We start from the raw sequence: 57,671 nt of genomic DNA on the forward strand, positions 1-57,671 counted from the left end.
GCCCTGCAACCCCAACCAGCAATGCCGCCCGCGCTGGCGCCACGACCATCATTGCACTAACAATCAAATTGGACCCGTCCGTGGGGGCCGATCAGAGCCACTGTCAGAATTTCTTGCAAGCGGGATCAAGTGAATTGTCCGGCGGATCGGCGGCCGGAAGAGCCACCCGGAATTGCACCGGGTCCTGATGACTTATGGGGTTTTACCTAACCTGTTTGATACTGCGGCGCAATATCGCAGGCGCACAAAAACGCGGTGCGATACAGGTCTGTCTGCGCGATCCGGCACACGCTCGCTGCACATGCCGGATCACGGGATGTCAATGGTTCAAAGGCTCATGGTCGCGGCAACGGCGGATTTCCAGGCGCCGTATTTGCGCTGGCGCTCGTCTTCGCCGATGGCAGGCTCGAAGCGCTTTTCGATGGCCCAGCTTTCGGCAAAGCCCTCCATGTCCGGATAGACGCCAGCCGCCATCCCCGCGAGCCAGGCAGCGCCCAGCGCCGTTGTTTCCAGCACCTGCGGCCGGTCAACCGGGGCGCCGAGGATGTCGGAAAGGAACTGCATGGCCCAGTCGCTGGCGCTCATGCCGCCATCGACGCGCAGCACGGGCTTCCCGGCTGCATCCGTCCAGTCCACCTGCATGGCTTCCAGCAGGTCCCGGGTCTGGTAGCCGACGCTTTCCAGCGCCGCCTTGGCGAACTCGGCGGGACCGGAGTTGCGGGTGAGGCCAAAGATCGCGCCGCGGCAATCCGGGCGCCAGTAAGGCGCGCCGAGGCCGGTGAAGGCGGGCACCATGATCACGTGCTGGCCGGGATCGGCCTGTTCGGCCAGAGGCTGGGTTTCCTTGGCTTCGCGGATGATCTTCAGCCCGTCGCGCAGCCACTGCACCACGGCACCGGCGATGAAGATGGAGCCTTCCAGCGCATAGGTGCGCTTGCCGCCGATCTGATAGGCGACAGTGGTGAGCAGCCGGCTCTGCGAAACAACTGGTTTGTCACCGGTGTTGAGCAGGGCAAAGCAGCCGGTGCCATAGGTGGACTTCAGCATACCCGGCTTGAAGCACGCCTGCCCCACGGTCGCGGCCTGCTGATCACCGGCCACACCCATGATCGGGATTTCGTGGCCGAATAGATCGGCGCGGGCATTGCCGTAATTGGCAGCACAGTCCTTCACTTCCGGCAGCATTCCCATGGGAATATCGAGAAGCTTGCAGATTTCTGCGCTCCACTCCCCCTTGTGAATGTCGAACAGCAAGGTGCGGGCGGCGTTGGTGGCGTCCGTTGCATGAACGGCGCCTGCCGTCAGCTTCCAGATGAGGAAGCTGTCGACCGTGCCGAACAGCAGATCGCCCTTTTCAGCGCGGGCGCGTGCCCCCTCCACGTTGTCGAGGATCCACTTCAGTTTGGTGCCGGAGAAATAGGGGTCGAGCAGCAGGCCGGTGCGGGCGCTGACCATGGCTTCATGGCCTTCGTCCTTCAGCTGGCGGCACAGGTCTGCCGTGCGGCGGTCCTGCCAGACGATGGCGTTATAAACCGGCTGGCCGGTGCTCCGGTCCCAGACCAGCGTCGTTTCACGCTGGTTGGTGATGCCGATGGCGGCAATATCGCGGCCCGTGCGCCCGGCGCGCTCAATCGCAGCGCGGCAGGAACCGGCCGTCGTCGACCACAGATCCGCCGGATCATGCTCCACCCAGCCGGACTGGGGATAGATCTGCGGAAATTCCTCCTGCGCGCTCGCAACCACCTTCATGTGCTTGTCGAAGAGGATCGCGCGGCTCGAAGTCGTGCCCTGGTCAATGGCAAGAATATGGGTCAAGTCAGCCTCCTCGATTGCACCAGCCGCAGAAGCCCCCTCCGCCATGGCGTGTGAGACGGGAGCATCTTGTTGTTCGATGAAACCGGGCTCCGCGGCGGTTTCCGCCAGGATCCGGTCAGCCCAGAGGCGGGACCTTACGGCCCCGCCCCTGATTGTCGATAGCTAATTACTTATTTCCACGAGGCAATCAGCTCATCATAGGAAACGGTAATCGGCTGCTCCTTCTCGTCCGGGATCTTGCGCTTGGGCGCACCCGGCTGGTCGAACCAGAACTCGGCGCTTTGCTCCTCGTTCAGCTTCGGGCCGATATCGCCCTGCACGCCTGCACGCTCCAGGCGCTCAAGCACCTTTTCCTGCTCGGCGCAAAGCGCATCCATGGCTTCCTGCGGGGACTTTGCACCGGAGGATGCATCACCGATGTTCTGCCACCACAGCTGAGCCAGCTTCGGGTAGTCCGGAACGTTGGTGCCGGTCGGCGACCACTGCAGGCGGGCGGGCGAGCGGTAGAACTCGATCAGACCACCAAGCTTCGGAGCGCGTTCGGTGAAGCTGTCATGCGCAAGAGTGGATTCGCGGATGAAAGTCAGGCCGACATGGCTCTTCTTCACATCCACGGTCTTGGAGGTGACGAACTGGGCATAGAGCCAGGCCGCCTTGGCACGGTCAACCGGAGTGGACTTCATCAGCGTCCAGGAGCCAGCGTCCTGATAGCCCACCTTCATGCCCTCTTCCCAGTACACGCCATGCGGCGAGGGAGCCATGCGCCACTTCGGCGTGCCGTCCTCGTTCATGACCGGCAAGCCCGGCTTGACCATGTCGGCGGTAAAGGCGGTGTACCAGAAGATCTGCTGAGCAATCTCGCCTTGGGCAGGCACCGGGCCGGCTTCGCCGAACACCATGCCGGCAGCGGCCGGAGGCGCATACTTGTTCAGCCACTCGATGTATTTGGCGATCGAGTAGACCGCAGCCGGGCCGTTGGTGTCGCCACCACGGGCCACGCACGAGCCGACCGGCTGGAAGTTCTCGTTGACGCGGATGCCCCATTCATCGACCGGAAGGCCATTCGGCTCGCCCTTGTCGCCGGCACCGGCCATCGACAGCCAGGCATCGGTGAAGCGCCAGCCGAGAGACGGGTCCTTCTTGCCGTAGTCCATGTGGCCATAGACTTTCTTGCCGTCGATTTCCCGGCCGGTGAAGAACTCGGCGATATCCTCATAAGCCGACCAGTTCACCGGCACGCCGAGCTCGTAGCCGTACTTTTCCTTGAAGTCCGCCTTGTTCTTCTCGTCGTTGAACCAGTCATACCGGAACCAATAGAGGTTCGCGAACTGCTGGTCGGGCAGCTGGTAGAGCTTGCCATCCGGGCCGGTCGTGAACTTGAGGCCGATGAAGTCATTGAGATCGAGGCCCGGATTGGTGACATCCTTGCCTTCGTTCGCCATCCAGTCGGTCAGGTTGCGGGCCTGCTGGTAGCGCCAGTGGGTGCCGATCAGATCCGAGTCATTGATGTAGGCGTCGTAGATGTTCTCGCCCGACTGCATCTGGGTCTGCAGCTTCTCCACCACATCGCCTTCACCGATCAGATCATGGGTGACCTTGATGCCGGTGATCGCAGTGAAGGCCGGGGCCAGCACCTTGGCTTCGTATTCATGGGTGGTAATCGTTTCGGAAACGACCTTGATGTCCATACCCTTGAACGGAGCGGCAGCGTCAATGAACCACTGCATCTCGGCTTCCTGTTCGGCGCGTGACAGCGCCGACATGCCGCCGATTTCCGCGTCGAGGAATTTCTTTGCTGCCTCCATGTCAGCAAAGGCGCTTCCGCTTCCAACCAGCATGGCGAGCGCCATAGCGGTGGAGGTGTAAAACACTCTCATTCCATTTCCTCCCGAAGTTTCATGATCGTGAGATCAGGTTACCTGCCCGTCAAACCCAGCGGAAAACCGCAAGGGCATAGACGAGACAGGCGATCAGAGCCCCCCACAGGGGAGCGCCGAAGGCGGCGAGCCAGCCAAGCGTGATGAAGGCTGAGCCCAGAAGGGTTATGAAGAGACGGTCTCCCCGGGTCGTCTCGATCCGCAGCACACCGGTGCGCGGCGTCTCCGGAAAGCGGATCGCCAGCACGGTGAAGATCACCAGCAGCGCCGCTATCGTCGCGAAGAAAATCGCGGTCGGAGCAGTCCAGGCCATCCAGTCCATATCTGTTCTCCCTCAGATCAGACGCGGCCCAGGGCAAAGCCCTTGGCGATGTAGTTGCGGACGAAGTAGATCACCAGCGCACCAGGGATGATGGTCAGCACACCGGCAGCTGCCAGCACGCCCCAGTCCATTCCCGACGCCGATACCGTGCGGGTCATGGTGGCCGCGATCGGCTTGGCATTCACCGAGGTGAGCGTGCGCGACAGAAGCAGCTCGACCCAGGAGAACATGAAGCAGAAGAAGGCGGCCACGCCGATGCCGCTCGCGATCAGCGGCATGAAGATCTTCACAAAGAAGCGGCCGAAGGAATAGCCGTCAATATAGGCTGTCTCGTCGATTTCCTTCGGCACACCGCGCATGAAGCCTTCCAGGATCCAGACCGCCAGCGGCACGTTGAACAGACAATGCGCCAGGGCGACGGCGATATGCGTGTCGAACAGTCCGACCGAGGAATAGAGCTGGAAGAAGGGCAGCGCGAACACCGCGGGCGGGGCCATGCGGTTGGTCAGCAGCCAGAAGAACAGGTGCTTGTCGCCGAGAAACGTGTAGCGCGAGAAGGCATAGGCCGCCGGCAGCGCCACGGTGATCGAGATCACCGTATTCATCACCACGTAGATCAGCGAGTTGACATAGCCCATGTACCAGCTCGGATCCGTCAGGATCGTGATGTAATTGGCCAGCGTCGGCTTCTGCGGCCACATCGAGAAGGTGGACAGGATCTCCGTGTTGGTCTTCAGGCTCATGTTGACGAGCCAGTAGATCGGCAGCAGCAGGAAGATCAGATAGAGAGCCATCACCACGGCACGCGAGCTGATGCCAATTCGGGCAGAGCTGCGGCGCCGGGCGGGGATGGCAGCGGTCATGGTTGCGGCCCCCATCAGAAGCCCTCCCTTTTGTCGAGGTTGGTCATCACGGTGTAGAACACCCAGGAAATCAGCAGGATCACGAGGAAGTACATGATCGAGAAGGCAGCGGCCGGGCCCAAGTCAAACTGGCCGAGCGCCATCTTGACGAGGTCGATGGACAGGAACGTCGTCGAGTTGCCCGGTCCGCCTCCCGTCACCACGAAGGGCTCGGTGTAGATCATGAAGCTGTCCATGAACCGCAGCAGGATGGCGATCATCAGGACGCCCTGCATCTTGGGCAGCTCGATGTAGCGGAACACGCTCCAGCGGCTGGCCTGATCGATCTTTGCTGCCTGATAATAGGCATCGGGGATCGACTGCAGACCGGCATAGGCCAGCAGCGCCACCAGCGACGTCCAGTGCCAGACGTCCATGACGATGACTGTGGCCCAGGCGGCGGCGGCATCCTGCGTATAATTGTAGGAGATGCCCAGGCCATGAAGCGTCGCGCCCAGCAGGCCGATATCGACACGGGCAAAAATCTGCCAGATCGTGCCCACCACATTCCACGGAATGAGCAGCGGCAGCGCCATGAGGACAAGGCAGAACGAGGCCCAGAAGCCCCGCTTGGGCATGTTGAGAGCGATGAAGATACCGAGCGGGATCTCGATGGCGAGGATCACGGCCGAGAAGATCATCTGGCGGCCAAGCGCATCCCAGAGGCGCTTGGAATGCAGCATGTCATCGAACCATTCAACGCCGGCCCAGAAGAACTTGTTGTTGCCGAACGTGTCCTGCACCGAATAGTTTACCACCGTCATGAGCGGGATCACCGCCGAGAAGGCGACGAGCAGAAGCACGGGAAGGACCAGGAACCAGGCCTTGTGATTGACTGTCTTTTCCATCAGGCCACCTCCCCCGTAACGCGCCAGCTGTTGGCATAGACATTGACATGCGCGGGATCGAACACCACGCGGGTCATGCCGGATGTGACGGGGTCGCTTTCGCCCGCAATGATGTTGATGTCAGCGCCGAAGAACTCGGCCCGGACGATCTTGTGCCGCCCCACATCCTCGACGCGGCGCACCTTCACCGGCAGGCCTTCGCTTTCCGACAGGCGCACGAACTCGGGCCGCACACCGATCTGGATCTTGCCGTCCAGACCGGAATAGCCGTGGCCAAGCGGAATGGTTGCCCCGTTCACATAGGCCGAGTTGCCCTCGACCTTGGCATCCATCAGGTTCATGCCCGGCGAGCCGATGAAATAGCCGACGAATGTGTGGGCCGGCCGTTCGAACAGTTCCTGCGGCGTGCCGATCTGCACCACCCGGCCGTCATACATCACCACCACCTTGTCGGCGAAAGTCAGCGCCTCGGTCTGGTCATGCGTCACATAGATCATCGTGTGGCCGAACTCGTGATGCAGCGACTTCAGCTGCGTTCTGAGTTCCCACTTCATGTGCGGGTCGATCACGGTCAGCGGCTCGTCGAAGAGCAGCGCGTTGACGTCCTCCCGTACCATGCCGCGGCCGAGGGAAATCTTCTGCTTGGCATCGGCGGTCAACCCGCGGGCCTTGCGGTCCAGCACCTCTTCCATGCCGATCATCCGGGCAATCTTCTGCACGCGCTCGGCGACATAGGCAGCGCCCGCCCCCCGGTTCTTCAGCGGAAACGCCAGGTTTCCGCGCACCGTCATCGTGTCGTAGACGACCGGGAACTGGAACACCTGCGCAATGTTGCGTTCCGCCGTCGCCTTCCCGGTGACATCGGTGTCATTGAACAGGATGCGGCCCTGGCTCGGCACCAGCAGGCCGGAGATGATGTTGAGGAGCGTGGACTTGCCGCAGCCGGACGAACCGAGCAGCGCATAGGCCTCACCATCGTTCCAGACGTGATTCAGCTCCTTGAGCGCAAAGTCGTTCTCGTTCTTCGGGCGCGGATTGTAGGAATGGGCGAGATTGTCGAGTGTGATCTTGGCCATGGGTCCCTCCTCACGCCGCCAGCGCATAGGCGGCCGGAGCCACCAGCGAACCGTCCCGTCCGAAGACATAGACATGGGAAGGATCGAGATAGACCTTGAGCGCCGTTCCCAGGGCCAGGTCATGCACGCCATGCACAAGCCCCACCCAGCGCTCGCCATGGTGCTCCAGATGCACGAAGGTCTCCGACCCGGTGATCTCCGTGACCATCAGATGCGCCGTGAATTCCATGGCATCGGCGCTGTGCCGGTGCAGTTCCAGATGATTGGGGCGGAAGCCCGCGATATAGCGGCCATCGCTCAGATCCGACAGCTTTCCGGCGGCCGGGATCGACTGGCCGTCACCGAACATCAGCCGGGCCCCGGCCTTGGCGATCTGAAGGAAGTTCATCGGAGGATCGGAGAAAACGCGCGCCGTCGTTGCGTCAACCGGGCGCCGGTAGACCTCCGGCGTCGGGCCGAACTGGGTCACCCGGCCCTGCCAGAGCGCCGCCGTGTTTCCGCCAAGCAGCAGTGCCTCTTCCGGCTCCGTCGTCGCATAGACGAAGATCGAACCGGATGCCTCGAAGATCTTCGGGATTTCGACGCGCAATTCCTCGCGCAGCTTGTAGTCGAGGTTGGCGAGCGGCTCATCGAGCAGCACCAGACCTGCATTCTTAACAAGCGCACGTGCCAGCGCACAGCGCTGCTGCTGGCCGCCCGAGAGCTCGAGCGGCTTGCGCTGCAGCATCGGGGTGAGCTTCATCATCTCGGCGGTCTGACGCACCGCCCTGTCAATGTCCGCAGCGGGCTTGCCCATCAGCCGCAGCGGGCTGGCAATGTTGTCATAGACGGTCATTGCCGGATAGTTGATGAACTGCTGATAGACCATGGCGATGGCGCGATCCTGCACCCGCACACCGGTCACGTCCGTGCCGTTCCAGAAGATCCTGCCCGAAGACGGCTGATCAAGGCCGGCCATCAGGCGCATGAGTGACGTCTTGCCGGCCGAAGTCGGTCCAAGCAGGACGTTCATGCTGCCCTCACGCAAGGTAAGGTTCGTTGTGTGGATGTGCGTCTGCCCACCCACGACCTTGGAGACATTCTCCAGGACCAGGGTCATGTATTCCCTCCTCCCAATTCCTCCTACTGAGCTGCAGCCTCCCCAAGCCGCAGCGCACAGGTACTCTTCATCCACGCATCCAGAGCCGCCACCTCGGCAGCACTCAGACGCAGGCCCAGTTTCGACCGGCGCCACACCACATCCTCGGCGGTGCGCGCATATTCCTTTTCAATCAGCCAGTTGACTTCCCGCTCGGTCAGGTTCCATCCGAAGTGACGGCCAAGGTCCTCCACCTTTGCCGCTCCAGCCAGAATACCCGCCGCCTCGGTGCCATATGCCTTCACCAGGCGCGTGGCCCAGCGCTCGTCGAGGAACGGATACTCGGCGCGCAGGTCCGCAATCAGCTTCGCAACGCCCAGCACCGGAAAGTCACCGCCCGGAAGCGGCACACCGGCTGTCCATGCCCCGGCCGTGCCGGGGAAATAGGGCACGATCTTTTCCAGCGCATGCTCGGCGAGCTTGCGGTAGGTGGTGATCTTGCCGCCGAAGACATTGAGCAGCGGCGCACCGCCTGTCTCTTCCACCTTCAGCACGTAATCGCGGGTCGCCGCCGTCGCCGACTTGGCGCCGTCATTGTAGAGCGGGCGCACACCGGAATAGCTCCAGACGATATCATCAACCGTCACCGGGCGCTTGAAATAGCCGGAAGCGAATTTCAGCAGATAGTCGCGCTCCTTCTCGGTACAGACCGGCTTGACGCCCGGATCCGGATGGTCGGCATCCGTGGTGCCGATCAGCGTGAAATCCGTCTCGTAGGGAATGGCGAAAATGATGCGGCCATCTTCGCCCTGGAAGAAGTAACACTTGCCGTGGTCGAAGAGCTTCTTCGTGACGATGTGGCTGCCACGCACGAGGCGCACGCTTTCCTGCGAATTGGAGTGCACCGTGTTGCGGATCACATCCCCGACCCAGGGGCCACCGGCATTGATCAGCATCTTTGCCTTGCGGCTGGTGCGGGCGCCGGTGCCGCGGTCTTCCAGCACGATCGACCACAGGCCATCCACGCGCTCGGCGGAGACCACACGGGTACGCACCATCACCTCGGCGCCGCGCGCCTCAGCGTCACGGGCATTCAGCACCACAAGGCGCGAGTCCTCGATCCAGCAGTCGGAATATTCATAGGCCTTGGCGAAGCGGTCCTGCAGCGGCTCCCCCTCGGGAGCGGACGTCAGATCGACCGTCGTGGTGCCGGGCAGGATCTTGCGGCCGCCCAGATTGTCATAAAGGAACAGGCCGAAGCGGATCAGCCACGCCGGGCGGCGGCCCTTCATCCAGGGCATTACCATGTTCAGCAGCTTCGAGGTCGGCGTTTCGCCCTCGAAGCGCATATCCTTGTGATAGGGCAGCACGAAGCGCATCGGCCAGCTGATATGCGGCATCGCCTCCAACAGCGTTTCCCGCTCGATGAGCGCCTCGCGCACCAGCCTGATCTCGAAATATTCGAGATAGCGCAACCCGCCATGGAACAGCTTGGTGGAGGCCGAAGAGGTGGCAGATGCCAGGTCGTTCATCTCGGCCAGCGCCACGGACAGGCCGCGCCCCGCCGCATCACGGGCAATGCCGCAGCCATTGATGCCACCGCCGATGATAAAGAGATCGACCACCTGGTCTTGCTGCGACGTCACGGGCACGTGCCTCCTGAAACCGGACATTTGTGAAAACAAACGAACCACAAGACGTAGGCTTTCGTCAATCGCTGATTTTCGTTTCTGTTCGTTTTTGTTTTCTCACGCTGCGGCAAACACTTGACCGGCGCCAGCCAGCCAAAACGCTCCACGGAAGAGCCACGCTGCAGAACAGCATGAATTTCTTGTGCATTGCACATCCGTTCCCGCACTGCAGAAAGCCCCGCACATTTCCGGCAAGCATTCGCCCCGCGCCTGAAACTTGAAAAAGGGAACCAAACCGAACATATTGCGCATCCCAAAAGGAATATGCCGTGTCCCAGAGCTTCCGCCAGCCCGAGATTCTCGAACTCGCCCGCCAGCAGGGGAAAGTCACCGTCGAAGGGCTTGCCGCCCATTTCGGCGTGACCGTGCAAACCATCCGCCGGGATCTGGCCGATCTCGCCGACAGCGGCCGGCTTGAGCGGGTGCATGGCGGCGCGATCCTGCCCTCCGGCGTCTCCAACATCGGCTATGAGGACCGGCGCAGCCTGAACCGTGAGGCAAAGGCCGCCATTGCAGAGGCCTGCGCGAAGGCCATTCCGGAAAACACGTCGGTGTTTCTCAACATCGGCACCAGCACGGAAGCTGTTGCCCGCGCCCTGCTGCATCACCGCAATCTCATGGCTGTGACCAACAACATGAATGTCGCCAATATCCTTGCCGCCAACCCGGACTGTCAGGTCATTGTGGCAGGCGGGGCCTTGCGGCGCACCGATGGGGGCCTGGTCGGCACGTTGACCATGCGCACCATCGAACAGTTCCGCTTCGACTTTGCCGTCATCGGCTGCTCGGCGCTGGACGAGGACGGCGACCTGCTGGACTTCGACATTCAGGAAGTCGGCGTCAGCCAGACCATCATCCGGCAGGCGCGCAAGACATTTCTGGTCAGCGATCACTCCAAGTTCCTGCGCGGCGCGCCCGTGCGGATTGCCTCGCTGAGCGAGATCGACACCTTTTTCACCGACCGGCCGCTCTCTCCTGCCCTCAGCACACGCTGCCGGGAATGGGGTACGAAGACGGTGATCTGTGGCGGATAAACCGCCGCTAAGGCTTTTCGCAAGAAAGAGGGTGACAGCCGCCGCTGCTGCGGCTACCTCCTCGCTTATGCCGCGGTGCGGCAATCCTTTCGCCAAGGGCATCAGCCCCGGAACAGGCCGGCAGAAGTGCCGTCCATCCTTGTGGAGTGACACCATGAGCCACACCCTGATTGCACCCTCCATGCTGGCCAGCGATTTCTCGCGCCTGCGTGACGAGATCCGCGCCATCGACGGCGCCGGTGCCGACTGGATCCACCTGGACGTGATGGATGGCCATTTCGTGCCCAACATCACCTTTGGCCCGGACATCATCGCCGCCATGCGCCCGCACACCGCCAAGGTGTTCGATACGCATCTGATGATCGCCCCTTGCGATGCCTATCTGGAGGCCTTCGCCAAGGCGGGCTCCGACATCATCACCGTGCATGCAGAGGCAGGTCCCCATCTCGACCGCTCCCTGCAGGCCATCCGCAATCTGGGCAAGAAGGCCGGCGTCTCGCTGAACCCGGCAACGCCCGAAAGCGTCATCGAATATGTGCTCGACCGGCTGGATCTGGTGCTGGTGATGAGCGTCAATCCCGGCTTCGGCGGACAAAAGTTCATTCCTGCCGTGGTGGACAAGATCGCCCGGATCAAGGCCATGATCGGCAGCCGCCCGATCGATATCGAGGTGGATGGCGGCGTCACCCCCGAAACCGCGCCTCTTGTGACGGCGGCCGGCGCCAACGTTCTGGTGGCCGGTTCCGCCGTGTTCAAGGGCGGCACGCCCGAGACGGCCTCCCAATATGCTGCGCAGATCGAGGCCATCCGCAGCGCGGGCAACGCGGCAGCCAAGGCATGAAGGCGGTCATCTTCGATCTGGACGGCACGCTGGTCGACAGTGTGCAGGCCGTCACGGACATCGGCAATGCGCTAATGGCCGAACTGGATCTCGCCCCCCTCTCCGTTACCGAGACCCGCAGCTATATCGGCAACGGCGCAGCACGCTTCATCGAGCGGGCGCTGGCCGCCCGCGGCATCAGCGGCGACGCAAGCCTGCTGGCGGCGCGGGTGGAGCGCTTTGAAGAGCTTTATGCGCAGGCCCCCGGCAGCGCCAACCCGCCTTTCCCCGGCGTGGAAGCGGCCCTTCACGCGCTGAAGGCGCGCGGCATCCGTCTGGGGCTTTGCACCAACAAGCCCGGCGCGCCAACGCACAATCTGGTCGCGGCCCTCGGCTGGAGCGACTTCTTCGACGTGGTGGTGACGGGTGACACCCTGAGCACCCGCAAGCCGGATCCGGCCCCCCTCGCCTATGCGGCCAAGGTGCTGGCCCTTTCGCCGGAAGATCCGGGCTTTGCCTATGTGGGCGACAGCGAAGTGGACGCGGAAACCGCCGTGGCGGCCAAGGCGCGCTTCTTCCTCTTCACCGAAGGCTACCGCAAGAGCCCGGTGACGGCCTTGCCGCATGAAGCCGCCTTCAGCGACTTCGCAGACCTGGAAGCTCTGCTGAACGGCTGATCAGTAGCCCCGCTGGCGGTCCACCGCCGGCGGTATTTCTCCCCGCTCGAAATAAGCCGACAGATTGGCCGCCACGATCCGTGCAGCCGTCGCCGGTGTTGTCGGGGCGCTGATGTGCGGCAGCACTGTGACCGACGGATGGCTCCAGCAGGGATTGTCCACCGGCAGCGGCTCCTGCGCAAAGACATCCAGCACCGCATGGGACAGATGCCCCTCATCAAGGGCAGCCAGCAGCGCAGGCTGGTCCACAATCGGCCCCCGGCCAAAATTGATGAGTCCAGCACCGCGCGGCAGCATGGCAAGACGAGCCGTGTTGAGCAGGCCGCGCGTATCCGGCGTCAGCGGCAGCAAGACGACAACGATATCCGAGCGCGACAGCACCCGCTGCAGCCCCTCCTCACCGCTGAAACACTCCGCCCCCTCCACTTCGGCAGGCGTGCGGCTCCAGCCGCTGACCGGAAAGCCATTGGCCAGCAGGCGCCGCGCCGCAGCCTTGCCGAGGTTCCCCAGCCCGAGAATGCCGATATGCCGGTCAGCGGCAAGGCGCGGCAAGGCTTCGGCCCAGATCTTCTCGCGCTGCTGCGCCAGATAGAGCGGAATGTCCCGGTGAAGATAAAGCGAAAAGGCCAGCACCGCCTCGGCCATGGTTTCCGCCAGCTGCGGATCGGTCATGCGGACGATGGCAAAGTCCGTATCGATCAGCTCGCCCAGCAACCGCTCCACCCCGGCCCACAGGCTCTGCACCCAGACAAGGCCCGGCAGCTCATGCAGATGCGCCGGATCCGGATTGGCGACAATGGCCACGCGTGCCGACAGGCGCTCTGCGGCGTCCATGGTGGCCAGCGGGCGCACATCGATCTGCGGCATCAGCCTTTCAAACTGCGCCATCCACTCCGCACGTTCCTCGGCAGACATCCGGGCAATGAAGGGAACGACGGGTTTCATGACGGTGGCACCTTGCGCTTTCAGATTTGCGCCGGATCATGCCTTGCCACAATGCTGCCGCAAAGTGGAAAGTGCCCGCCGGCCGCAAAAATCAGCTGGCCAACCGCCCTGCTCCGGGCATTTCCGCCCTGCCATCAGTGTCACCGGCGGCCGCGCCCGGAGACGCCGCGCGCAACTGCTCCCGCAGCATGAGAGTCTGGACCGAAGACAGCGGCATTGGCCGCCCGAAGAGGAACCCCTGCACGGCGGGGCATCCCGCCTCCCGCAGATAGGCAAACTCCTCCTCGCTCTCCACCCCCTCGGCCAGCACCGGGATATTCATGCTTTCGGCAATCAGCAAGGCGGCACGCACGATGGCGGCAGCCCGGGGCCGGTTGGCCACATCGGTGATGAAGCTGCGGTCGATCTTGATCTTGTCGAAGGGGAAATGCTGCAGCAGCGCCAGCGAGGAATAGCCCGTGCCGAAGTCATCCATGGCGATGGAAACACCCAGCGTCTTGAGCCGGGTGATGGTCGCCAGCGCCCGGGCGTGATCGGCGATCAAGCCGCTCTCGGTCAGCTCGATTTCGAGACGCTCCGGCGCGAGCCCCGTCTCCTTCAGCACTTCATCCACCAAGGCCGGCAGATCGAGACGCGTCAGCTGATAGGCCGCGACATTGACCGCAACCTTGTAGCCCCCCGGCCAGGCGGCCGCATCGGCACAGGCACGGCGCAGGACATAGTCGCCGATTTCCGCAATCAGCCCGGTGCGCTCGGCAACCGGGATGAAATCGCCCGGAGACACCATGCCAAGGGTGGGATGGTGCCAGCGCACCAGCGCCTCGAAGCCGACGAGGGACCGGGTGCTGGTGCAGTTCTGGGGCTGGTAGTAAAGCTCCAGCTGGTTGCCCGAAACGGCGCTCCGCAGATCAATGGCCAGCCGGGCCTGATGGCGCACATCGTCATCAAGACCCGCCTGATAGCGGCGGACCTCTCCGCTGCCGCCACGCCGGGCATCCTGCGCGGCAAGGCTCGCCCTTGTCATCAGCGTCGAGGCATCCAGCCCGTCGTCCGGAAAGACGGCATAGCCGACAGCACTGCGCAGGGTGAGCGTGCCTGCCGGTGTCATGTGTGGTCCGGCCACCAGCTTCTGCAGCCGGGCGGCAGAGGCGCTGGTTTCATGACGGCCAAAGACCCGCGTCTTGATGAACAGAAACTGCGCCCCCGGCAGACGGGCGGTATATTCATCGGCCATCAGGGCATCGTTGAGATGCAAGCCCACTTCCCGCAGCACCGCATCTCCGGTGACCTCACCATGGGCGGCGTTGATCATGGCGAATTCTTCCAGATCAATGGTGTAGACCGCCACCCTGTCGTTGCTCCGGATGGCGCTGTCCAGAAGCTCCGCCAGCTTGCCTTCCGCCCAGGCCTTGTTGGGCAGACCGGTGAGAGCATCGAACAGGGTCAGCTGCTGATAGCGCTCCGTTGCCTCCTGCAAGGAGAAACGGTCGATGGTGTAGGACGACCCGACGGTCACCAGCAGGACAGTGGTGATGCCGGTCACCGCAGCCAGCATATACTCGTCCGGCATCGCCTGAGGCGGAATATCAATGCCTGCCAGCGGCGTGATTGTCATCGCCTCCATACCGGTGAAATGCATGGAGACAATCGCCAGGATCATCGCCACCATCGACCCGAAGCGGCAGAACCGCGTGACCGGCCGGGAGGCTCGGTTGAAGGCAAGCCCTCCGAACAAGGCACCGAGCAGCACGGATGCCAGCACGTAGGACGGCTCCCAGGTGATGATACCCGGCACCAGAAATGCGGCCATGCCGGTGTAATGCATGATCGCGATGCCAAATCCAAAGAGCACTCCGCCCAGTTCGATCGTCAGCCCCGCGTGTGAGCGCAAGGACACGCCGAAGGCAAAGCAGGTGCAGAGGAACAGGATCGCAAAGCTGGCTGCCGTCAATCCGGGTGCAAATGAGCGGTCGAACGGGACGAGATAGCCCAGCATGGCCGCAAAATGAGTGGTCCAGATCGTACAGGTCGCAACGAGCGCACCAAGGAACAGCCAGAGCCACCGGCGCGAGCCGTCACTCCTGCGCATGCGCGTGTAAATGCGCATCGACAGGAAAGACCCGAAAACACAGACGACTGCGGCAAGAGCGACGTAGCGCAGGTCGTGTTCGACCGCGATACAGGACAAGACGTTCAGCATGCATTGCACCCCTTCACAGGGGAAAATACGTAGCAGTGGCGTAAAGTCTCTTAACGCAGCGGGAATTCCGCTTTTAACGTCACCAATTCCTTGATCCGGACAACCGGATATTGAAGCAGATCGCACAGCACACGAGCCGCTCGCCGCCCCGAAAAGGCAAGGCAAGCGGCGCATGGGTGGGGCAAAACATCCAGGACGGAATAAAATTTCAGAAACCCTAAAAATAACACCACCACAAAGAAACAGAAACTTCACAAACAAAACAATTCGACCTTGAATAGTATATATCGAAAGTAAAAAGGCAAAAAATTCCTTTTGTAATCAAAATATAATTTAGAAAAAAATACACAGAATAAAAATCCGGAAACCCCTCTCAGAACAGGCATATTTTAAAATATGTCAGAACCTTGACACAGATATCCAGAAGACTATGTTAAGCGTCATTACCCTGAATGCAGGGTAGATATTTTAGAATGCCGGCGATTTTCGATCGCAGGAGGACTCCCTCCGTCCGGCATTACATTTTGCCACCACGTGATCCTGGATCGTGCTGGCTTTCGCTCCGCAGGCCTCGCCAGCGGATGACGACCAACAGGAGACTGACAATGACAAAGACACTTCTGCTGACGGGCGCCGCCCTGATTGGCCTTGGCATGTCCGGCGCTTCGGCCGCCGACGAATGCGGGCGGGTGACGCTGGCCGAAATGAACTGGCCCTCAGCGGGTGCCATTGCCCATATCGACAAGATCATTCTCGAGGAGGGCTTCGGCTGCGAGGTGGAACTGGTGATTGGCGACACGGTGCCGACCTTCACCTCCATGACCGAGAAGGCTGAACCGGACATGGCTCCCGAGTTGTGGGTGAACACCATCCAGGATCCGCTCGACAAGGCCGTTGCAGAAGACAAGCTGATCATCGGCAGCGAGGTCCTGCCGGAAGGCGGCGTGGAGGGCTTCTGGGTCCCGACCTACCTTGCCGAGGAACATGGCCTGAAGACGCTGGCCGACGCGCTGGCAAAGCCGGAGCTGTTCCCCGGCGCGGAAGACCGCAGCAAGGGCGCTTTCTTCAACTGCCCCTCGGGCTGGGCCTGCCAGACCCTGACCACCAATCTGTTTGCCGCCTTCGATGCGGAAAGCAAAGGCTTCGAACTGGTCGACACCGGCTCGGCGGCCGGGCTCGATGGCTCCATCTCCCGTGCCTTTTCCCGCAACGAAGGCTGGCTCGGCTACTACTGGGCGCCGACGCCTATCCTTGGCAAATACGAGATGACCCGGCTTGAACTGGGCGTCGAGCATGATGCGGCCGAATGGGAGCGCTGCACCGCCGTCTCCGGCTGCCTCGACCCTAAGCCCAACGACTGGGACAAGTCGCCGGTCTACACCGTCGTGACCAAGGAATTTGCGGAGAAAGCGGGCGTTGCCATGGATTACGTCAAGAGCCGCTCCTGGGACAACGCAACCGCTGGCGAAGTGCTGGCCTGGATGACGGACAATCAGGCCTCCAATGAGGATGGCGCCTTCTGGTTCCTCGAGAACAAGCCGGAGGTCTGGGAGGCCTGGGTCTCCCCGGAAGTGGCGGAAAAGGTGAAATCCGCTCTCTGAGCCGGTGATTGACAGGCGGCCGGACGCGCTTGGCAGCACAGCCTGCGGAGCGCGTCCGGCCCGTCCCCTTCCGGCTTGCGCTTTTCATCCTCAGGCGCCCGCCTCCACGCAAAGCAGCGGGCAGGCGCAACAAGGACACTTCAATGGATCTTTTCGACTTTCCCTCGCTCAGCCGCGGCACGTTGCGTGCCATGCGGCAGACGATCGATGCGGGGTTTCTTGAGTTTACCCGCGCCTATGGCGACGCGCTGTCCCGGGCCTTCGAACCGCTGCGCCTGCTGCTGAACGGTATCGAGAACCTGCTGCTCAACTCCCCCTGGCCGCTGGTTCTGGCCGGCATTCTCGCCATTGTCTTCCTCATCAGCCGCAGCGGGCGCATCACGGCAGGCAGCCTCGTGGCACTTGTGCTGATCGGCGTGCTCGGCATGTGGGATGACACCATGCGCACCATTGCGATGGTGGCAGTGTGTACCCTCACAGCGGTCGTGCTCGGCATTCCCATCGGCATCGCCATGGCCCGGTCCGACAGGCTTCAGGGCGCCATCAATCCGGTGCTCGACCTGATGCAGACCATGCCAGTCTTCGTCTATCTGATCCCGGTGGTGATGATCTTCGGCCTCGGCAAGGTGCCGGGCGTCATTGCCGTGGTCATCTATGCCATTCCCCCGATGATCCGCCTCACCAACCTCGGCATCCGCCTGGTCAGCGCCGATGTGCTGGAAGCGGCCGATGCCTTCGGCTCCTCCTCCTGGCAGAAGCTGAAAGACGTGCAGCTGCCGCTGGCGCTGCCCACCATCATGGCCGGCATCAACCAGTGCATCATGATGTCCCTGTCGATGGTTGTCGTCGCCTCCATGATCGGCGTGCGCGGCCTTGGCCAGCCGGTGCTGCAGGCGATCAACAACCAGTTCTTCACAATGGGCATTCTCAACGGCCTCGCCATTGTCGCCATCGCCATCATCTTCGACCGCTCTACCCAGGCCTATGGCAGGCGCATGCAGAAACATTCGGAGGCCGCCCATGGCTGAACATCTGACTACCGCCCCCACTCCCGCAGACGATCCGGACGAAGAGGCAAGCGTTGCCGGCATCGAGCTGCGCGGCCTTTACAAGGTCTTCGGCCCCAATCCGGCCGGCGTCATGGATCTCGTGCGCGAGGGCATCTCCAAGACGGAGCTGAACGACAGGCACAACCACATCCTCGGCCTCAAGGACATCAACCTCACCATGCCTGCCGGGCGCATTCAGGTGGTGATGGGCCTGTCCGGCTCGGGCAAATCCACCCTCATCCGCCACATCAACCGGCTGATCGAGCCGACGGCAGGTGAGGTGCTGTTCGAGGGGCAGGATGTGTGCTCCATGTCTGCCCAGCAGCTGCGCGATTTCCGCCGCCACAAGACGGCGATGGTGTTCCAGAAATTCGCCCTGCTGCCGCACCGGACCGTGCTGCGCAACACCATCTACGGCCTCGAAATTCAAGGCATTCCCGAACACGAGGCCAAGGAACGCGCCGCCCGCTGGCTGACCCGCGTCGGGCTGGAAGGTTATGAGGATTACTACCCCAACCAGCTCTCCGGCGGCATGCAGCAGCGCGTCGGCCTTGCCCGGGCGCTGGCCAATGACGCGGGCATCCTGCTGATGGACGAGGCCTATTCAGCCCTCGACCCGCTGATCCGCATGGACATGCAGAAGGTGCTTCTGGACCTGCAGCAGGAGTTGAACAAGACCATCGTCTTCATCACCCACGACCTGGACGAGGCCCTGCGCCTTGGCGACCGCATCGCCATCCTGCGGGATGGCGAGATCGTGCAGGATGGCACGGGCCAGGAGATCGTGCTGCGCCCGGCGGACAGCTACATCGCCGATTTCGTGCGCGAGGTGAACCGGGGCCGGGTGCTGAAGGTCAACACCATCATGCGCAAGGGCGAACTGGCCGAAACGGATCTGACGATCCCCAGCGGCAGCCTGCTGGAAGATGCCGCAAGACTCTTCTCTGAAACCAGCGAGACTTCAGCAATTGTGGTGCGTCCTGATGGCCGGAGACTCGGCACCATCCAGCTGCATGACATGATCGCAGCCATGGTGTCGCCGGGCTGAGGCACGCATTCACCCCTGCGCAAGCCCCTTGCGGTGGCGGCCCCAAACGGCGGCCACCGCAAGGAAAAGCCCGCTGACCGTGGCGATCATGCCCGCTGCGCTCACCGAGTTATCCGCCCCCAGCCACAGCGGGCCATAGCCAGCCAGCACATAGCCGGAGATAGCCGCCAGCGCCGCGATCACAAGGCTCAGTCCCACCTGGGCTGTGAGCCGGTTCGTCATCAGCCGCGCCGTCGCGGGCGGGCAGATGAACATGGCAATGACGATGATCGAGCCCACCGCATCAAAGGCCGCAACAGCCGCCACGGCCGAAAGCGTGACCAGCCCGAGGCTGAGCAGCGTCACCGGCAGCCCGCGCGCTGCGGCATAGCCTTCGTCGAAGGTCATCAGCACCAGCGGCCGCCAGAACAGCCCCATCAGCAGGAACACAGCAACCGTGACACCCGCCATGCGCGGGAGTTCCGGCGGCAGCCCGGCCAGCGCCTGTGGATCGGCGAGCGAGCCCCAGCCATCCGCATCCAGCCAGATCAGGCTTTCCAGATTGCCATAGAGCGCGTGCTCCACATCCAGATGCACCGTGCTGGTGTTGCTCTGTTCCAGAAGCAGCACACCGGTGGCAAAAAGCGTGGTGAAGACCACTCCCATCGCCGCCCCCGGCTCCATCCGGGCGTAGCGGCGCAGCAGTTCGATCAGCACCACGGCAATAAGCGCCGCCCCACCCGCACCCAGCATCATCGGCCAGGTGGAAATCTGGCCGGTGAACAGAAAGGCAACAACAATGCCCGGCAGCACCACATGCGAAATGGCGTCGCCGATCATCGCTTCGCGCCGCAGGATGAGGAAATTGCCTGGCAGGGCACAGGCCAACGCGGCCAGCGTGCCTATCAGCAGCGGCGTCAGGCTGAATTGCACGAACTCCGCGCCGGACATCTCAGCCCCCATGGCGCAGCTCCCCGGATGAGGCGGCAGCGTGCCTGTCCAGCTGCACGAGTTCGCCTGCGGACAGAAGACTGCTGATCAGACGCACGCCGTCATAGCGCGACATCACATCCTCACTGGCACCACCTGCCTGCAGCGCGGCCCAGCGCGCTTCGTCCTGAGCCAGCATCTGTGCCAGCGCCTGGCCCTCGTCATTGAGGTTGCGGTCAGCCGCCAGAAGACCTGCGCGGGACAGCGCCTGCAGAAGACGCGGATCATGAATGACGCCCTGTTGCGCAAGCGTCAGAACCCCTTGCCGCAGCAGCAGGCGGCGGCGCTGCCGCTCCCGTGCCAGAACGGCCGCCACAAGTCCCCTGCGCGGCGCGGCAAGCAGGGAAACCGTGAAGAGGACCGCAGCCGTCAGCACGATCACCGGCCCGGCAGGCACATTGGGCGCCGCCGCCGACAGCGCCGAGCCAACATATCCGGCCAGCGCGCCGAACAGGGCGGCAAGCGCAAGAATGACGGTGGCACGTTCGCTCCAGAACCGGGCGGTCGCGGCGGGAATGATCAGCAGCGCGACGATGAGCACCAGCCCGACCAGCTTCAGCCCGGTGACGGTGACGGCCAGCATCAGCCCCAGCATCACCCCGTCGGCAAGGCCGGTGCGGATGCCGATGGTTTCCGCATGCCCCGGATCAAAGCAGACATGCAGCATGGGCCTGCGGAAAATCAGCATCACCAGCACGCAGATGGCCCCGCCGCAGGCAATCAGCACCGCATCGCTGAACAGCATGCCCGCCGTGGAGCCGAGCAGAAAGCCTTCCAGCCCCGCCTGCCGCCCGGTGCCCATCACCTGAATGACCGTCAGCAGCACGATGCCGAAGCCGAAGAACACCGACAGCACGGCGCCAATTGCCGTGTCCTCGGCCAGCCGGGTGTAGCGGGTGAGCAAGGTCACCGCCAGCAGCCCCAGCCCGGCAGACAGGGCCGAGCCCAGCAGCAGCCCCGGCAGGGAACGGCCATCGCCGCCCAGCGACACCATCACCATGAAAGCCAGCGCAATGCCCGGCAGCGTCGCATGGGCGCTGGCATCGCTGATCAGCGAGCGCTTGCGCAGGAACAGGAACGTCCCCGTACTCCCCGCTGCCGCCCCCAGCAGGCTCGCCCCAACACCTACCAAAGCGGCGTTATATCCCGCCTGCATCATCAGCGCAGAGAGGAAGCTGGACAGAACCTCAGTCATGAGAGGCCTCCGGCGGGTATGCCGCTGCCCTTTTTGTCCGTCAGGCAAGGCTCATCCGCCCCCCTCCCCCTTGAGGAGGCAGTGTTTGCAACGGACTGCCAGTCAGGCTCCAACTCGTCTCCCCCATTGAGGGGGAGATGCCCCCGGCAGGGGGCAGAAGGGGGGGACGGACTATCCGATTGAGAGAGATCCTGCCGTCTTGAGGCGCGGCTCCCCCCCTCTGTCAGCTTACGCTGACATCTCCCCCTCAAGGGGGGAGAGGGGTGGGGGCCAAAGCCACTGCCTGCAATACCTCTCCACTCCCGAGGCAGGAAGGAGAGCTGAGAGGCTGTGCCATATGCTGAAAGACTGGAGCAGGCGGCCAACTTCACCTCCCCGTTTCCAGCGCAAGGTCCAGCTCCGGCGCAGCGAAGGGACCGGCGGGGGCAAGGGATGCGGTGTCGAGGCGCCCGCCATAGGCGCGCTGGAGGAGGGCGGGGGTGAAGGCTTCGTCCACCGGCCCTTGCGCGATGAGGCGCATGTTGATGACGAGCACGTGGGAGAAATAGGCCGGGACGGTGGAGAGGTCGTGATGCACGCAGACCACCGTCCGGCCCTCGTCCCGGAGCGCCTTCAGCACCCCGATGATCGCCCGCTCCGTCGCTGCATCAACGCCGGCAAAGGGTTCGTCCAGCAGATAGAGATCCGCCTTCTGCGCCAGCGCCCGGGCAAGGAACACGCGCTGCTGCTGGCCGCCGGACAACTGGCCGATCTGCCGGTCCGCAAAGCCAGCCATGCCCACCCGTTCGAGGCAGTGCATGACGAACTCCCGGTGATGCTGGCGGATGCGGCCGAGAAGGCCGAGCTCGCGCGAGAGCCCCATCATCACCACGTCTTCGGCCCGGGCCGGAAAGTCCCAGTCGACGGACGCGCGCTGCGGAACATAGGCAACACGCTGGCGGACCTTCACAAAGGGCTGACCGAACATGTCCACCGTGCCGGACAAGCGTGGCACGATGCCCAGCGCCGCCTTGAGCAAGGTCGACTTGCCCGCCCCGTTCGGGCCGATGATGGCCGTCATGGACGCAGCCCCGACATCCGCCGAGATGCCCAGAAGGGCAGGCTTTCCGCCATAGGAGACGGAAAGGTCCCGGATCGTCACAGCCGGTTGCTCCCGCGGTTGCAGGACGCTGCTTGCCGTCTGTTTGAAATGCACCGGGGTCATCCTGATATTGCCCTTCTACTCAGCCCGCAGCCTGCAATTGCCCAAGACGGCCCCGGTCCGGCACCGTGCCGCCGAGGGCGGCGGCGATGGTGGTCACGTTATGGTCGATCATGCCCAGATACGTGCCTTCGTAGGTGCCGGATTGACCCATGGCGTCGGAGAAGAGTTCACCGCCGATGGCCACCTTGTGCCCCTTCGCCGCAGCCCCCTCGATCAGCGCCTTCATGTTGCGGTCGGGCACGGAGCTTTCCACAAAGACGGCACCGATCTTGCGCTCGACCAGCGTGCCGACCAGTTCGGCAATGCGGGCAAGGCCTGCTTCGCTCTCCGTGGAGATGCCCTGAATGCCCAGCACCTCGAAACCATAAGCGCGGCCGAAATAGCTGAAGGCATCATGCGCCGTCACCAGCACCCGGGCATTTTCCGGCACGCTGCCCAGCACCTGCCTGGAATAGGCATCCAGCGCATCCAGTTCGCCCGTGAAGGCCGCAAGCCGCTCCTCAATGCCCTCCGCCTGATCCGGCTGCGCCGTCTTCAGCGCCGAAGCGATGGTGGTAGACACGGTCTTCCAGAGTTCCGGGTCCATCCAGACATGCGGGTCATAGCGGCCGGGATAGTCTTCATGCGACAGCAGCAGCGACGGGTCGATGGTATCGGCAACCGCCACCACCTTGCCCTTGCGGGAAAGATCCTCGAAGAAAGCCTCCATCTGCGCTTCCAGATAGAGCCCGTGGCGCAGCACCAGATCCGCCCGGGCCATGGCGACAATGTCGCTGCGCGTCTGGCGGTAGCCGTGCGGATCCACCCCTGGCCCCATCAGCGAGGAGACCGAGACAAGATTGCCGCCGATCACGGATGCGGTGTCGGCAATCATGCCGGTCGTCGCGCTCACCGTCAGCTGCGTTGCCGCCCTTGCGGTGCCGGAGAAGCCTGCCACTCCGCCCCCCCCGGCCATCAAGCCACCGGCCGCCATGGCTGCTTGCTGGATAAATCCACGTCTCGTCAGAAACATCGGGGTTCCTTTCTATTCCAGCCTACGCGCTGCACTGCAAAAGGCAAATGCTTTTAAGAACGACTTGCATTTAAGATATGAAATTGCGAATGAGTTGCAAGAGCAAAAATGAAAATGGCTTTTCCGGTTGCCAAAGCGGGCAGCCTGGCGCAGGACTGGTAAAGGACGCGAACCCCCTTGGATGGAGCAGAGAATGCGCCGGGAAACTGACAGCATGGGCGAGATCAGCGTCGAGAGCGACCGCTACTGGGGCGCGCAGACGCAGAGATCGCTGACCTATTTCAACATCAGCTCCGAGCTGATGCCCATCGAGATCATCCACGCCTATGGCATCCTCAAGCAGGCTGCCGCCGAGACAAACCGGGATCTGGGCCACCTCAGCCCGGACCTTGCCGCCCTCATCATTGCCGCAGCGCGGGAGGTGAGCGAAGGCAAGCTGGACGAGCATTTCCCCTTGCATGTCTGGATGACCGGCAGCGGCACCCAGACCAACATGAATGTCAACGAGGTCATCTCCAACCGCGCCATCGAGGTGGCTGGCGGGGCGCTCGGCTCCAAGAAGCCGGTGCACCCCAATGACCACGTCAACATGTCCCAGTCCTCCAACGACACCTTCCCCGCCGCCATGCATATGGCGGCGGCCATCGCGGTGAAGACCCGCGTTCTGCCCGCGGTGAAGGCACTGCGCGATGCGCTGGACAAGAAGGCCAAGGCCTGGGACCACATCATCAAGATCGGCCGCACCCACCTGCAGGATGCGGTGCCGCTGACCCTTGGCCAGGAATTCTCCGGCTATGTGGCGATGCTGGACGAGAACCTTGACCGCATCGCCGGCGCTCTGCCCGATGTCTACAAGCTGGCGCTTGGCGGCACCGCCGTCGGCACCGGCCTCAACGCCCCCAAGGGTTTTGCCGAAGGGGCCGCGGCTCGTATTGCGGCACTGACCGGCCTGCCCTTCATCACCGCGCCCAACAAGTTTGCCGCGCAAGGCGCCCATGACGGGCTGGTGATGCTGCATGGCGCGCTGAAGACCACGGCCGGCTCGCTCTTCAAGATCGCCAACGACATCCGCCTGCTCGCCTGTGGCCCGCGCTGCGGCCTGTTCGAGCTGATCCTGCCGGCCAACGAGCCGGGCTCTTCCATCATGCCAGGCAAGGTCAACCCCACCCAGTGCGAGGCCATGGCCATGCTCTGCATTCAGGTGATGGCCAATGACGTGGCGGTAGGCATGGGCGGGGCCAGCGGCCATCTGGAAATGAATGTCTACAAGCCGCTGATGATCAACGCCGTGCTCCAGTCCACCCGGATGCTGGCCGATGGCTGCACCAGCTTCCGCAAGTTCATGGTGGAGGGCATGGAGGCGAACGAGGCCCGCATCGCCGGCTATGTCGAAAACTCGCTGATGCTGGTGACCGCCCTCAGCCCGCACATCGGCTACGACAAGGCGTCCAAAGCCGCCCATCACGCCTATGAGCACGACATGACCCTGAAAGCCGCCTGCCTCGACCTCGGCTACATTTCCGCCGAAGACTTCGACCGGCTGGTGGACCCCAGGCTGATGCTCAGCGAGGGGTGATGCCGGAAGGTGCCCGTCTGCTGGGCACCTTCCCAACATATCTGTTCACGACCCCGTCAGAATTTCAGGCCCAGCTTCAGGCCAGCCGAATGGCCGAGCGTGTTGCGCCCTGCGGTTGCCTCATAATGCAGCCGGGCTTCCATGTTGTTGCCCCACAGAAGAGAGCCGCCAAGCCCGAGTGTCGCAACGGCCGGATCCCGTTTGAGCTCAAGACGCAGCCGCTCACCCGGCGCAGGAGAGCCCGGTAGCGAGACAGTGTGCTGCAGGCCATTGAGCGCAATCCGAGCTCCCGCTTCCACATAGCCGCGCACAATCCAACCCGCAAAAGGATGGTCGGTGGACAGGCGCAAGACCGGGCGGACATCGGCAAGGAAATGGGTCGCTCGGTGGACCTTCAGATTGAGCGAGCCCGCGCCCGACTCCGTGAAGCCTCCGTCCTGCAGGACTGCCAGATCCAGTTCAACGCTGGGGATCACATCGATCTGCCCGGCCTTGGCCAGCACACCAGCCCGCAACCGCGAGGCAAGCGCCAGCGTGGAAGGACGCGACCTGGCAACATAGGCTGTCCCCGCAGACGAAATGAGCCGTTCCGCCTTGCCGCTGCCATAGCTGCCGTTGAGCGACACAGAGCCATAGACCGGTCCCTGTGACACCTTGGCAATAGCACCAAGATACAGCCGGTAGCCCGAGGCAGATCTGCCGCTGGCGCGGAACCGGGAGCCCTCATATGCAGTGCTGAGGCCAATGACCAGATCATCGCTCACGCGCTGCTGACGGCCGAGGCTGACCATGACCGTGTCAACATCACTTGACCAGTCATAGCGCGTGGTGCTGCCGGTCACCTTGGCCCAGTTGCACGCCTCCTCGGCAATGGCCGCATAGGGCCCCACCGTGCCGCCGCAGCTCTGCATGTTCGACAAGTGTGTCCCGGAAGAGGCAAGCGTTGTCTCGCTGGCTTTGCTGAAGTCAGCCGCGTCAAAAACGGCCAGACTGGACTCCAGAGCCTTCGGATCAACCGCATTGGCTGCAGACAGCAGCAGGGCCTCCAGCTCGGGATAGGCGCCGGGCACATTGCTGCCGAGCGCTGTGACCATGTCATTGGCGAAGGTGGCGGCCTTGCCGGAATTGCCGCTAAGCCCGGCCCGTCCGAAGTCGACGGAGGCCCCGGTGACAAGCGCCCGGTCATGGTAGAAATCATAGACGAAACGGGTTGCCACGGTGCCGGAGGCGAACCCGAACGGCAAAGGCTCCCCCGGACTCTGAACGATGGGCGACGTGTCGGTCGCCCCCGCAAAGCTCAGGACGGTGCTCGGTTGCGCAAATGCAGACGCAAATGTGGTCAGCTGCGGAATGATCTGATCCCGGCCCGTCTCGAGTGACAGCAGGTCGATGCGGTCACTGGCAAGCCCCGCAGGATCAAGTGCCAGGAAATGCTTTCCCCCATCGACAATCGTATAACTGCCGCCATTGAGGATCGAGCCAAAGATCAGTCCAGCATTGCTGATCAGCAGGTCCCGGGTGGCTGGACCTGAGATATCCCCTTCCAGAATACCGCCGCTCCGCACGTTCAGCGCACCGCCGGCTTCGGACCAAAGGGCAGTTCCGCCGGGCGCCCGCAGAGCGCCTTCCACATCAAGCATCAGGTTGCTCACCTGCGCGCCCACCCGGATACCGCCCGCACTGCCCTTTGCAGCACTTACGGTACCGGTCCGGCCGATCTCAAGCTGCGCAATCTGCCCAAGAGCCGTGCTACCGCTGGTCAAGCCGTCGGAAATGTTCACCGCCCAGGCATCGGGACCTTGCACGGCAAGCATGCCGTCGAGGCGGGCGGTAAGCGCAGTGCTGCCATTATAGTCCGCATTGCTCACCACGTAGATGCCATGCGCCCCGCGTCCCCAGGTGCTGACGGTGCTGGTGCGGTGAAGCCAGATATTGATCCCGGTCCCAGAACCGGAGCTGGTGGCCGATTGCGGTATCCGAAGGCCATCCGTGCCCAGCAGCGCGACGGTTTGCGGAAGGTCCATCGCCAGAATGCCATAAGCGGAGGCACCCACAGTGTAGATGCCGCCACGCAGATTCACGTCGATGCCGCCGAACTCCAAAGGCAGCGAGGATGGCAGAGTGGGATCTGCCGTAATATCGAGAGGCAGAACAGCGGTGTCCATCAGCACCAGGCCGCCTCCACCGCTTGCCACGTGGGCAATGATGCCCGCCGAGCCGTGGCCCCGGGTTTCAACAAGAAGCGGAGCGGGTGCCTGGGTGTCGTCAATAGCAACCTGCCCTGCGAACCCGAACGCCCCTCTGGAGGTCACCGTGATCGGAAAGGCGCCACCGGCAATTGTGCCTCGAACAACGCCCAAGGCACCGCCGCTGCCGCCGATCGACTGGGCCAGGATGGCAGGGGCGACGGCACCATAGGTACCGATGCCGCCGCCGAAGTTCACCGACACATCGCCGCCCCAACCCCCGTTGCCGCCACCGCCGCCAATGGTGAGCGCAAGCCCGTAGTTGGTGTCCGGCAGAAACGGAAGGGAGCCTTCATGCGCCAGAGAACCTGCCCCGCCGCCGCCGCCGACCGACTGGGCAAAGATGCCGGCAGCGCCAGCCCCCAGCGTGACAATGGCGCCCTGCCCTTCAACGGCCACGCCGCCGCCGCTGCCGCCGCCTGACCCCGCACGCCCGATGGCCAGCTTCATAAGGCCTCCGGCAGTGGTATCGCCCCCGTAGCCGCCACCGCCACCCACGGACTGGGCAAAGATGCCATGAGCGCCCGCTCCAGCGGTTTGCACACGCCCGGGATTGCTCACCAGAACGCTGCCACCCGCGCCGGAGCTGCCGCTCGCGCCGCCGATCGCCATCTCAAAACCCTGACCACTCAGAACAGGGATGCTCTTGATGGCGGAAGCAGCCGCTCCGCCATCACCGCCGCCGCCGCCAATGGACTGGGCGAAAATGCCATGTGCGTTGGCACCCTGCGTCGAAATGAGGCTCCAGCTGGTTTCAGGACCTGCTGCGCTGCCGGCCAGACTGACGGATCCGCCGTCCCCGGCAGAAGAACCGGAGCCACCGACAGACACCCCAAGGGCGTAGGTATCAAAGCCGATGAAACCGTTGGAAATGGCGTGACCGCCGGAGCCGCCGCCACCGCCAACCGACTGGCCATGGACACCATAGGCCATGACACCGGATGTCGCGACGGTTGCGCCCGGCCCCGCAGTGAAGGTGACGCTGCCACCATTACCGCCTGCACCGCCCCAGCCACCGACGGAAACGGCAATGTCGGCACCGTTCTTCTTGTCTGTCTCGCGCGAGGGCAGCCCCCTCACCTTGTTGACCAGTCTGAGCAGAAGCGGCTGCGGTGGATAGAAGCGGTTCCAGCTTGGCACCGATGTCGACACGGCAAAGCTGTGCGCCACGCCGCCCGTGCCGCCGCCGCCGCCAACCGACTGGAGTTTGACACCCGTCGCCATGACACCCGAGGTGGCAATGGAGCTGCCCGCCGCCGCATTGACCACAACGCTGCCGCCATGGTTCCCAACGCCGCCATGCCCGCCAACGGTCACCGCCGTACTGACAGCCCTGCCGCCCTTGTCCTTGTTTTCTCCGCTCTGGCTGTCCAGCGTTGCGGCAATCGACAAGGCCAGCACGGAGCCGCCATCCCCGCCGCCGCCGCCGACAGACTGGCCAAACAGGCCATGGGCCTGATCGCCAAATGTCAGGATGCTGCCGGCATGGCTGACCGTCACACTGCCCCCGGTACCGCCGCTGCCCCCGTGACCGCCAACGGCGATGGGCACTGCCACAGCATGACCGTTTCCGTAAATGGCAGAGATCGCATAGGTGTGAACGTCGCCGCCATGCCCGCCGCCGCCGCCCACTGATTGTGCGAGAAGTCCGTGCGACTGATGCCCCAGTGTCTGAATGGTGCTGGAGATGGAGGTTGTCGCATTGGCCGCACCGCCCTGCCCGCCGCTGCCGCCGGTCATGCCGAGGGCAACATTCAAACTGAGCGCGTTCTTGCCAATGTCCGTATCAACCGCGACAACGCTGCCTCCACTGCCGCCGCCGCCGCCCACGGACTGGGCGAACACTGCGGGCGACCTGGAAGATGCTGTGGCGGCAGATCCTTCATTGTAGACCGAAGCCGTTCCGCCATTGCCGCCACTGCCGCCCGTGCCACCCACCACGGCCGAAAGGCTGACGGCTGCTTCTCCCACCGCAGCGCCGACGCCGATCGCATGGCCGCCGGTGCCGCCGCCACCGCCGACAGACTGAGCATAGACTGCAGGAGCCAGCCGTCCATAAGTGACGACGGAGCCACCGCTCAGGACAAATACGGCGGCATCCGAACCGTCGCCGCCCGAGCCGCCACTACCGCCCAGCGCGACCGAAACATCAACGGCGCCACTGCCGCTGGCAGCTGCCGTGACCGAGATCACCGCCCCGCCGTTACCTCCACCGCCACCAACGGATTGTGCCAGCATGCCTGCTGCATGATCGCCCGGCAATTGCACATTGCGCGGCTCAACCGCGTCCAGGGGATCGATATATCCGGTGGCAACCCGTCCGGAGCTGGTGAGCGTTACCATGCCGCCATCGCCGCCCGAACCGCCCAGACCGCCCATCGTCAGCGACACCGCAGCCTGATATCCCAGAACCACGCTTTGAGCAGAGCCGCCCTCACCGCCACCGCCGCCAATCGACCGCCCAACCATGCCAGTTGCGTAGCGCCCAGCTGTGAGAATGGTTCCGGAATTGTCGATCGTCACCATGCCGGCGTCGCCGCCGCCGCCGGCATTTCCACCGATTGCAACTCCGTAAAAGGAGCTGTAGTCGAAGGCCTGCCCGCCATCGCCGCCACCGCCGCCAATGCTCAGGCCCGACAGGCCACGCGCATGATCCCCGGCCGTTGTAATACGGCCCAGGTTCATCATCGCGACACGCTCTCCGTTGCCGCCTGCACCGCCATTGCCGCCCAGAACGAGGATTGTGCCGGTGGTGACCCCGCCTTCTCCGCCATTGCCGCCGACACTGCGGGCGAGAGCGCCATGCGACATGACGCCAAGCGTTGAAAGCGTGCCGGAATTGCCAACACTGACCGATGACCCGGAGTTTCCGGCCTGTCCGCCCGAGCCGCCACGGCCGAAGAAGAAGCCGCCGCTCCCACCCGCTCCGCCATAGCCCCCTTCACTGAGAGCAGATACCGCAGCTGCATAGTTGCCGGCGGTTGAGATGCTCGAGCCGGCACTGGTGATGACAGAGACAGAACCGCCATTGCCGCCGAGGCCACCGGTGCCGCCATCTGACGCGCCATGGCCCTCGCCACCGTCACCGCCCTGGCCACCCTTGCCGACCGCAAGGATGCCGATGGTTCCCATGGTCCCGGTTTCGATGCTGCCGGAGGGCTCCAGCATGAAGATCACCGATCCGCCATCACCTCCTTGGCCGCCGGACGCCCCGTCATGAATGATGTTGCCATCGCCGCCATGACCGCCCCTGCCGCCCATGCTCAGAAGCGAGAAGGCTGCTGGCCCGCCATTGTACTGGACATAGTCGAAAGCATTGGAGATCCGCAGCGAAAGCCCGCCGCCGCCAGCCCCGCCACCTGAAGCTTCGCCCCAGCCGGCACCGCCCCCGTGCTGTCCGTCAAAGCCGGTTGAAGTGACGCCAAGCCCGGGGTTGCCCGATGTGTCTCCATAACAATCAGCAACCGTGGCAAAGACACCGAGGGCCGCCATGGACGGCGCATCACATCCGGCAACCGTAACCACCGGGAAAAAGGCCCCCTGCGCACTTGCGGATGTAGCAGCCAGAGGCAACAGCAACACGGGAAGAGCCGCGGCGGGAATGGCAAGATCCAGTCTCAGGGGCTTCCGCCATTTGCAGGAACCGGCCTCAATGCGCCCCGCTGGATGGATTTTGGAACAGGCAGCACCGCGCAACGCGCTCCCTTGCCGGGAAACAGTGCCTTCCGGCGCCAGAATTTCATCCATAGCAGCCCCCTCTGATCCCCTTACGTCATTTGGCAATGGTTAATGAGTTCTTACCGGCCATGCATTTAAAAAAAATTCCGCGGGGGGCAGGCTGAGATTCAGGTCCAAAAAGGCTTGCCAGACAGGCGTGGCCTAGCTTAAGTAGCAATGTTATAAGATAACATTACAGGAGTTTGAGATGCTCAGGCAGACGACGGCCCTTGCGCTGGCGATGATGGCGCTGGCCGCTGGCGGGACGATGGTTCGGGCGGAGGAAAAAGCCCAGAGCCATTGGCGCGTTTTCGTTGGCGATCATTCCACAGGCAAGATCACGGCTCTGGATCTGGACAAGCCGGACCAGCGCTGGACCTTCGAAGTCAAAAGCCATGCCCGGCTTTATCCCTTCGGTGATGGGGCAGGCATTGCCGTGGTGCAGGCTGAAGCGGACCGTGCCGATTTCCTGAAGAGCGGCATCACCCTGGAAAGCCACGGCGACCATGCCGACCTTGAGGTCAGCGACCCGGCCCTGCTCAGCACCTCCATGGAGGGCGGCAATCCGGTGCATGTGGTGGAGCACTCCGGCGTGCTGGCCATCAATTTCGACAAGGACGCCAAGGCCACGCTTGCCGATGTGAAGGGCCTGCTTGGCGGCGATCCGCAGATGCGTGACTTCCCGCAGGAGATTGCGCACCATGGCTTTGTGGCCGTGTTCGGCGATTATGTGCTCTCGACCGTTTCGGCCAAGGAAAAGCCGGAAGGCGCGTCAAGCCTGCCACGCCTCGGGCTGCAGGCCTTCTCGGCCGATGGCAAGCCGGTGTCGGATCTGGCCTCCTGCCCCGGCATTCATGGCGAGGCCTTCTCCGGCGCCTATCTGGCGGCGGGCTGCGAAGACGGCATCCTGACGGTGAAGACGGATGGCGCAAAGCCCGAATTCTCGCTTCTGCCCTATCCTGCCGATTTCCCGAAGGGCAAGACCGGCACACTGCTGGGTGTGAAGGGCATGCAGGCCTTCCTTGGCAACTATGGCGCTGACGGTCTTGTCGTGGTGGACCCTTCGGATGCGCCCCACTTCACCCGCGTCACCCTGCCCTTCCGGCGGGTGGACTTCGTGCTTGATCCGGCCAAGCCCCAGAATGCCTATGTGCTGACCGAAGACGGCACCCTGCACCGTTTCAACATCCTGTCCGGTGACTTTGAGGTGTCCAGCAAAGTGACTGAGCCCTACAGCATGGACGGCCACTGGCGCGACCCGCGCCCGCGCCTTGCTGTGGCCGGTGATACCGTGGTGATGACCGATCCGAACAAGGGCCTGCTGCGCCTCATCAGCACATCAGACCTGAAGCAGACCGGCGAAATCCCGGTGGAAGGCATGCCCTACACCATCGCCATCACCGGCGGCAGCGGCATCAGCCACTGACAAGGCAGACAATCTCTCCGCCCCGTTCAGCGTGAGAGCCGGGGCGGAGGGCACTCTCCTTTTGCCGCAGTATCCCTCTCCCTCCTTGAGGGGGAGATGTCAGCGCAAGCTGACAGAGGTGGGTATCAGCGCCTCAACACGGCAGAACGTCTCTCACAAGCGGACAGTCCGTTACCCCCCCTCTGCCCCTGCCGGGGGGCATCTCCCCCTCAAGGGGCGGGAGAGGAGTTGCTACCTGACCCAAAGCCCTGAAGCCTCCTCAAGCTGGCCCCTCCGGAAGCAGCCCCCGCTCACTTACCCTTTCGGTTCATCGCGGCGGCAAGGGCTGCGGCCATGGCGCTGTTGCCGCCGATGGCCGGGGCCGGAGCGCCGCCGCCACGGGGGGCACCGCCACCACGCGGGGCGCCACCGCCGGGACGGGGACCACGCGGATCACGAGGGCCATCCTGGCTGGTCCGCTCGCGCGCGGCCTGATAGTCGGCGGCCTTCTTCATGGTCAGGGAGATGCGCTTGCGCTTGGCATCCACCTCCAGCACCGTCACCGGCACGATATCGCCCGCCTTGACCACCTTGTGCGGATCATCGACGAACTTGTCGGCCAGCTGCGACACGTGGACAAGGCCGTCCTGATGCACCCCGATATCGACGAAGGCGCCGAAATTGGTGACGTTGGTGACTGTGCCTTCCAGCTTCATGCCGACGCGCAGGTCTGAAATCTCTTCCACGCCATCAAGCAGCGTTGCGGTCTTGAATTCGGGGCGCGGGTCGCGGCCCGGCTTTTCCAGCTCGGCGATGATGTCGCGCACGGTCGGCAGGCCGAACCGCTCATCGGTGAACTGGGCCGCATTCAGCGTCTTCAGGAAGGCGCTGTCGCCCATGATCTGTCGCACGTCCCGGCCACAGGCCTTCACGATGCGCTCGGCCAGCGGATAGGCTTCCGGGTGCACGGAGGACGAATCCAGCGGATTGTCACCGTCGCGGATGCGCAGGAAGCCGGCGCAAAGCTCGAAGGCCTTGGCGCCAAGGCGCGGCACATCCATCAGCTGCTTGCGGCTGGTGAAGCGGCCGATACTGTCGCGGTGTTCCACCACGGCCTTGGCAAGACTTTCGCCAAGGCCTGAAATGCGGGCGAGCAGCGCAGGCGAGGCGGTGTTGAGATCGACGCCCACCGCGTTCACCGCATCTTCCACAACGGCATCGAGCGCACGGGCCAGACGGGTCTGGTTCACGTCATGCTGATACTGGCCGACGCCGATGGACCTGGGCTCGATCTTGACGAGCTCGGCCAGCGGGTCCTGCAGGCGGCGGGCGATGGATGCCGCCCCGCGCAGGGATACGTCCACATCCGGCATTTCCTTGGCTGCGAGTTCCGAGGCAGAATAGACCGAAGCCCCCGCCTCGTTGACCATGACCTTGATGGGCCGCGCGGCCACGGGAATTTCTGCCAGAACCTCTGCGGCCAGACGGTCGGTCTCGCGGCTTGCCGTGCCGTTGCCGATGGCGATCAGCTCCACCTTGTGGCGGGCGATCAGCGCCAGCAGCGTGTTGCGGGCACCGGCCATGTCGTTCTTTGGCTGGAAGGGATAGATGGTGGCCGTCTCCACCAGCTTGCCGGTGGCATCCACCACCGCCACCTTCACGCCCGTGCGGATGCCCGGATCCAGCCCCAGCGTGGCGCGGGCACCGGCGGGAGCGGCGAGCAGCAGGTCCTTGAGGTTGCGGGCAAACACCTGAATGGCCTCTTCCTCGGCCCGGTCGCGCAGGTCGCCCATCAGGTCAAGCTCAAGGTGCAGCGCCAGCTTTACCTTCCAGGCCCAGCGGGCCACATCCATCAGCCACTTGTCCGCCGGGCGGCCCTGCTCGGAGATACCGGCGGCATGAGCCACCATGCGCTCGACAGGCTTCAGGCCCTCGGTCACATCGGTGTCCACCGTCAGCTCGACGGAAAGCACACCCTCGTTGCGGCCCCGGAACAGCGCCAGCGCCCGGTGGCTGGGGATCTTCGCCCAGCTCTCGGAATAATCGAAATAGTCGGCGAACTTGGCGCCCGGCTCCTGCTGGCCGTCGATGACCTTGGAGACGACAACACCCTTGGCGGTCAGATACTCGCGCAGGCGGCCGACCAGTTCGGCGTTTTCGGAGAAGCGCTCCATCAGGATCTGGCGTGCGCCATCCAGCGCGTCCTTCACCGTGGCCACGCCCTTTTCCTCGCTGACAAAGGCAGCAGCTTCCGTCTCCGGCACCTTGCGCGGATCGGTGAGCAGCGCATCGGCCAGCGGCTCCAGCCCCGCCTCGCGGGCGATCTGCGCCTTGGTGCGGCGCTTCTTCTTGAAGGGTAGATACAGATCTTCCAGCACCGCCTTGGTGCCGGCCTGCGCGATCTTCAGCGCCAGCTCGTCCGTCAGCTTGCCCTGCTCATCAATCGACTTCACGATGGCGGCGCGCCGGTCTTCCATCTCGCGCAGATAGATCAGCCGCTCTTCCAGCTTGCGCAGCTGGGTGTCATCCAGCCCGCCGGTCGCTTCCTTGCGGTAGCGGGCAATGAAGGGCACCGTCGAGCCCTCATCCAGCATCTGCACCGTGGCATTGACCTGGTTCGGCTGACAGCCGATCTCCTCCGCAATCCGCCGCGCAATCCTGAGCGCCACTTCGGGGGAGACCTGCACCTTCTTGCCGGTGGCGGGCGTCGCGGCAAAGCCGGGGGTCTCGGGGCTCAGGTCGGAAAGATCGGACATGGGGTCGTTCCATCGCAAATTGATCGGATAGGCCCCTGCCTTCCGCAGGCCGGCAAGGGAGCGCGGACGATAGAGCCCGCAAAGGCGGCGATAAAGAGACACCCCGCCACAGTCCACGGAAATGCAGGGTTTCACACAGGGAGTGGCACTTACGGATTGCCGCCCCTTCACCGCACTACGGTAATGCTCTCCGCCGCACGGGTGACGGCGGTGTAGAGCCAGCGGTCGCGGTGTTCGCGGAAGGCGAAGCTTTCATCGAAGAGGACGACGCGGTCCCATTGCGAGCCCTGGGCCTTGTGCACGGTGAGGGCATAGCCGAAATCGAATTCGTCGGACTTGCGCCGCAGGGCGTAGGGGATCTGCTCTGCGCCGTCCTCGAACAGCGCCGGCATGACCTTGATTTCCACCGACTGCTTGCCCGGCTCGTCCTCGGGCATGATGTCATAGCGCAGGGTGTTGCCCTTGGACTGTTTCTGCCGCTTCACGTGCCACAACCCGCCATTGAGCAAACCTCGGGCCTTGTCATTTCTGAGGCACACCAGCTTGTCGCCAACGGCGGGCATGGGCGACAGGAAGCCCTTCAGCTCGCGGATGCGGTTATTGTAGAGGCGGCGGGTGCGGTTGGTGCCGACCAGCACCTGATCGGCGGCCAGGATCTGCTCCTTGTCGATCTCCCGGCGGGAGATGATGCGGCTGGCGCCGAAGGTGCCGTAATCAAGGCTGCCCCCCTCGCGGATGGTCATGGACATGCGCACGATCGGATTGTCCTGCGCCTGCCTGTGCACCTCGGTCAGCATCACGTCCGGCTCGGCCTCGGTGAAATAGCCACCACCCTTCACCGGCGGCAGCTGCGCCGGATCGCCCAGCACCAGCACCGGCGTGCCGAAGGAGAGAAGATCGCGGCCAAGATCCTCATCCACCATGGAACATTCGTCGATGACGATGAGGGATGCACGCGCTGCCTCGCTGTCGCGCTTCAGGGCAAACTGCGGTCCGGCGTCCTCGCCCTCCTCGACGATCTCCTCTTCCTTGGCTGCACGGGGCCGGTAGATCAGCGAGTGGATGGTGCCCGCATCCGTGCAGCCCTTCTGGCGCAGCACATGCGCTGCCTTGCCGGTGAATGCGCCGAAACACACGTCGCCATCAATCCCTTCCGCCAGATGGCGGGCCAGCGTCGTCTTGCCCGTTCCGGCAAAGCCGAAAAGGCGGAACACCTGCTTGTCGCCGCGCTTCAGCCAGCGCGCGGCATCCGACAAGGCCTTTTCCTGCTGGGGCGACCAGAGCATCCGTGCGATTCCCGTTTCGTTCGCTCAAGGCAATAGCGGGTTTTTACCCCACGACCAAGGCTCGAAAACAAAATACCCCGCGAGACCGGCTGGCGGCCTCGCAGGGCATATCCTGAATGAGTTCGGCTTCAGGCCGCCGCAGCCTTGGCCGCGAGGCGGGCACGGATGCTGTCCACATCGGCCTTCGGCGTCGCCCCGAAGAGGGTGCGGGTATATTCGTGCTGCGGGTTGTCGAACACCTCGTCGCGGGTGCCGTATTCCACCACCTCGCCGTAATACATCACCATCACCTTGTCGGCGAGATAACGCACCACCGACAGATCGTGGCTGATGAACACGTATGTGAGGCCCATCTCGTCCTGCAGATCCTTCAGCAGGTTGAGGATCTGCGCCTGAACGGAGAGGTCGAGCGCGGAGACCGGCTCGTCCAGCACCAGGAGCTTCGGCTTCAGCATGATCGCCCGGGCAATGGCCACGCGCTGGCGCTGGCCGCCGGAGAACATGTGCGGATAACGGCCGTAATGCTCCGGCTTCAGCCCCACCTTTTCCAGCATGGACAGCGCCGCATCGCGCCGCTCGGCAGCGGACATATCCGTGTTGAGCAGCAGCGGCTCTTCCAGAACGTGCCCGATCTTCTGGCGCGGGTTCAGCGAGCCATAGGGGTTCTGGAACACGATCTGCACCTTACGGCGCATTTCGCGGGAGATGCCGGTCCTGGCGATGTCGATGGGCAGTCCGTCGATCTCGATGGAGCCGGAGGTCTGAGGGTCGATCATGGTGAGGATGCGGGCAAGGGTGGACTTGCCGCAGCCGCTCTCGCCGACGATGGCAAGCGTAGTGCCGCGCTCCACATCGAAGCTGACGCCCTTCACCGCCTTCAGCACACGGGGCCTGGCAAACAGGCCGCCGCCGATGACATATTCGCGCGTGACATCGCGCACCTTGAGGATTGCGTCACTCATGCGCCGGCCTCCTGCGCTGCAAAGGTCTTGGCAAAGTCGCTCACGGTCGGCAGCCGGTCGCCGGTGGCGTTTTCCGGCAGCGCCGACAGCAGCGCACGGGTGTAGGGGTGCTTGGGCGTCTCGAAGAGGGAGAGCACATCGGACTCCTCCATCTTCCGGCCCTGATACTGCACAATCACCCGGTCGGCGGTTTCGGCCACGACCCCCATGTCATGGGTGATCATGATCAGCGCCATGCCGCTGTCCTTCTGCAGCTTCATGAGCAGATCAAGGATCTGCTTCTGGATCGTCACGTCGAGCGCTGTCGTCGGCTCGTCGGCGATCAGCAGCTTCGGGGCGCAGGCGATGGCCATGGCGATCATCACGCGCTGGCACTGGCCGCCCGACATCTGGTGCGGGAAGGAATTGACCCGGCGCTCCGGCTCGGGAATGCCCACCGCCTTCATCAGTTCCAGCACGCGGGCCTTGCGGGCGCTGCCGGACAGACCGGTATGCACCTTCAGCGCTTCATTGAGCTGGAAGCCGACAGTGAAACACGGGTTGAGGCTCGCAATCGGCTCCTGGAAGATCATGGAGATGTCCTTGCCGATGACCTTGCGCCGCTCTGCTGCCGAGAGCTTGCGCATATCACGGCCTTCAAACTCCATCTTGTCCGCCGTGATGGTGGCCGTATCGGGCAGGAGGCCCATGGTGGCCAGCATGGCAACCGACTTGCCCGAACCGGACTCACCGACGATGGCCAGCACTTCACCGGCCTCGACCGTATAGTCCACGCCGTCCAGCGCACGGAACGGGCCCTTGGCGGTGTCGAACTCGACCCGGAGGTTGCGGATTTCAAGTAGCGGCATGGGCTTAGCTCCGCTTCAGCTTGGGATCGAGCGCATCACGCAGGCCGTCGCCGACCAGGTTGATGGCCAGAACCGTGATGAGGATGGCAAGCCCCGGGAAGGTGACGACCCACCAGGCGCGCGTGACGAATTCCCGCGCTTCCGCCAGCATCGTGCCCCATTCCGGGGTGGGAGCCTGAGCGCCCATGCCGAGGAAGCCGAGAGCGGCTGCATCGAGAATGGCGTTGGAGAAGGAGAGCGTCGCCTGCACGATCAGCGGCGCAACGCAATTCGGCAGGATGGTCTTGAACATCAGCCGCAAGTGCCCAGCACCGGCCACACGCGCCGCCACCACATAATCGCGGTTGCGCTCGGCCATGACCGCCGCACGGGTGAGGCGGACGAAATGCGGCTGCAGCACCAGTGCAATGGCGATCATCGCATTGGTCAAGCTGGGACCAAGGATCGCGACCAGAACCAGCGCCAGCAGCAGGGACGGAAACGCCAGAATGATATCCATCACGCGCATGATGAACGTATCGACGGCACCACGGGCATAGCCAGCGACAAGGCCAAGCACGATCCCGCCCAGGGACGCGATGGTTACAACCAGCGCGCCAATAAACAGAGAATACCGCGCGCCAAAGATGAGCCTCGAAAGGATGTCGCGGCCCACAGCATCGGTGCCGAGCAGAAAGCGCCAATCGCCGCCTTCAACCCAGGCCGGCGGGACGAGGAAGCTGTCACGGTACTGCACCTGCGGCGCATGCGGGGCGATGAGCGGCGCGAAAATGGCCATCAGCACCACGAGTGCGAACACAGCCAGACCGATAACGGCACCGCGGCTCTGGGAGAAATAGTACCAGAATTCGGCCAGCATGGCGCGGGTGGCGTTGCGGCTTTCCTGGGCGAGCTTTTCGGCCGAAACGGGTGCGGCCTCTGAGGTTTTTGTCATGGTTTTTCCTCCGCGCTCAGTTGTGCCGGATACGCGGGTTGATGAGCCCGTAAAGCACGTCAACGATCAGGTTCACCAGCATGATGATACCAGAAACCAGCAGCAGCCCTCCCTGTACGGCGAAGTAGTCTCTTCGAAGAACGCTATCGAGGAGCCACTTGCCAATGCCGGGCCAGGAGAAGATCGTCTCGGTCAGGATCGCGCCTGCCAGCAGGACACCTACCTGCAGGCCGATGGTAGTGATGACGGGGATCAGGGCGTTGCGCAGCGCATGCAGGCCGATCACCCGCAGCGGCGGCAGCCCCTTGGCCCGGGCCGTGCGCACATAATCCTCACCCATGACTTCCAGCATGGCCGAGCGGGTCTGCCGGGCGATAACGGCCAGCGGAATGGTCGCCAGCACAATCGAGGGAAGAATCAGATGGCGGACAGCAGACACGAACGCGCCCTTTTGTCCGGACAGCAGACTGTCGATCAGCATGAAGCCGGTCACCTGCGGGAAGAAATACATCAGCGAGATGCGGCCAGAAACCGGTGTCCACTGCAGTGTCACCGAGAACAGGATGATCAGCAGCAGGCCCCACCAGAAGATCGGCATGGAATAGCCGACGAGCGCGGTGCCCATGATGGTCTGATCGGCCACCGTGCCGCGTTTGACTGCCGCGAAGATGCCAAGCGGGATGCCCAGCAGCACGGCAATGAGAATGGCGCAGAAGGCAAGTTCCACCGTCGCGGGGAAGAGTTGCAGAAACTCGGTCAGGATCGGCTTCTTGGTGGCGAAAGAGACGCCCAGATCGCCGTGAAAAATCTTGACGAGGAAGTCGAGATATTGCTCCCACAGTGGCTTGTCGAAACCCAGCTGCTGGAAAATCAGCGCCTTGCGCTCGGGATCAATGCCGCGCTCCCCCGCCAGAAGCTCAACCGGATCACCCGGGAGCAGGCGGATGAAGCTGAAGGAGATCAGCGTCACACCGAGAAAGGTCGGAATGAGCAGGCCGAGACGGCTCAGGAGAAATCGTATCATGGTCCGGTTCCGGATGAGGGGCAGCGGCACGCTTGGCTGAGCCAGCGCGCCGCCACCCGGGAACAGCAAAGGGCAGCGGCGCCAAGTGGCTCCGCTGCCCCGCGAGTGTCACCGATTATTCAGCGATGTCGACACCAACGAAGGAATGGCCGCCGAGCGGATCCATGACGTAGCCGGAGACATTCTTCGACATTGGCATGAACACGACGGAGTGAGCGATGGTTGCCCACGGAGCCTGCTCCTTGAAGATGACCTGAGCTTCTTCATAAAGCTTGGTGCGCTCTTCCTTGGTGGAGACAGTCTTGGCCTTCTTCACGAGCGCGTCGAAGTCCTTGTTGCACCACTGGGCACGGTTTGCACCGCCCACGGCGTCACAGCCCAGCAGAACTGCCAGGAAGTTGTCCGGGTCGCCGTTGTCACCGGTCCACCCGAGGAGCACGGCGCCATCGCGCTGCACATCGCTCGAGCGCTTCAGGTACTCGGCCCACTCGTAGGAAACGATCTCGACCTTGACGCCGATCTTGTCGAAGTCAGCCTGGATCAGCTCGGCCATGCGGCGGGCATTCGGGTTGTAGGGACGCTGCACCGGCATCGCCCAGACCTTCATGCTCAGATCTGTAACACCTGCTTCTTCAAGCATCTTCTTGGCCGCTTCCGGATCGTACGGATCGTCCTGGATGGCGGTGTTGTAGGACCACATGGTCGGCGGGATCGGGTTGGTGGCCTTCTGGCCGGAGCCCTGGAACACACCGTAGATGATGGCATCCTTGTTGATCGCCATGTTGAGTGCCTTGCGCACTTCCGGCTTGTCGAACGGCGCCACCTGGGTGTTGTAGGCCAGGTAGCCGATGTTCAGGCCTTCCTGTTCCATCAACTGCAGGTTGGCATCTGCCTTGATGGCCTCAATGTCGGCCGGGGCCGGATAAGGCATCACATGGCACTCGCCGGCCTTCAGCTTCTGCAGGCGCACGGCCGCATCCGTGGTGATGGCGAAAACGAGGTTATCGACCGGCTGCTTGCCGTCCCAGTAGTCGGCGAAAGCCTGATAGCGGATCACCGCATCCTTCTGGTAGCCGGCGAAGGAGAACGGGCCGGTGCCGATCGGCTGCTGGTTCAGCTGCTCCCGGGTGCCTGCCTTGTCGAGCTGCTCGGCATATTCGGCGGAGAGGATCGAGGCGAAGTCCATGGCCAGATTCGCCATCATCGGCGCTTCAGGACGGGTCAGGACGAACTTCACGGTGTAATCGTCAACCTTGACGATTTCCTTGACCAGCTCCGGCATGGACATGCCATCATAATATTCCCAGGAAGCGCCAGCGGTGTACTGGTTCCAGGGGTTGTCCTTCTGACCCTGACGGTTGAAGGAGAACAGAACGTCGTCAGCGTTGAACTCACGCGTCGGGGTGAAATAGTCGGTGGTGTGGAACTTCACGCCCTTGCGCAGGTTGAACGTGTATTCCAGCCCATCGTCGGACACGGACCAGCTTTCGGCGAGGCCCGGAACAACTTCCGTGGTGCCCGGCTTGAACTGGACGAGACGGTTGTAGACGGTCTTGGAGGACGCATCGAACGTGGTGCCGGACGTGTAGAGTGCCGGGTCGAAGCCTTCCGGAGAGCCCTCGGAGCAATAGACCAGCGTCTTTGCCTGCGCGCCGGTTGCAGCAACGCCAATGAGGGTTGCACCCAGAAGCGCAGCCTTGAGGGTTTTACGCATCATCATCAAACTGTTCTCCCCTTTGATGAAAGGGCCGCGACCCCGCCGTTAATGTTTGGCGGGCTGGAACACGGCCTTGAGCGAAATAAGGCCGCTTTTTGGCCTGAAATCAACCGCCAAATTATTTCTTCTTCTCCGCAGATCTGGAAGGATTTTTCCAATTCTCTCCGCAGAATAAAAAGACAAAGCTAAACTGAAGCCAATACATGAAAAACGGTCCCGATCTCTCTTCGGATCCGGAGGATAGCCAAGAGTAAAAAAGAACAAAATGGAACACACACCAACATCAAGCCACACGAATAAGTCGTATTATTCGTTAGTCTGACAGACCACGGTTGACCGCACACAGAAGACTTTGACCATTTGTACAAAATTTATGGCCAGCCGGTTTTGCACCCGGCACAGCACGGCAGGCCGGGGCAATCTTGTGCGAAGGCGTTACGTCGCAGAGGCAGATCCAGACCCGCTGCCCTTGGACTGATCCTCTTGCGTCAGCATCGGCGGGCGTCCCTCGGCCACATGACATGTGACCTGCGGGAACGGAATCTCGATGCCATGCTCGTCGAAGACGATCTTGAGCTGCTCGTTATAGGCGCGTCCCGTAGCCCACTGGGCGCCGGGGAAGGTCTTGATGCGGGCACGCAATGTGATGGCGGAATCACCGAAGGCCGTGACACCGTGCATGTCGAGATCGCCGATGATGCTGCCGCCGGCCGGCAGACCTTTCAGCCGGTCGAACGCCTCCTTCATCGCCGCCTTCGCCTTGGCAATATCCGTGTTGTAGGCAACGCCGATCTCCGCCACATGGAAGGAGAAGTCGCGCATGAAGTTCGACACCATGTCGACCGACGAGAACGGGATGATATGTGTGGTGCCGTTCACATCGCGCATGCGCAAGGATCGCACGGTCAGCCGTTCCACCGAACCCGTAATCCCGGCCACGGTGACCACATCGCCCTCGTTGATGGCATTCTCGATCTGGATGAAGGCACCGGTGATGATGTCCTTCACCAGGGTCTGCGCACCGAAGGAAACAGCAAGGCCCAGAACACCGGCACCGGCGATCAGCGGGCCGATGTCGACGCCCAGTTCCGACAAGGCCAGCAGGGCAGCCATGATGATCACGATCACCGTGAAGGCATTGCGGAACAGCTGGAACAAGGTCCGCTCGCGCGACGAAATGATGGAATCATTCCGGCCCTTGAGGCGCAGATCCGTCCAGGACATGACTGCCAGCCAGATACCGAAGCAGACGAGCACAATCACCAAGGCCGAGGCAAGACGGCCCATCAGTCCGCCGCCGGCCCCTTCAAAGAGCCAGCCGGTCACATCCAGCACCGACCAGACCTGCAGCAGGATGGCACCCGCCAGCAGGCCAACCAGCACCCGCAGCACCTGCAGCACATGAGGAATGAACCGGTTCACACGGCCCTCCAGCTCGGGCAATGTCTCCTTCAGGTCGTCCGGCAGGCGGATGCCTCCGGAAATGGCCCTTGTCATCATCAGCGACAGCAGCATGGCGCCGAGCACCGTCAGCATGGTCAGGCCGGTGCCGGTCACCACCACACGGGTCGCCTCGAACGGCCGGGTGATCCAGATACCGAACACCACGAGGATGTAGAGCAGGGCCAGCGGCGCCCACACACGGGAGAGAGCGAGCAAGGCATGGCGCCCGATTTCCCCTTCCAGCGAATGGGCATAGGCCGCCATGGAGGTTTTGACATCATTGCGGTTGACCAGGACGATGATGGCCGCAATCGCCGTCGCCAGCAGCACAACCAGAACCCTCAAGGCATTGCCCACTGCGATCGAAATCGTCAGGTTGGCCACAGGCACCGCCAGCATCACCCCATAGCCAAGGAATGACACCACAAACCCCAGCCGCCGCGACCAGTAGCGCGCATGCGTGTTTGACACAGGCAGAAGCCGCAGCTTTTCGCGCGCAGGCGAGAAGGTGATACGTACAGCTAGGCGGGCAAGTCCGGTGATCACAAAGGCATTGAGCGCAAGGGTCTCAAACAGCGAAAGACCGCCCTGCAACGGCCCGAAGTGGATCAGTGCCGCCGCATAACCAGCCACAGCGCCCAACAGAAGCGCAATCACGTCTGCAAACGCAAGAAACAGCAACAGGCCTGCGCGCAGCAGCCAGCCGCGTTGCCCTGCCTGTTTTTCAAGCCTGTCGGCGACCGGACGGCCCATCTGCCGCAACAGCCAGTAGACGGCGAAAGCACAGCCAAAAACAACAAGCAATTCAAGGGCGGTATGGCGAATCCGGTCCCATTTGACCGTCACTTCCCCCGTCGCCAGCAGCTGAAACCCGCGCAGGGAAACAGTCATCCGCTCGGCAACTTTTATGAAGTCGTCGATTACATATTTGGTGTAGGCGCCCACCCTGACCGCAAATGTATCATCCTGCGGCACGGCTTCCGCAGGTGCTGCAACTGATGCTGCACCGTCTGCGGCCCCAGAAGCGCCGCCACCGGCCTGTTCCGCCTGTCCCAATCCTTCCAGAAGCCCGATGAGCGCCGCGCGGCCAGCGGGATCCTGCAGGACCTTGACCAGTGCATCGCGGGCCTCGGCCATGGATTGCCGTTCACCGGCTGCCATTGTGGCGGCTGCAGCACCCGCCTGCTGCACCCCTTGAGACGGATCCTGTGGCGCAGCCTGCGGCGCGGAAGGCTGGCTGGACTGCGCAGAAGTGCTGGCTGGTGTTTGCGCAGGCTCCGAAGCCGCGGACGCTGGCCGGGATTGCAACGGAGGCTGATCCTGCTGAGCTGCGGGCACACTCAGCGGAGCACCATTCTGGGCTGCGACGGGTGCAAGGACACCAGCGGTCAGCAGAACAGCCAACAAGGGACCGCAAAGGCGGCCGAGCGAAGCAGTGAATCGGGCAATCATGGAATTCATGCGGTAAGTCATAGCAAACAATACGGCAATATCCAGACTGGCGGCGCACGCGAAGGTGGCTGACGTAGCTTTTCGATGACGGCGGGGGGATATGGCGCGCCCCGGGAGCCCCACTTGAAACAGTCCGCCTGCCCGTAAAGGTGACAATCCTCAACGCAGGCTGATAACCCTTTGCTAACAGTAAGAACACTAGATTGCCCGCCGGATACAGACGGAAAAATCATGGCCCAAGAGCTGATCAGTCTAGCCATGAACCCTTCACCAGACGCTCGAAGCGAGCTGATGCAGAGGCTGGCAGATATTTTCCTGCTTCGCGCAGAACAAAACTCCGTCGAGGAACTGCAGCTGTTCGATCAGGTGATTCAGCGGCTTCTTGATGACAGCCCGCTGGACGAGCGGATGCGGCTTGCAGAAAAAATTGCATCTTTCGCAGGTACGCCCACTGGCCTTGCAGTCCGGCTGGCGCAGGACGAGATCCTGGTCGCCCGGCCGGTTCTGGAGCAGTCTCCTGCCCTTGGCCCGCAGGAACTGGCTGCTCTTGCAGAGGATCTTGGAGAAGATCACCTCGAGTGCATGACCCGTCGCAATGATCTGCCGGCCGAGGTGTCGGATACACTGATCAGGCGCGGTCAGGTGCGTGTCTGGCGCCGTCTGGCGGGCAACCGCCGCATCAGACTCTCGGAAGGGGCACTGGCAACCCTTGCCCGTGCAGCCCAGGAAGATGCAGTCCTGCGGGAAGAGATAACCTTGCGCGCCGATCTGACGCCCCGTATCTGCCGGGGTCTTATGCCCTTCGTGGGCACGGAGACCCAGGAGCGCCTCAAGGAACTGGCGGCGGGCAGGCTGACGGCCGAGGACCTGGAGGGCATCGCCCGCCGGCGCAAGATCCGGCGCAAGCTGGGAACGCTTCTGGACACATCCAACACCGGCCGGCTCTGGCGAGCCATCACTCTCGGCTCCGCCATGCTGGACGATGTCATTCAGCTCATGCTCGAAGATGACCGGTTGACCAATGCGGCCGATCTCATTGCCCTGGCCTGCAACACCCATAAGGCGCATGTGCGCTCCGCCGTCTTCAGCATCGAAGGCGACAGGCTGCTCAACTTTGCCCGCCTCGCCGGCCTCTCTCTCCCGAGCTTCGCTCAGCTGGTCCGTGCACGCAGCAAACACATGCAGATCCCGCCTGAACATGCCGAAGCTCTTATTGAACGCTTTGTAAGCGAAGCCGAGAGCGAGCTGGAACGCAAACGGATGCGCAGCGACTTTGCAGCGCACCGCCACCGCCGGCCCTTGTCCGAATCCCCTTCATGACCGGGCCCAGCCGGGAAGCCTCCTCCTGAAACGGCACGAGGCCCGCACATCCATGCGAGCCCCGTGTCCGTTCTGAAAATTCCGATCAGCGGGCGCGTACGCGTCCTGCGACTTCGTCCAGCTGATCCTGCTCTGCCTGCTCCTGTGCTTCCCGCTCCCGCTGATGGTCGCGCTCTTCAAGCTGTTCGAATTTCTTCAGCTCTTCAATCGCTTCGCTCAGCTCGTCGCGAGCCTTTTCAAGCTGGTCGTCCAGCTCATGCGCGGAGTTGCGCAGATTGTCGCGCCGCGTTGCCGCAGCCTTTGCAAAAGTCGGATAGGCAAAATGCGTGACGTCGGTGATGCCGACACGCTCCTGCTCAGTCCGGATCTGATCGTCGAGTTCATCCGCCATGCGGTGGAATTCGGCGATCATCGACTCAATCTGGGTCACCTGGCGGCGCTTTTCGTCCACCTGGAACCGCTTCAGGCGAATGAGGCTTTCTCGGGACTTCATTACTCGGTACTCCCCTTACAAGGCGCACTCTAACCCGGAGTCATTTCCAAAAGGTTGGCAAGCTGCATGTACCCGTCATCCAGAGGTGTCGCCTCGCCCTTGCCCTGTGTCAGAAATGTCTCAAGCGCATCATGACGTGAAATCGCCTCGTCCACCAAGGGGTCCGACCCGCGCCGGTAAGCACCAAGGCGAATGAGTTCTTCCATGTCCGCAAAAGTCGCCATCAGCGCCTTGGCCTTGCGCAGAACCGGGAGATAATCCTGCGGAACACAGCGCGGCATGGTTCGTGAAACGGACTTTAGCACATTGATGGCCGGATACCGCCCTCTTTCGGCAATCGAGCGTTCCATCACCACGTGTCCATCCAGAATGCCGCGCACCGCATCGGCCACGGGCTCATTGTGGTTGTCGCCTTCCACAAGCACGGTGAACAGGCCAGTGATCGAACCGCTTCCGACCTTCCCGGGACCGGCACGTTCCAGCAGGCGCGGCAATTCGGTAAAAACAGTCGGAGTATAGCCCTTGGATGTGGGCGGCTCGCCAATGGACAGGCCGATCTCGCGCTGTGCCATGGCAAAGCGGGTGATCGAATCCATCATGCACAGCACTTTCTTGCCCTCATCGCGGAAATATTCCGCAACCGTCATGGCCAGATAGGCGGCCTGACGTCGCATCAGTACGCTCTCATCCGACGTGGCAACGACAACGACAGAACGGGCCAGCCCCTCCTCGCCCAGATCATCCTCGATGAACTCCTGCACCTCGCGCCCACGCTCGCCAATGAGGCCGATGACCGACACATCGCAATCCGTGTTGCGCGCCAGCATCGACATCAGCACCGACTTGCCCACACCGGAACCGGCAAAGATGCCGATACGCTGACCCTCACAGCAGGTGACAAAGGTGTTGAGCGCTCTCACCCCCAGATCCAGCGGCGGGCCGACGCGGGCCCGGTCAGCGGCAGGGGGTGGCGCAGTACGCAGACGTTTCGCCGCATCGCCGCCCTGAAGCGGCCCCTTGCCATCAATCGGCTCGCCCATGGCATTGATGACCCGGCCAAGCCAGCTGGCCGCCGGATGCACGACACTGTCGCGCGAGGCGACAAGGGCGCGGCATCCCATGCGCACGCCTTCGAGGCCCGAAAACGGCATGCACAGCGCATGACCGGAGCGGAAGCCCACGACCTCTGCAAAGACTGGAGGAATGCCATCGCCGATGTCGATGGCCAGCCGTGCGCCAACACTCATCTCATGAATGGGACCGGCAATTTCGACAAGGAGACCCTGCACCGCCACAACCCGGCCCCATATCTGAGCGGGCATCAACGATTCGATCTCTGCAAAAAGTGCCTTCACACCAAACTTCCTCTCGATCCGTGGGCCGCTGGTAACCGAACGTTTACATCTCTGCTTAATGTTAATGAACGAAGCGTTGAGAGGCGAAAGCCATTTCAGGGCGTGATGGTAAGGTCAAACGAGTCTGATTGGAATCAGCTAGCCTGGTTCCCTGATGTAAAACGTTAACGCATATGAAAGCCCCGGGTGCCCGGGCTCTCACGTGACTGGGCGTTTTTTCACAGTTTCGGACTATTGGTGCTTGCTGCGGGGAATCAGAATTTGTTAACCATAATTCACGAAGTGAGTCGGGGTTGACATCAGTCCTACGTAGCGCACGCACCGGCTGAACTGTTGCGATTTGCCCAGAATAGGCAGCACAAGGGGATTGACATGCGTGTATTGTTGATTGAGGACGATAGCGCCACTGCGCAGAGCATCGAATTGATGCTGAAGTCCGAGAATTTCAACGTCTACACGACAGATCTTGGCGAGGAAGGCATCGACCTCGGCAAGCTGTACGACTACGACATCATTATGCTGGATCTTAACCTGCCGGATATGTCAGGTTACGAAGTCCTTCGGACACTGCGCGTTTCCAAGGTCAAGACGCCGATCCTGATCCTCTCCGGTCTTGCCGGTATCGAGGACAAGGTGCGCGGCCTCGGCTTCGGTGCAGACGACTACATGACCAAGCCGTTCCACAAGGACGAGCTGGTTGCCCGTATCCACGCCATTGTCCGCCGTTCGAAGGGTCACGCACAGTCCGTGATCGTCACCGGCGACCTGCGCGTCAACCTCGACACCAAGACGGTGGAAGTCGCTGGCCAGCGCGTCCACCTGACCGGCAAGGAGTACCAGATGCTGGAACTCCTGTCCCTGCGCAAGGGCACGACCCTGACCAAGGAAATGTTCCTGAATCACCTTTATGGTGGCATGGACGAGCCGGAACTGAAGATCATCGACGTGTTCATCTGCAAGCTGCGCAAGAAGCTTGCGTCGGCCACCTCCGGCAAGAACTACATCGAAACGGTCTGGGGCCGCGGCTATGTGCTGCGCGAGCCCGACATGGAAGTGGCGGCCTGATACGACCTCCCCGCTTCATCCGCTTCGGAAAACCTCCGTCCGCAAGGCCGGGGGTTTTTCTTTATGATCCGCAGGCTTGCAATTTGCAAAAGCCCGCGCCCGGCTTCCCGGACGCGGGCTAGCAGACATACGCCGCGCTTCGCTTAGAGATTCAGCTGATAGGCGGCCGGAACGTACCGGAAGCCATCGCCATTGGTCTCGACAAATCCAACGGCCGGGAACGGCATGTGATAGCCGGCGAAGGCCACACGGTCGGCCGCAATCATACCCAGCACCTTGCGGCGCGTGGCTGCTGCGGCGGCCTTGTCCATGTCGAAACGCACTTCCCAGTCCGGATGGGCCAGCGACCAGACAAAATGATTGGTCATGTCTGCGGTCAGCACCAGGCGCCGGCCTTCCGATTCCAGATTGTAGATCATGTGGCCCGGCGTATGCCCGGCAGCATCCATGCCGGTGATGCCGGAAACCACGGAGCCACCGTCACCAATGAAGGTCATCTTTTCGGCGAAAGGCTTGACGTGGGTTTCCATCAGCTTGGCCACGCCATTGCTGGCCGGATCCTGCGCGGCCCAGAAATCATACTCGGCCTGGCCCGCAACATAGACCGCATTCGGGAAAGCGGGATTGCCGCCCTCCAGCATGCCGCCGATGTGGTCCGGGTGCATATGGGTCAGCACCACAATATCCACCTGCTCTGGCGTATACCCGGCTGCCTGCAGTGCCGCCCGCATGTTGCCACGGTCGGGGCGTCCGCCCTCACCCACACCGGTATCAAACAGCACCAGCTGCTCACCGGTATTGACGAGTATGGGCGTGAAGGAATTGCGGAACTTGTCGACCGGCAGGAAATTTGCCTCGGACACAGCGTTGAACTGATCGGCAGGCACATTCATGCCGAAGGTCTTCTGCGGCTCCTCGCTCACCGCAGCCCCGTCCAGAAGGGCCGTCACCTCGAAGGCGCCCACCTTGAAGCGGGAGACGGACAGAAGCGCCTCCGTCTGCATTGGTGCTGCCGCCTGTGCCTGAAGCGGTGCAAGGCCCAGGCCAAGGCCTGCTGCCCCTGCAGCCGTCAGACCTGCAGCCCCTCCGGCCAGAATATGGCGGCGGTTGAATGAAACTGGCTGATCCATCATCCCGGTTCTCCACATGATCAGTCACTCATGGACTGAGGCAGAATGCCTCAGGTATCGGGATCGAAGGTGGAGCACGGCAGGTTGAGATCAAGCAGAAGCACGCGATCTGACACGATCGTGAAGACGAAAAGAAAATGGCCGCCCTGATTGGGCGGCCATCAACACAAGAGATATCAGGGCAGCTTACTTCAGGCCAAAGGCAGACGTTGCACCAGCGGCGGCAAAGCGGGACACGGGCTTTGCCGCCGCCTGCTTGAGCTGATACAGGCCACGCTGGCCAGGCACGGGCTGGAAGGCATCGGTCAGGCCCACCACGGTTTCAGCTGCGCCGAGCACCAGGTATCCGTCATCCGGCATCATCTTGGCGATGCGGTGAAGGATATCCACCTTGGTCTGCTGGTCGAAATAGATCAGCACGTTCCGGCAGAACACGATGTCGAACTCGCCCAGGTGGCTGAAATTCTCCAAAAGGTTCAGCTTGCGCCACTCGATCATGGCGCGCAGGTCCGGGTTGATCTGCCACAGATCACCCTGCTGCGAGAAATACTTCAGCAGCATCTGGATCGGCAGGCCGCGCTGCACTTCGAACTGGCTGTAGATGCCGGTCTTGGCCTTCTCCAGCACTTCCGAGGACAGATCGGTGCCAAGGATCCGGAAGCGCCAGCCGGCAACCTTGGCCGCATTTTCCTTCAGACAGATGCCCAGAGAATAGGGCTCCTGGCCGGTGGAGGCCGCCGCACACCAGATGCGCACGTTGCGGCTGCTGGCGCGGCTTTGCAGCATTGCCGGCAGCATGATGTTGGTGAAATGATCGAACGGCGTCTTGTCGCGGAAGAAGAACGACTCGTTGGTCGTCATCGCTTCCACCACCGCATTGGCCAGCATGGCGTTGCCGCCGCGCTGCAGCGAGCCCACGAGCGCGGACAGGCCGTCAATGCCATTCTTGCGCGCCACCGGCACCAAGCGGCTCTCGACCAGATACTGCTTGTCGTCAGACAAGACCAGACCGGACCGCTCCTTCAGGAAGCGTTTGAGAAATTCATATTCGGCCGGTGTCATCGGATAGTCCCCTTCAACACGCGCACAATTTTGGGTCCAATTTCCATGAGCGGCAGAATGTCGCTGCACAGGCCCGTATTGGCAGCTGCACCAGGCATGCCCCAGACAACGCTGGAAGCCTCGTCCTGGGTGATAATGCTGCCTCCGCCAGCCGAAATGGTCTTCACACCATTCGCGCCGTCCGAGCCCATGCCCGTCAGGATGAGCGCCAGTGTTGCAGAGCCATAGGCCTTGGCAACGCTGTCAAACATCGGATCGACGGCAGGTTTGCAGAAGTTTACCGGAGGATCGTCCGTCAAGCGGATCTTGACCGCACCGCCGTCCTTTTCCAGGATCATGTGCTTGCCGCCTGGCGCCACGTAGATGTGTCCCGGCTGCAGCACGTCTCCCGTTTGCCCTTCCTTGGAGGGGCGCATCGCGGCCTTGCCGATATGCTCGGCCAGGATCGCGGTGAAAGTGGGCGGCATATGCTGTGTGACAACGACCGGAATGTCGCCAATCACCGGCCCGATATCGCGCATGACCTGCTGCAGCGCCTGCGGACCGCCGGTCGAGCTGCCAATCGCCAGAATCCGCGGACGTGCCGACGAATAGGGCTTGGTCTGCAGGCCCTGCTTCGGCGCTTCGGCACGGGTTGCCAATGCCGGGCGGGTCGCCAGCGCGCCCACGGGCGCCTGCGAAGCCGTACGTCCAGCGGCCGTTTCTGCACGCATGACGCGGGCGCGGCTGTTGATACGGCGGGCACGCTCTCCGAGCGCCTTGACCTTGTCCAGAAGCTCCCGGCGGAAATCGACCGAAGTGGTCAGCTCCGAGGTGCTCTCCGGTTTGGGCACATAGTCCGCAGCACCCAGCGACAGCGCCTTGAGAGAGATCTCGGCGTTGCGGCGCGTCAGCGTTGAGGACATGACCACGATGAGATCACGCTTCTTGGCCAGCATGAGCGGCAGCGCCGTCAGACCGTCCATTTCCGGCATTTCAATATCAAGCACAACAACGTCCGGGTTGCTGCGCAAAATATCATCAACAGCCAGCTTGCCGTTCCGGTGCGATGCGACCACGGCAAGCGCCGGGTCCGCATCCAGCCAACGGCCGAGAAGCCCACGGATGACCACCGCATCATCAACCACCATCACGCGGATGGGGTCGGTGTTTGGTGTGGATCCCGTGGTAATATTTGTCTGTGCAAATGCCATCCTGGCTGCCCTGTGAAAGGGTTAGATCAGACCGACTTCCTGGAATTTCGCCTCGACGATTTCCCGGTCGAAAGGTTTCATGATGTATTCGTTCGCACCCGCCCGGATGGCACGGGCAATGTGCGCTACATCGTTTTCCGTCGTGCAGAAGACCACGACAGGCTTGTCGCCGCCGGGCTCGCGGCGAAGGCTGGTCAGAAACTCGAGGCCATCCATGACCGGCATGTTCCAGTCGAGCAGGATGGCATCAGGCATCTGGTTGCGGCAGGCATCCAGTGCCTGCTGCCCATCCTCGGCTTCGGTGATCTCGAAATGGAGGTCCTCAAGAATCCGGCGTGCGACCTTGCGGATCACGCTGGAATCGTCCACTACAAGACACTGTTTCATCTGCCTGTTCTCCATAGTACCCGGGTTCTGAGCATCCATGGCCTCAAGCGGCCATGGGCTCATTCATCATCGCCCCGAGCAGGCGCTCTACATCAAGGATCACCATCAACTGGCCATCCAGGCGGTGCACACCGCCCGAGATTTCCGACCAGCGCTTGTCGAGGTTCTGCGGGTTAGGTTCCGCCGTCTTGGCCGACAGGGTCAGCACCTCACCCACCGTATCGATCACAAGCCCGTAGGATTCGTGCTTGTACTCGATGCCGACAGCCATCATCTGGCCGTCCTGACGGGGCGGCAGATGCAGGCGGCGGCGCATGTCGATGGCAGTGACGATACGGCCGCGCAGGTTCAGCACACCGGCCACTTCCGGAGCGGACAGCGGCACCCGGGTGACGCTCTCCGGCACGAACACGTCGTGCACCTGGGAAATCGGCAGACCGAACAGCTGGCCACCGATCACCACGGTGACGTACTGGATCATGTCGCTGCCGGAACCGGCGAGATTGTGATCAATGGCACTCATGCGGCCACTCCCATTTCACCAGAGAACACATCCTTGAGGGCTGCGATCAGGCCCGGACGGTCGAACTTTGCCACATAGTCATCAAAGCCTGCCTGACGGCCGCGCTCGATGGATGCCGGCGTGACCATGGCCGACAGGGCCAGGATCGGGATCTTGCGGAAGCGCGGATCGCGGCGCAGGGTTTCGCAGAACTCGAAGCCGTTGACGCGCGGCATCTCGATGTCGCTGACGATGGCCTGGAACTCGACACCGCTCTCCAGCAGTTCGAACGCTTCGTCCGGACCGGTGCAGGTGGTGACGTCGTAGCCGGCAGCCTTGAGCACGGGCGTCAGCATGTTGCGGAAGAAGGCCGAGTCGTCGACGAAGAGGATCTTCTTGGTCAGTGAGCGGATGTCCATCTCCTTGCGCATGAACCAGTCCTCGAAGGCCTGCGGCAGGTAGTAGCCGAGGTCGAGAATTTCGGTTGCGCGCTCCTTGATGACGGCCGAACCCAGGATACCCGGACGCTCCGAGCCAACCTCGATGTTCAGGCGGTCTTCAACGATGTCCACGATCTCGTCGACGACGAGGCCCATGGAGCGGCCGCTGTCGGAGAACACCAGCATCGGCTGGGTGCCTTCCGTCTTGTGGTGGTCGCCTTCGTTGACATAGACGAGCGGCATGAGGGCACCGCGGTACTGAACCAGATCGCGGCCGTTGGAGCGTTCGATCTTGGAGACCTCGAACTCTTCCAGACGCGTGACCAGCGACAGCGGCACGGCCTTCGGCTCGGGCGCCCCGGCACGGAACAGCAGCAGCGAGATCGGCTTCTGGCCTTCACCGACGCGGTTGCGTGCGTCTTCGTTCTCTTCGTTCTGTTCGGCCACCGCACTGGAAGCATGGCTGGCCATCGCAGAAGCGATGCCGTTCGGATCGATGATCATGATCACCGAGCCATCACCCAGAATGGTGTTGCCGGAGAACATGTTGAGGTTGCGCAGCATCGAGGACATGGGCTTGACCACGATTTCCTCGGTGTGGAAGACACCATCCACCACGACGCCGAAGGTCTGGCTGCCGACCTGCATGACAACGATGAAGCCGTTGTCCTCGTCGATGGCCTTCTCTGCGTTTTCGCCCTCATAGATACCAAGCAGCTGCGACAGATGCAGCAGCGGCAGCAGCTTGTTGCGCAGACGCAGAACCGGCGTGTCCTTGATGCGTTCGATACGGTGCTCGGAGTTGGTCTGCACGCGGACCAGTTCGACCACGGAAAGCTGCGGGATCGCGAAACGTTCACCGCTGGCCTCGACGATCAGGGTCGAGACGATGGCGAGCGTCAGCGGGATCTTGATGATGAAGCTGGAGCCCTTGCCCGGCGTGGAGCGAAGGTCAACCGTACCACCGATCAGCTCGATGTTGTTGCGCACCACGTCCATGCCCACACCGCGTCCGGAGACGCTGGTGACGGCGGCAGCGGTGGAGAAGCCGGCGGCAAAGATGAAGCGATGGATCTGCGCATCGGTCATCTTGTCGAGTTCGGCTTCGGTCGCCAGACCGCGCTCGATTGCCTTTGCCTTGATCTTTTCGACATCAAGACCGCGGCCGTCGTCCTTGACCTCAATGATGATGTGGCCGCCTTCATGGTAAGCGGACAGGGTGATGATACCCTTTTCAGGCTTTCCGGCTGCACGGCGGGCCGCAGGCATTTCGAGGCCATGGTCGGCGGAGTTGCGAACCATATGGGTCAGCGGATCCTTGATCATCTCAAGGACCTGACGGTCAAGTTCCGTCTCGGCGCCGATCATTTCCAGTTCGATCGGCTTTTCCAGTTCCTGGCTCAGGTCGCGCACGATGCGCGGCAGCTTCTGCCAGGCGTTGCCGATCGGCTGCATGCGGGTCTTCATGACGCCTTCCTGCAGCTCGGCCGTCACGTTGGACAGACGCTGCAGCGGCACCTTGAATTCGCTGTCTTCGTGACGGCGGACGATTTCCAGCAGCTGGTTACGGGTCAGCACCAGCTCGGACACCATCGTCATCAGGTGCTCAAGAGTTTCAACCGCGACACGGATGGACTGGTTGGATACACCGCCGCCGGCAGCAGCCTTCTTGTCAGCCTTGTCCTCGCCGTCGTCATCACGGGCAACAGACGCACGCGGGGCCTTGGCAGGCTTGGCTTCGGCAGCAGCCGGTGCAGCAGCGGGGGCCTTGGGTGCAGGGGCGGGCTCGGGTTCCACCGCAGCAATCTCGACCTCGGTCTCGCGGAATGCGCGCTCAAGTTCATCAAGCGAAACTTCACCGGGGCGCAGGGGGCGCTCAAGGACCTGCAGCGGCATATCCCCGGCAGCCGGTTCCGGTTCCGGCTCCGGAGCTGCTGCGGCCGCAGGTGTCTGCGCGCTCATCGACATCCGCTCCAGCTCGGAGATCAGATCGCTGTCATCGCCCTGCGGCTCTTCGCCTTCTGCAGCTTCCAGATCAGCCAGGATCTCCTTGATCCGGTCGATCGAGCTGAGAATGAGCGACACCGCCTCCGGTGTAACCGGCACGCCGTCACGGAACTTGCCCATGAGAGTTTCGGCGGCATGGGCAATCCCCTCAAGGCGCGGCAGCCCGAGGAAGCCGCACGTGCCCTTGATGGTATGAACCAGCCGGAAAATGTTGTCCAGAATGGTCGCGTTGTTTGGCTCTTGCTCGAACTTGACAAGCTCAACGTCCACAACATCGAGACTCTCACTGGTCTCGGTCAGAAATTCCCTGAGGAGGTCGTCCATGGCCTGCACTCACCCGACTAGTTACTGGTTCCGCGCCCCCGAAGGGACGGCTGGACCGGGATGTCCATGTCGTGAGGTTGGCCCTAAACAGTTAAGATAGACTGAAGCGGGTTCAGCTTCCTGCCGGTGATTTCTATATCTGAGTTGCGGTAAGCCTTACGCCCTCGTCGTCTTTGACAATATCAATCTTCATGCCGCATTCACGCGCCAGCAGAACAGTATAAATCGGCTGCACGGAGTGCGCATCGACGCGCTCGGGCTCTTCGCCCGACAGTGTCGCTTGCATGCCCAGCGGAATCCGCGGATTCACGCCCTTTGCGGTCAATTCGAAGGACGGGCTGGCAGGCTGGCCGGTCATCGATACGGTGATCTCGCCCCCGCGCGGCACGCATTGATTGGCGATCAGAAGCAAGTTTAGCAAAAGCTTAACCAAGTTCTTCGGCATCAACTGCCGGTCGATCTGCCAGTTGAGATTTGACTTCTCGTTCTCCATGAGCGCGCCCGCCACGGACTGGGCATCGCCCAGATCAATTTCTGCCCCGGCAGAGCCAGCCGCGCCAAATGCAAGGCGGGCAAACTGCAGCTTTGCGGAGGCCTGACGCGCACTCTTGCGGATCAGCTCCATGGCGAATTCGCGCATGTCGCCGGAGCCGTCCTCGTCCAGCACCTCAAGCCCGTTGATGATGGCCCCCACCGGCGAGATGATGTCGTGACAGATACGGCTGGACACCAGGGCCGAGAGGTCGAGGGAGGTGAGATCTTTCATTTCGGACATGGACGGACAAAGCTCCAGATCTGGCCAGCTGCAGACATGATTCGAGAAAAATGTACCAAAGCGTTACACAGGCAGGCAGGCCCTGCCAAGGGAATGCAGTCCTTTCAAGGCAGCAAACAGCCAGTTTTAATCGCATTTGCCGCCGCTGCCTCGACGGAGGTCTCAAGAGAGGTCAGGAACAGGTAGCGGTTCACCGGCGTATGAAAGAAATAAAGCCGGCTATCAACCACCGCAAAGATGGCCGGATTGCCTGCCGTCGCGTAGCCTTCCACCAGCGCATAGGCGCCGCAGCCGCCATATTGCGGGGCATAGACCTCCGGATCGCGCTCGAAGGCAGCCTTGTTGCCCTCGTTGACGAACAGCCACCGCACGCCGCGCCAGGACAATTCGATCCGGCGGTCACCAAGCCGCGGATAGCCGTCGACAAAAAATGCGACGGGATCATAGCCGCCAATGGCATAGGCTGTGACCGGATCGGCCAGATAGAAATCCGGACGGGCAGACGCTCCGCAGGCACTGAGCGCAAAGAAAACGGCCGCCATGGCGAATTGCTTGGCTGGAAGCCATAACCTTGTCAGATTCAAGGTAAATTCTGACATTGATTCGGGTCCTGCTGCCATGATTCGAGCGCTTGGTCTTCATACTACGAAATGCCTGTTCCGTTCCAACTGGGACACGTCCGGGGTGAGGCAAAGCGAAAACAGTGACGGGCGGCACGGACAATGAACCTGGAACTGCAAAGGTGATTGCGCGTTTGTCCGGTATGGCGCCTGCCCCTCTCCCCCGCGCATGCCATGTGCGGCGCAAGCGTCAGGTCAGGCTTTGAAGAGAGAATAGCTTCAGCCGCATGGCTGTGAATTTCAAGTTTGGAGAAACACCAAGATGGCAG

At 62.5% G+C, this 57,671-nt stretch carries 44 protein-coding genes and 1 other annotated feature (1 of these 45 running past the window's edge); of the genes, 11 read left to right on the forward strand and 33 right to left on the reverse strand.

Annotated elements, in window-relative coordinates; genetic code table 11:
* Positions 1-132: 132 nt before the first annotated feature.
* Positions 133-188 (reverse strand) — a sequence feature (sul1 is cis-regulatory element that is thought to sense ions involved in sulfur or methionine metabolism; They are found in Alphaproteobacteria).
* A 139-nt stretch (positions 189-327) separates the two neighbouring features.
* The 8 genes from glpK to glpD all read right to left on the reverse strand — a co-directional run bounded on the left by glpK (position 328) and on the right by glpD (position 9,591).
* On the reverse strand, positions 328-1,860 hold the full coding sequence (glpK, locus tag ASC48_RS13930) for a glycerol kinase GlpK (protein ID WP_208975727.1): 1,533 nt from the start codon (positions 1,858-1,860) through the stop codon (positions 328-330).
* A gap of 125 nt (positions 1,861-1,985) precedes the next feature.
* Complete coding sequence (locus ASC48_RS13935) at positions 1,986-3,692, reverse strand: ABC transporter substrate-binding protein (RefSeq protein WP_055456354.1); 1,707 nt, start codon at positions 3,690-3,692, stop codon at positions 1,986-1,988.
* Positions 3,693-3,741: 49 nt separating this feature from the next.
* Positions 3,742-4,014 carry a DUF2160 domain-containing protein gene (locus tag ASC48_RS13940; protein WP_050472524.1) on the reverse strand — a complete coding sequence of 91 codons (273 nt, stop codon included), beginning with the start codon at positions 4,012-4,014 and terminating at the stop codon, positions 3,742-3,744.
* Positions 4,015-4,031: 17 nt separating this feature from the next.
* Entirely contained in the window at positions 4,032-4,808 is a 777-nt protein-coding gene (locus ASC48_RS13945) for a carbohydrate ABC transporter permease (RefSeq protein ID WP_244270066.1), read from the reverse strand.
* 83 nt (positions 4,809-4,891) lie between these two features.
* On the reverse strand, positions 4,892-5,764 hold the full coding sequence (locus tag ASC48_RS13950; protein WP_055456355.1) for a carbohydrate ABC transporter permease: 873 nt from the start codon (positions 5,762-5,764) through the stop codon (positions 4,892-4,894).
* Positions 5,764-6,840 (reverse strand): ABC transporter ATP-binding protein, encoded by a 1,077-nt coding sequence (locus tag ASC48_RS13955; RefSeq protein ID WP_055456356.1) that lies wholly within the window; start codon positions 6,838-6,840, stop codon positions 5,764-5,766. The genes ASC48_RS13950 and ASC48_RS13955 overlap by 1 nt, the downstream gene beginning before the upstream one ends.
* A 10-nt stretch (positions 6,841-6,850) precedes the next feature.
* On the reverse strand, positions 6,851-7,939 hold the full coding sequence (locus tag ASC48_RS13960; RefSeq protein WP_055456357.1) for an ABC transporter ATP-binding protein: 1,089 nt from the start codon (positions 7,937-7,939) through the stop codon (positions 6,851-6,853).
* Positions 7,940-7,962: 23 nt separating this feature from the next.
* Positions 7,963-9,591 carry a glycerol-3-phosphate dehydrogenase gene (gene glpD / locus ASC48_RS13965; RefSeq protein WP_055456358.1) on the reverse strand — a complete coding sequence of 543 codons (1,629 nt, stop codon included), beginning with the start codon at positions 9,589-9,591 and terminating at the stop codon, positions 7,963-7,965.
* A gap of 287 nt (positions 9,592-9,878) precedes the next feature.
* Here glpD and ASC48_RS13970 point away from each other — a divergent pair, with 287 nt between their 5' ends.
* From ASC48_RS13970 to gph, 3 genes are all read left to right on the forward strand, one after another.
* A complete protein-coding gene (locus ASC48_RS13970; protein ID WP_055456359.1) occupies positions 9,879-10,643 on the forward strand; it encodes a DeoR/GlpR family DNA-binding transcription regulator in 765 nt (254 codons plus the stop codon).
* A 154-nt stretch (positions 10,644-10,797) separates the two neighbouring features.
* Positions 10,798-11,484, forward strand: a complete 687-nt coding sequence (rpe, locus tag ASC48_RS13975; RefSeq protein WP_055456360.1) for a ribulose-phosphate 3-epimerase — start codon at positions 10,798-10,800, stop codon at positions 11,482-11,484.
* Positions 11,481-12,140 carry a phosphoglycolate phosphatase gene (gene gph / locus ASC48_RS13980; protein WP_055456361.1) on the forward strand — a complete coding sequence of 220 codons (660 nt, stop codon included), beginning with the start codon at positions 11,481-11,483 and terminating at the stop codon, positions 12,138-12,140. Before rpe ends, gph begins: the two co-directional genes overlap by 4 nt.
* Here the strand turns inward: gph and ASC48_RS13985 are convergent, their stop codons facing one another.
* Positions 12,141-13,085, reverse strand: a complete 945-nt coding sequence (locus ASC48_RS13985; RefSeq protein ID WP_055456362.1) for a 2-hydroxyacid dehydrogenase — start codon at positions 13,083-13,085, stop codon at positions 12,141-12,143.
* Between the two features lie 91 nt (positions 13,086-13,176).
* Entirely contained in the window at positions 13,177-15,285 is a 2,109-nt protein-coding gene (locus ASC48_RS13990; protein ID WP_072242622.1) for a putative bifunctional diguanylate cyclase/phosphodiesterase, read from the reverse strand.
* A 605-nt stretch (positions 15,286-15,890) separates the two neighbouring features.
* On the opposite strand from ASC48_RS13990, the gene ASC48_RS13995 reads away from it, so the two are divergent.
* The 3 genes from ASC48_RS13995 to ASC48_RS14005 all read left to right on the forward strand — a co-directional run bounded on the left by ASC48_RS13995 (position 15,891) and on the right by ASC48_RS14005 (position 18,983).
* The gene (locus tag ASC48_RS13995; protein WP_055456363.1) at positions 15,891-16,886 is read left to right on the forward strand and encodes an ABC transporter substrate-binding protein; all 996 of its coding nucleotides are present in this window, start codon (positions 15,891-15,893) and stop codon (positions 16,884-16,886) included.
* Between the two features lie 143 nt (positions 16,887-17,029).
* Positions 17,030-17,914 (forward strand): ABC transporter permease, encoded by an 885-nt coding sequence (locus tag ASC48_RS14000; RefSeq protein ID WP_055456364.1) that lies wholly within the window; start codon positions 17,030-17,032, stop codon positions 17,912-17,914.
* Complete coding sequence (locus ASC48_RS14005) at positions 17,907-18,983, forward strand: quaternary amine ABC transporter ATP-binding protein (protein ID WP_082440138.1); 1,077 nt, start codon at positions 17,907-17,909, stop codon at positions 18,981-18,983. Before ASC48_RS14000 ends, ASC48_RS14005 begins: the two co-directional genes overlap by 8 nt.
* A 9-nt stretch (positions 18,984-18,992) precedes the next feature.
* Here the strand turns inward: ASC48_RS14005 and ASC48_RS14010 are convergent, their stop codons facing one another.
* The 4 genes from ASC48_RS14010 to ASC48_RS14025 form a co-directional block, all read right to left on the reverse strand.
* Positions 18,993-19,925, reverse strand: coding sequence for a metal ABC transporter permease (locus ASC48_RS14010; protein ID WP_244270062.1), 933 nt, complete (start codon positions 19,923-19,925; stop codon positions 18,993-18,995).
* Positions 19,915-21,147: a metal ABC transporter permease gene (locus ASC48_RS14015; protein ID WP_055456365.1), complete on the reverse strand. Its 1,233-nt coding sequence runs from the start codon at positions 21,145-21,147 to the stop codon at positions 19,915-19,917. Before ASC48_RS14015 ends, ASC48_RS14010 begins: the two co-directional genes overlap by 11 nt.
* 367 nt (positions 21,148-21,514) lie before the next feature.
* Positions 21,515-22,288, reverse strand: coding sequence for a metal ABC transporter ATP-binding protein (locus tag ASC48_RS14020; protein WP_279626051.1), 774 nt, complete (start codon positions 22,286-22,288; stop codon positions 21,515-21,517).
* 82 nt (positions 22,289-22,370) lie between these two features.
* Positions 22,371-23,288, reverse strand: coding sequence for a metal ABC transporter solute-binding protein, Zn/Mn family (locus ASC48_RS14025; protein ID WP_244270063.1), 918 nt, complete (start codon positions 23,286-23,288; stop codon positions 22,371-22,373).
* A 268-nt stretch (positions 23,289-23,556) separates the two neighbouring features.
* On the opposite strand from ASC48_RS14025, the gene fumC reads away from it, so the two are divergent.
* Positions 23,557-24,939 carry a class II fumarate hydratase gene (gene fumC / locus ASC48_RS14030; protein WP_055456436.1) on the forward strand — a complete coding sequence of 461 codons (1,383 nt, stop codon included), beginning with the start codon at positions 23,557-23,559 and terminating at the stop codon, positions 24,937-24,939.
* Positions 24,940-24,995: 56 nt separating this feature from the next.
* Here the strand turns inward: fumC and ASC48_RS14035 are convergent, their stop codons facing one another.
* Complete coding sequence (locus tag ASC48_RS14035; protein WP_055456368.1) at positions 24,996-30,677, reverse strand: autotransporter outer membrane beta-barrel domain-containing protein; 5,682 nt, start codon at positions 30,675-30,677, stop codon at positions 24,996-24,998.
* 433 nt (positions 30,678-31,110) lie between these two features.
* Between ASC48_RS14035 and ASC48_RS14040 the strand changes: the two genes are divergently transcribed.
* Positions 31,111-32,328 (forward strand): metallochaperone AztD, encoded by a 1,218-nt coding sequence (locus ASC48_RS14040; protein ID WP_072242623.1) that lies wholly within the window; start codon positions 31,111-31,113, stop codon positions 32,326-32,328.
* Positions 32,329-32,618: 290 nt separating this feature from the next.
* Here ASC48_RS14040 and ASC48_RS14045 read toward each other — a convergent pair whose 3' ends face one another.
* From ASC48_RS14045 to ASC48_RS14080, 8 genes are all read right to left on the reverse strand, one after another.
* Complete coding sequence (locus tag ASC48_RS14045; RefSeq protein WP_055456369.1) at positions 32,619-35,063, reverse strand: Tex family protein; 2,445 nt, start codon at positions 35,061-35,063, stop codon at positions 32,619-32,621.
* A 167-nt stretch (positions 35,064-35,230) separates the two neighbouring features.
* Positions 35,231-36,349: an ATP-dependent DNA helicase gene (locus tag ASC48_RS14050; RefSeq protein WP_055456370.1), complete on the reverse strand. Its 1,119-nt coding sequence runs from the start codon at positions 36,347-36,349 to the stop codon at positions 35,231-35,233.
* Between the two features lie 128 nt (positions 36,350-36,477).
* Complete coding sequence (locus ASC48_RS14055) at positions 36,478-37,311, reverse strand: ABC transporter ATP-binding protein (RefSeq protein WP_055456371.1); 834 nt, start codon at positions 37,309-37,311, stop codon at positions 36,478-36,480.
* On the reverse strand, positions 37,308-38,159 hold the full coding sequence (locus ASC48_RS14060; RefSeq protein ID WP_072242624.1) for an ABC transporter ATP-binding protein: 852 nt from the start codon (positions 38,157-38,159) through the stop codon (positions 37,308-37,310). The genes ASC48_RS14055 and ASC48_RS14060 overlap by 4 nt, the downstream gene beginning before the upstream one ends.
* 4 nt (positions 38,160-38,163) lie before the next feature.
* Positions 38,164-39,018: an ABC transporter permease subunit gene (locus ASC48_RS14065; protein WP_055456438.1), complete on the reverse strand. Its 855-nt coding sequence runs from the start codon at positions 39,016-39,018 to the stop codon at positions 38,164-38,166.
* Positions 39,019-39,109: 91 nt separating this feature from the next.
* Complete coding sequence (locus tag ASC48_RS14070) at positions 39,110-40,117, reverse strand: ABC transporter permease subunit (RefSeq protein WP_055456439.1); 1,008 nt, start codon at positions 40,115-40,117, stop codon at positions 39,110-39,112.
* 115 nt (positions 40,118-40,232) lie between these two features.
* Positions 40,233-41,837: an ABC transporter substrate-binding protein gene (locus ASC48_RS14075; protein ID WP_055456372.1), complete on the reverse strand. Its 1,605-nt coding sequence runs from the start codon at positions 41,835-41,837 to the stop codon at positions 40,233-40,235.
* Between the two features lie 432 nt (positions 41,838-42,269).
* Complete coding sequence (locus tag ASC48_RS14080) at positions 42,270-44,438, reverse strand: mechanosensitive ion channel domain-containing protein (protein ID WP_055456440.1); 2,169 nt, start codon at positions 44,436-44,438, stop codon at positions 42,270-42,272.
* A gap of 582 nt (positions 44,439-45,020) precedes the next feature.
* Between ASC48_RS14080 and ASC48_RS14085 the strand changes: the two genes are divergently transcribed.
* Positions 45,021-46,049, forward strand: a complete 1,029-nt coding sequence (locus ASC48_RS14085) for a DUF2336 domain-containing protein (protein WP_055456373.1) — start codon at positions 45,021-45,023, stop codon at positions 46,047-46,049.
* Positions 46,050-46,134: 85 nt separating this feature from the next.
* Here the strand turns inward: ASC48_RS14085 and fliJ are convergent, their stop codons facing one another.
* On the reverse strand, positions 46,135-46,542 hold the full coding sequence (gene fliJ / locus ASC48_RS14090) for a flagellar export protein FliJ (RefSeq protein WP_019965066.1): 408 nt from the start codon (positions 46,540-46,542) through the stop codon (positions 46,135-46,137).
* A gap of 29 nt (positions 46,543-46,571) precedes the next feature.
* Entirely contained in the window at positions 46,572-47,897 is a 1,326-nt protein-coding gene (gene fliI / locus ASC48_RS14095; RefSeq protein ID WP_055456374.1) for a flagellar protein export ATPase FliI, read from the reverse strand.
* 372 nt (positions 47,898-48,269) lie between these two features.
* Between fliI and ctrA the strand changes: the two genes are divergently transcribed.
* Entirely contained in the window at positions 48,270-48,962 is a 693-nt protein-coding gene (gene ctrA / locus ASC48_RS14100) for a response regulator transcription factor CtrA (RefSeq protein ID WP_019965068.1), read from the forward strand.
* A gap of 143 nt (positions 48,963-49,105) precedes the next feature.
* Here ctrA and ASC48_RS14105 read toward each other — a convergent pair whose 3' ends face one another.
* The 8 genes from ASC48_RS14105 to ASC48_RS14140 form a co-directional block, all read right to left on the reverse strand.
* Complete coding sequence (locus tag ASC48_RS14105; RefSeq protein WP_167345145.1) at positions 49,106-50,092, reverse strand: MBL fold metallo-hydrolase; 987 nt, start codon at positions 50,090-50,092, stop codon at positions 49,106-49,108.
* A gap of 186 nt (positions 50,093-50,278) precedes the next feature.
* Positions 50,279-51,154, reverse strand: a complete 876-nt coding sequence (locus tag ASC48_RS14110) for a CheR family methyltransferase (protein ID WP_055456376.1) — start codon at positions 51,152-51,154, stop codon at positions 50,279-50,281.
* Positions 51,151-52,347, reverse strand: a complete 1,197-nt coding sequence (locus tag ASC48_RS14115) for a protein-glutamate methylesterase/protein-glutamine glutaminase (RefSeq protein WP_055456377.1) — start codon at positions 52,345-52,347, stop codon at positions 51,151-51,153. Before ASC48_RS14115 ends, ASC48_RS14110 begins: the two co-directional genes overlap by 4 nt.
* 21 nt (positions 52,348-52,368) lie before the next feature.
* Positions 52,369-52,734, reverse strand: coding sequence for a response regulator (locus ASC48_RS14120; protein WP_026355815.1), 366 nt, complete (start codon positions 52,732-52,734; stop codon positions 52,369-52,371).
* Positions 52,735-52,777: 43 nt separating this feature from the next.
* Positions 52,778-53,257, reverse strand: a complete 480-nt coding sequence (locus tag ASC48_RS14125) for a chemotaxis protein CheW (RefSeq protein ID WP_019965073.1) — start codon at positions 53,255-53,257, stop codon at positions 52,778-52,780.
* A complete protein-coding gene (locus tag ASC48_RS14130; protein WP_055456378.1) occupies positions 53,254-56,007 on the reverse strand; it encodes a hybrid sensor histidine kinase/response regulator in 2,754 nt (917 codons plus the stop codon). Before ASC48_RS14130 ends, ASC48_RS14125 begins: the two co-directional genes overlap by 4 nt.
* 133 nt (positions 56,008-56,140) lie before the next feature.
* Complete coding sequence (chpT, locus tag ASC48_RS14135; protein WP_055456379.1) at positions 56,141-56,782, reverse strand: histidine phosphotransferase ChpT; 642 nt, start codon at positions 56,780-56,782, stop codon at positions 56,141-56,143.
* Positions 56,783-56,886: 104 nt separating this feature from the next.
* The gene (locus ASC48_RS14140) at positions 56,887-57,324 is read right to left on the reverse strand and encodes a YHS domain-containing (seleno)protein (RefSeq protein ID WP_055456380.1); all 438 of its coding nucleotides are present in this window, start codon (positions 57,322-57,324) and stop codon (positions 56,887-56,889) included.
* 340 nt (positions 57,325-57,664) lie between these two features.
* On the opposite strand from ASC48_RS14140, the gene ASC48_RS14145 reads away from it, so the two are divergent.
* On the forward strand, positions 57,665-57,671 hold the start of the coding sequence (locus tag ASC48_RS14145; protein ID WP_055456381.1) for a DUF1134 domain-containing protein. Its footprint extends 626 nt past the window's final position; 7 of the gene's 633 nt are visible here — the first part of the coding sequence; the start codon lies at positions 57,665-57,667; its stop codon lies beyond the right edge, outside the window.

The organism is Pannonibacter indicus (assembly GCF_001418225.1).
Lineage (GTDB): Bacteria > Pseudomonadota > Alphaproteobacteria > Rhizobiales > Stappiaceae > Pannonibacter > Pannonibacter indicus.

What these genes read in the sequence shown, in the direction of transcription:
- glpK (WP_208975727.1), bottom strand. Translation starts at nt 1,860, where the DNA reads ATGGCGGAGGGGGCTTCTGCGGCTGGTGCAATCGAGGAGGCTGACTTG.
- ASC48_RS13935 (WP_055456354.1), bottom strand. Translation starts at nt 3,692, where the DNA reads ATGAGAGTGTTTTACACCTCCACCGCTATGGCGCTCGCCATGCTGGTT.
- ASC48_RS13940 (WP_050472524.1), bottom strand. Translation starts at nt 4,014, where the DNA reads ATGGACTGGATGGCCTGGACTGCTCCGACCGCGATTTTCTTCGCGACG.
- ASC48_RS13945 (WP_244270066.1), bottom strand. Translation starts at nt 4,808, where the DNA reads ATGGCTCTCTATCTGATCTTCCTGCTGCTGCCGATCTACTGGCTCGTC.
- ASC48_RS13950 (WP_055456355.1), bottom strand. Translation starts at nt 5,764, where the DNA reads ATGGAAAAGACAGTCAATCACAAGGCCTGGTTCCTGGTCCTTCCCGTG.
- ASC48_RS13955 (WP_055456356.1), bottom strand. Translation starts at nt 6,840, where the DNA reads ATGGCCAAGATCACACTCGACAATCTCGCCCATTCCTACAATCCGCGC.
- ASC48_RS13960 (WP_055456357.1), bottom strand. Translation starts at nt 7,939, where the DNA reads ATGACCCTGGTCCTGGAGAATGTCTCCAAGGTCGTGGGTGGGCAGACG.
- glpD (WP_055456358.1), bottom strand. Translation starts at nt 9,591, where the DNA reads ATGTCCGGTTTCAGGAGGCACGTGCCCGTGACGTCGCAGCAAGACCAG.
- rpe (WP_055456360.1), top strand. Translation starts at nt 10,798, where the DNA reads ATGAGCCACACCCTGATTGCACCCTCCATGCTGGCCAGCGATTTCTCG.
- gph (WP_055456361.1), top strand. Translation starts at nt 11,481, where the DNA reads ATGAAGGCGGTCATCTTCGATCTGGACGGCACGCTGGTCGACAGTGTG.
- ASC48_RS13985 (WP_055456362.1), bottom strand. Translation starts at nt 13,085, where the DNA reads ATGAAACCCGTCGTTCCCTTCATTGCCCGGATGTCTGCCGAGGAACGT.
- ASC48_RS13990 (WP_072242622.1), bottom strand. Translation starts at nt 15,285, where the DNA reads ATGCTGAACGTCTTGTCCTGTATCGCGGTCGAACACGACCTGCGCTAC.
- ASC48_RS13995 (WP_055456363.1), top strand. Translation starts at nt 15,891, where the DNA reads ATGACAAAGACACTTCTGCTGACGGGCGCCGCCCTGATTGGCCTTGGC.
- ASC48_RS14000 (WP_055456364.1), top strand. Translation starts at nt 17,030, where the DNA reads ATGGATCTTTTCGACTTTCCCTCGCTCAGCCGCGGCACGTTGCGTGCC.
- ASC48_RS14005 (WP_082440138.1), top strand. Translation starts at nt 17,907, where the DNA reads ATGGCTGAACATCTGACTACCGCCCCCACTCCCGCAGACGATCCGGAC.
- ASC48_RS14010 (WP_244270062.1), bottom strand. Translation starts at nt 19,925, where the DNA reads ATGGGGGCTGAGATGTCCGGCGCGGAGTTCGTGCAATTCAGCCTGACG.
- ASC48_RS14015 (WP_055456365.1), bottom strand. Translation starts at nt 21,147, where the DNA reads ATGACTGAGGTTCTGTCCAGCTTCCTCTCTGCGCTGATGATGCAGGCG.
- fumC (WP_055456436.1), top strand. Translation starts at nt 23,557, where the DNA reads ATGCGCCGGGAAACTGACAGCATGGGCGAGATCAGCGTCGAGAGCGAC.
- ASC48_RS14035 (WP_055456368.1), bottom strand. Translation starts at nt 30,677, where the DNA reads ATGGCGGCCCTCGGTGTCTTTGCCACGGTTGCTGATTGTTATGGAGAC.
- ASC48_RS14040 (WP_072242623.1), top strand. Translation starts at nt 31,111, where the DNA reads ATGCTCAGGCAGACGACGGCCCTTGCGCTGGCGATGATGGCGCTGGCC.
- ASC48_RS14045 (WP_055456369.1), bottom strand. Translation starts at nt 35,063, where the DNA reads ATGTCCGATCTTTCCGACCTGAGCCCCGAGACCCCCGGCTTTGCCGCG.
- ASC48_RS14050 (WP_055456370.1), bottom strand. Translation starts at nt 36,349, where the DNA reads ATGCTCTGGTCGCCCCAGCAGGAAAAGGCCTTGTCGGATGCCGCGCGC.
- ASC48_RS14055 (WP_055456371.1), bottom strand. Translation starts at nt 37,311, where the DNA reads ATGAGTGACGCAATCCTCAAGGTGCGCGATGTCACGCGCGAATATGTC.
- ASC48_RS14060 (WP_072242624.1), bottom strand. Translation starts at nt 38,159, where the DNA reads ATGCCGCTACTTGAAATCCGCAACCTCCGGGTCGAGTTCGACACCGCC.
- ASC48_RS14065 (WP_055456438.1), bottom strand. Translation starts at nt 39,018, where the DNA reads ATGCTGGCCGAATTCTGGTACTATTTCTCCCAGAGCCGCGGTGCCGTT.
- ASC48_RS14070 (WP_055456439.1), bottom strand. Translation starts at nt 40,117, where the DNA reads ATGATACGATTTCTCCTGAGCCGTCTCGGCCTGCTCATTCCGACCTTT.
- ASC48_RS14075 (WP_055456372.1), bottom strand. Translation starts at nt 41,837, where the DNA reads ATGATGATGCGTAAAACCCTCAAGGCTGCGCTTCTGGGTGCAACCCTC.
- ASC48_RS14080 (WP_055456440.1), bottom strand. Translation starts at nt 44,438, where the DNA reads ATGGCAGCCGGTGAACGGCAATCCATGGCCGAGGCCCGCGATGCACTG.
- ASC48_RS14085 (WP_055456373.1), top strand. Translation starts at nt 45,021, where the DNA reads ATGCAGAGGCTGGCAGATATTTTCCTGCTTCGCGCAGAACAAAACTCC.
- fliJ (WP_019965066.1), bottom strand. Translation starts at nt 46,542, where the DNA reads ATGAAGTCCCGAGAAAGCCTCATTCGCCTGAAGCGGTTCCAGGTGGAC.
- ctrA (WP_019965068.1), top strand. Translation starts at nt 48,270, where the DNA reads ATGCGTGTATTGTTGATTGAGGACGATAGCGCCACTGCGCAGAGCATC.
- ASC48_RS14105 (WP_167345145.1), bottom strand. Translation starts at nt 50,092, where the DNA reads ATGGATCAGCCAGTTTCATTCAACCGCCGCCATATTCTGGCCGGAGGG.
- ASC48_RS14110 (WP_055456376.1), bottom strand. Translation starts at nt 51,154, where the DNA reads ATGACACCGGCCGAATATGAATTTCTCAAACGCTTCCTGAAGGAGCGG.
- ASC48_RS14115 (WP_055456377.1), bottom strand. Translation starts at nt 52,347, where the DNA reads ATGGCATTTGCACAGACAAATATTACCACGGGATCCACACCAAACACC.
- ASC48_RS14120 (WP_026355815.1), bottom strand. Translation starts at nt 52,734, where the DNA reads ATGAAACAGTGTCTTGTAGTGGACGATTCCAGCGTGATCCGCAAGGTC.
- ASC48_RS14125 (WP_019965073.1), bottom strand. Translation starts at nt 53,257, where the DNA reads ATGAGTGCCATTGATCACAATCTCGCCGGTTCCGGCAGCGACATGATC.
- ASC48_RS14130 (WP_055456378.1), bottom strand. Translation starts at nt 56,007, where the DNA reads ATGGACGACCTCCTCAGGGAATTTCTGACCGAGACCAGTGAGAGTCTC.
- chpT (WP_055456379.1), bottom strand. Translation starts at nt 56,782, where the DNA reads ATGTCCGAAATGAAAGATCTCACCTCCCTCGACCTCTCGGCCCTGGTG.
- ASC48_RS14140 (WP_055456380.1), bottom strand. Translation starts at nt 57,324, where the DNA reads ATGGCGGCCGTTTTCTTTGCGCTCAGTGCCTGCGGAGCGTCTGCCCGT.